Annotated in this window: 50 protein-coding genes, 1 pseudogene and 1 riboswitch (1 of these 52 running past the window's edge); of the genes and pseudogenes, 22 read left to right on the top strand and 29 right to left on the bottom strand. The window is 34.5% G+C overall.

What is annotated here, in order from left to right; genetic code table 11:
* The 4 genes from BN1066_RS18690 to BN1066_RS18705 form a co-directional block, all read left to right on the top strand.
* Positions 1 to 868 carry the 3' portion of an MBL fold metallo-hydrolase gene (locus tag BN1066_RS18690; RefSeq protein WP_077321214.1) on the top strand. 542 nt of this gene lie to the left of the window's left edge, so 868 of the gene's 1,410 nt are visible here — the last part of the coding sequence; its start codon lies off the left edge, out of view; it ends in the stop codon at positions 866 to 868.
* A 776-nt stretch (positions 869 to 1,644) separates the two neighbouring features.
* On the top strand, positions 1,645 to 2,676 hold the full coding sequence (locus tag BN1066_RS18695; protein WP_077321216.1) for a sensor histidine kinase: 1,032 nt from the start codon (positions 1,645 to 1,647) through the stop codon (positions 2,674 to 2,676).
* The gene (locus BN1066_RS18700) at positions 2,673 to 3,308 is read left to right on the top strand and encodes a response regulator (RefSeq protein ID WP_077321218.1); all 636 of its coding nucleotides are present in this window, start codon (positions 2,673 to 2,675) and stop codon (positions 3,306 to 3,308) included. Before BN1066_RS18695 ends, BN1066_RS18700 begins: the two co-directional genes overlap by 4 nt.
* 52 nt (positions 3,309 to 3,360) lie before the next feature.
* Positions 3,361 to 4,140 carry a sulfite exporter TauE/SafE family protein gene (locus BN1066_RS18705; protein WP_077321220.1) on the top strand — a complete coding sequence of 260 codons (780 nt, stop codon included), beginning with the start codon at positions 3,361 to 3,363 and terminating at the stop codon, positions 4,138 to 4,140.
* Between the two features lie 335 nt (positions 4,141 to 4,475).
* On the opposite strand, the gene BN1066_RS18710 is transcribed toward BN1066_RS18705, so the two are convergent.
* The gene (locus tag BN1066_RS18710) at positions 4,476 to 4,709 is read right to left on the bottom strand and encodes a glutaredoxin family protein (protein WP_077321551.1); all 234 of its coding nucleotides are present in this window, start codon (positions 4,707 to 4,709) and stop codon (positions 4,476 to 4,478) included.
* A 233-nt stretch (positions 4,710 to 4,942) separates the two neighbouring features.
* On the opposite strand from BN1066_RS18710, the gene BN1066_RS18715 reads away from it, so the two are divergent.
* A complete protein-coding gene (locus tag BN1066_RS18715; RefSeq protein WP_179104434.1) occupies positions 4,943 to 5,287 on the top strand; it encodes a hypothetical protein in 345 nt (114 codons plus the stop codon).
* Between the two features lie 403 nt (positions 5,288 to 5,690).
* Positions 5,691 to 5,909, top strand: a complete 219-nt coding sequence (locus tag BN1066_RS18720) for a spore germination protein (protein WP_077321222.1) — start codon at positions 5,691 to 5,693, stop codon at positions 5,907 to 5,909.
* 488 nt (positions 5,910 to 6,397) lie between these two features.
* Here the strand turns inward: BN1066_RS18720 and BN1066_RS18725 are convergent, their stop codons facing one another.
* Positions 6,398 to 6,685, bottom strand: coding sequence for a hypothetical protein (locus BN1066_RS18725; RefSeq protein ID WP_077321224.1), 288 nt, complete (start codon positions 6,683 to 6,685; stop codon positions 6,398 to 6,400).
* 208 nt (positions 6,686 to 6,893) lie between these two features.
* Here BN1066_RS18725 and BN1066_RS18730 point away from each other — a divergent pair, with 208 nt between their 5' ends.
* The gene (locus BN1066_RS18730; RefSeq protein WP_077321226.1) at positions 6,894 to 7,334 is read left to right on the top strand and encodes a Dps family protein; all 441 of its coding nucleotides are present in this window, start codon (positions 6,894 to 6,896) and stop codon (positions 7,332 to 7,334) included.
* A gap of 691 nt (positions 7,335 to 8,025) precedes the next feature.
* Here BN1066_RS18730 and BN1066_RS18735 read toward each other — a convergent pair.
* The 9 genes from BN1066_RS18735 to BN1066_RS18780 form a co-directional block, all read right to left on the bottom strand.
* Positions 8,026 to 8,967, bottom strand: coding sequence for an NmrA family NAD(P)-binding protein (locus BN1066_RS18735; RefSeq protein WP_077321227.1), 942 nt, complete (start codon positions 8,965 to 8,967; stop codon positions 8,026 to 8,028).
* A gap of 84 nt (positions 8,968 to 9,051) precedes the next feature.
* Positions 9,052 to 9,945 (bottom strand): LysR family transcriptional regulator, encoded by an 894-nt coding sequence (locus BN1066_RS18740; RefSeq protein WP_077321229.1) that lies wholly within the window; start codon positions 9,943 to 9,945, stop codon positions 9,052 to 9,054.
* A gap of 724 nt (positions 9,946 to 10,669) precedes the next feature.
* Positions 10,670 to 11,932, bottom strand: coding sequence for a CYP152 family fatty-acid peroxygenase CypC (gene cypC / locus BN1066_RS18745; protein WP_077321231.1), 1,263 nt, complete (start codon positions 11,930 to 11,932; stop codon positions 10,670 to 10,672).
* 534 nt (positions 11,933 to 12,466) lie between these two features.
* Positions 12,467 to 12,736: a hypothetical protein gene (locus BN1066_RS18750; protein WP_077321233.1), complete on the bottom strand. Its 270-nt coding sequence runs from the start codon at positions 12,734 to 12,736 to the stop codon at positions 12,467 to 12,469.
* Positions 12,733 to 13,302, bottom strand: a complete 570-nt coding sequence (locus BN1066_RS18755; RefSeq protein WP_077321235.1) for a hypothetical protein — start codon at positions 13,300 to 13,302, stop codon at positions 12,733 to 12,735. The genes BN1066_RS18750 and BN1066_RS18755 overlap by 4 nt, the downstream gene beginning before the upstream one ends.
* Positions 13,303 to 13,492: 190 nt before the next feature.
* Entirely contained in the window at positions 13,493 to 13,891 is a 399-nt protein-coding gene (locus BN1066_RS18760; RefSeq protein ID WP_077321237.1) for a MarR family winged helix-turn-helix transcriptional regulator, read from the bottom strand.
* 1,077 nt (positions 13,892 to 14,968) lie between these two features.
* Positions 14,969 to 15,283 (bottom strand): DMT family transporter, encoded by a 315-nt coding sequence (locus BN1066_RS18765; RefSeq protein WP_077321239.1) that lies wholly within the window; start codon positions 15,281 to 15,283, stop codon positions 14,969 to 14,971.
* Positions 15,283 to 15,624, bottom strand: coding sequence for a DMT family transporter (locus tag BN1066_RS18770; protein ID WP_077321241.1), 342 nt, complete (start codon positions 15,622 to 15,624; stop codon positions 15,283 to 15,285). Before BN1066_RS18770 ends, BN1066_RS18765 begins: the two co-directional genes overlap by 1 nt.
* A 65-nt stretch (positions 15,625 to 15,689) precedes the next feature.
* Positions 15,690 to 15,786: riboswitch (guanidine-I (ykkC/yxkD leader) on the bottom strand.
* Between the two features lie 203 nt (positions 15,787 to 15,989).
* Positions 15,990 to 17,033, bottom strand: coding sequence for a DUF1646 family protein (locus BN1066_RS18780; protein WP_077321245.1), 1,044 nt, complete (start codon positions 17,031 to 17,033; stop codon positions 15,990 to 15,992).
* Positions 17,034 to 17,872: 839 nt separating this feature from the next.
* On the opposite strand from BN1066_RS18780, the gene BN1066_RS18785 reads away from it, so the two are divergent.
* From BN1066_RS18785 to BN1066_RS18810, 6 genes are all read left to right on the top strand, one after another.
* A complete protein-coding gene (locus BN1066_RS18785) occupies positions 17,873 to 18,316 on the top strand; it encodes a MarR family winged helix-turn-helix transcriptional regulator (protein ID WP_077321247.1) in 444 nt (147 codons plus the stop codon).
* A gap of 47 nt (positions 18,317 to 18,363) precedes the next feature.
* Complete coding sequence (locus BN1066_RS18790; protein ID WP_077321249.1) at positions 18,364 to 19,308, top strand: ring-cleaving dioxygenase; 945 nt, start codon at positions 18,364 to 18,366, stop codon at positions 19,306 to 19,308.
* A gap of 2 nt (positions 19,309 to 19,310) precedes the next feature.
* Complete coding sequence (locus BN1066_RS18795; RefSeq protein ID WP_077321252.1) at positions 19,311 to 20,375, top strand: LLM class flavin-dependent oxidoreductase; 1,065 nt, start codon at positions 19,311 to 19,313, stop codon at positions 20,373 to 20,375.
* Positions 20,372 to 20,938 (top strand): NADPH-dependent FMN reductase, encoded by a 567-nt coding sequence (locus BN1066_RS18800; RefSeq protein ID WP_077321254.1) that lies wholly within the window; start codon positions 20,372 to 20,374, stop codon positions 20,936 to 20,938. The genes BN1066_RS18795 and BN1066_RS18800 overlap by 4 nt, the downstream gene beginning before the upstream one ends.
* Before the next feature lie 15 nt (positions 20,939 to 20,953).
* The gene (locus tag BN1066_RS18805; RefSeq protein ID WP_077321256.1) at positions 20,954 to 21,574 is read left to right on the top strand and encodes a nitroreductase family protein; all 621 of its coding nucleotides are present in this window, start codon (positions 20,954 to 20,956) and stop codon (positions 21,572 to 21,574) included.
* A gap of 139 nt (positions 21,575 to 21,713) precedes the next feature.
* Positions 21,714 to 22,058: a DoxX family protein gene (locus BN1066_RS18810; protein ID WP_077321258.1), complete on the top strand. Its 345-nt coding sequence runs from the start codon at positions 21,714 to 21,716 to the stop codon at positions 22,056 to 22,058.
* Between the two features lie 640 nt (positions 22,059 to 22,698).
* Here BN1066_RS18810 and BN1066_RS18815 read toward each other — a convergent pair.
* The 3 genes from BN1066_RS18815 to BN1066_RS18825 all read right to left on the bottom strand — a co-directional run bounded on the left by BN1066_RS18815 (position 22,699) and on the right by BN1066_RS18825 (position 26,131).
* Positions 22,699 to 23,919, bottom strand: coding sequence for a serine hydrolase domain-containing protein (locus BN1066_RS18815; RefSeq protein WP_077321260.1), 1,221 nt, complete (start codon positions 23,917 to 23,919; stop codon positions 22,699 to 22,701).
* A gap of 51 nt (positions 23,920 to 23,970) precedes the next feature.
* Positions 23,971 to 24,408: a MarR family winged helix-turn-helix transcriptional regulator gene (locus tag BN1066_RS18820; protein ID WP_077321262.1), complete on the bottom strand. Its 438-nt coding sequence runs from the start codon at positions 24,406 to 24,408 to the stop codon at positions 23,971 to 23,973.
* A gap of 874 nt (positions 24,409 to 25,282) precedes the next feature.
* The gene (locus BN1066_RS18825) at positions 25,283 to 26,131 is read right to left on the bottom strand and encodes a hypothetical protein (protein WP_077321264.1); all 849 of its coding nucleotides are present in this window, start codon (positions 26,129 to 26,131) and stop codon (positions 25,283 to 25,285) included.
* Positions 26,132 to 26,679: 548 nt separating this feature from the next.
* Here BN1066_RS18825 and BN1066_RS20950 point away from each other — a divergent pair.
* From BN1066_RS20950 to BN1066_RS20475, 8 genes are all read left to right on the top strand, one after another.
* Positions 26,680 to 27,078, top strand: coding sequence for an ATP-binding cassette domain-containing protein (locus BN1066_RS20950; RefSeq protein WP_245799827.1), 399 nt, complete (start codon positions 26,680 to 26,682; stop codon positions 27,076 to 27,078).
* An 812-nt stretch (positions 27,079 to 27,890) separates the two neighbouring features.
* Positions 27,891 to 28,619, top strand: coding sequence for a MerR family transcriptional regulator (locus BN1066_RS18840; protein WP_077321265.1), 729 nt, complete (start codon positions 27,891 to 27,893; stop codon positions 28,617 to 28,619).
* Positions 28,620 to 28,742: 123 nt separating this feature from the next.
* Positions 28,743 to 28,934 carry a helix-turn-helix domain-containing protein gene (locus tag BN1066_RS21370; RefSeq protein WP_425445302.1) on the top strand — a complete coding sequence of 64 codons (192 nt, stop codon included), beginning with the start codon at positions 28,743 to 28,745 and terminating at the stop codon, positions 28,932 to 28,934.
* A 451-nt stretch (positions 28,935 to 29,385) separates the two neighbouring features.
* Complete coding sequence (locus BN1066_RS18850; RefSeq protein WP_077321267.1) at positions 29,386 to 30,084, top strand: response regulator transcription factor; 699 nt, start codon at positions 29,386 to 29,388, stop codon at positions 30,082 to 30,084.
* Positions 30,081 to 31,328: a sensor histidine kinase gene (locus tag BN1066_RS18855; RefSeq protein WP_179104436.1), complete on the top strand. Its 1,248-nt coding sequence runs from the start codon at positions 30,081 to 30,083 to the stop codon at positions 31,326 to 31,328. The genes BN1066_RS18850 and BN1066_RS18855 overlap by 4 nt, the downstream gene beginning before the upstream one ends.
* 87 nt (positions 31,329 to 31,415) lie before the next feature.
* Complete coding sequence (locus BN1066_RS18860) at positions 31,416 to 32,123, top strand: ABC transporter ATP-binding protein (protein WP_077321269.1); 708 nt, start codon at positions 31,416 to 31,418, stop codon at positions 32,121 to 32,123.
* Positions 32,095 to 33,738 (top strand): ABC transporter permease, encoded by a 1,644-nt coding sequence (locus BN1066_RS18865; RefSeq protein WP_218668082.1) that lies wholly within the window; start codon positions 32,095 to 32,097, stop codon positions 33,736 to 33,738. Before BN1066_RS18860 ends, BN1066_RS18865 begins: the two co-directional genes overlap by 29 nt.
* Positions 33,739 to 33,752: 14 nt before the next feature.
* A complete protein-coding gene (locus BN1066_RS20475) occupies positions 33,753 to 34,496 on the top strand; it encodes an ABC transporter permease (RefSeq protein WP_218668083.1) in 744 nt (247 codons plus the stop codon).
* A 577-nt stretch (positions 34,497 to 35,073) separates the two neighbouring features.
* Here BN1066_RS20475 and BN1066_RS18870 read toward each other — a convergent pair.
* The 4 genes and pseudogenes from BN1066_RS18870 to BN1066_RS18885 form a co-directional block, all read right to left on the bottom strand.
* Positions 35,074 to 35,526 carry a GNAT family N-acetyltransferase gene (locus tag BN1066_RS18870; protein ID WP_077321270.1) on the bottom strand — a complete coding sequence of 151 codons (453 nt, stop codon included), beginning with the start codon at positions 35,524 to 35,526 and terminating at the stop codon, positions 35,074 to 35,076.
* A 353-nt stretch (positions 35,527 to 35,879) separates the two neighbouring features.
* Positions 35,880 to 36,436, bottom strand: a pseudogene (locus tag BN1066_RS18875) (delta-aminolevulinic acid dehydratase).
* Between the two features lie 260 nt (positions 36,437 to 36,696).
* Positions 36,697 to 37,158, bottom strand: coding sequence for a GNAT family N-acetyltransferase (locus BN1066_RS18880; protein WP_077321271.1), 462 nt, complete (start codon positions 37,156 to 37,158; stop codon positions 36,697 to 36,699).
* Between the two features lie 502 nt (positions 37,159 to 37,660).
* Entirely contained in the window at positions 37,661 to 38,488 is an 828-nt protein-coding gene (locus BN1066_RS18885) for a GNAT family N-acetyltransferase (protein ID WP_077321272.1), read from the bottom strand.
* A gap of 2,058 nt (positions 38,489 to 40,546) precedes the next feature.
* Between BN1066_RS18885 and BN1066_RS18890 the strand changes: the two genes are divergently transcribed.
* Entirely contained in the window at positions 40,547 to 41,230 is a 684-nt protein-coding gene (locus tag BN1066_RS18890; protein WP_077321273.1) for an isochorismatase family protein, read from the top strand.
* 511 nt (positions 41,231 to 41,741) lie between these two features.
* Here the strand turns inward: BN1066_RS18890 and BN1066_RS18895 are convergent.
* From BN1066_RS18895 to BN1066_RS18945, 11 genes are all read right to left on the bottom strand, one after another.
* Positions 41,742 to 42,059 (bottom strand): hypothetical protein, encoded by a 318-nt coding sequence (locus BN1066_RS18895; protein WP_077321274.1) that lies wholly within the window; start codon positions 42,057 to 42,059, stop codon positions 41,742 to 41,744.
* Between the two features lie 389 nt (positions 42,060 to 42,448).
* Positions 42,449 to 43,276, bottom strand: coding sequence for a metal ABC transporter permease (locus tag BN1066_RS18900; protein WP_077321275.1), 828 nt, complete (start codon positions 43,274 to 43,276; stop codon positions 42,449 to 42,451).
* Positions 43,269 to 43,904, bottom strand: a complete 636-nt coding sequence (locus BN1066_RS18905; protein WP_077321276.1) for a metal ABC transporter ATP-binding protein — start codon at positions 43,902 to 43,904, stop codon at positions 43,269 to 43,271. The genes BN1066_RS18900 and BN1066_RS18905 overlap by 8 nt, the downstream gene beginning before the upstream one ends.
* Positions 43,905 to 43,963: 59 nt before the next feature.
* Positions 43,964 to 44,941, bottom strand: coding sequence for a metal ABC transporter substrate-binding protein (locus BN1066_RS18910; protein WP_077321277.1), 978 nt, complete (start codon positions 44,939 to 44,941; stop codon positions 43,964 to 43,966).
* 999 nt (positions 44,942 to 45,940) lie between these two features.
* Complete coding sequence (locus BN1066_RS18915; protein WP_077321278.1) at positions 45,941 to 46,591, bottom strand: ABC-2 transporter permease; 651 nt, start codon at positions 46,589 to 46,591, stop codon at positions 45,941 to 45,943.
* On the bottom strand, positions 46,572 to 47,438 hold the full coding sequence (locus BN1066_RS18920) for an ABC transporter ATP-binding protein (RefSeq protein ID WP_077321279.1): 867 nt from the start codon (positions 47,436 to 47,438) through the stop codon (positions 46,572 to 46,574). The genes BN1066_RS18915 and BN1066_RS18920 overlap by 20 nt, the downstream gene beginning before the upstream one ends.
* On the bottom strand, positions 47,425 to 47,817 hold the full coding sequence (locus BN1066_RS18925) for a GntR family transcriptional regulator (RefSeq protein ID WP_077321280.1): 393 nt from the start codon (positions 47,815 to 47,817) through the stop codon (positions 47,425 to 47,427). The genes BN1066_RS18920 and BN1066_RS18925 overlap by 14 nt, the downstream gene beginning before the upstream one ends.
* A gap of 1,419 nt (positions 47,818 to 49,236) precedes the next feature.
* Entirely contained in the window at positions 49,237 to 50,133 is an 897-nt protein-coding gene (gene bla, locus BN1066_RS18930; RefSeq protein WP_077321281.1) for a class A beta-lactamase, read from the bottom strand.
* A gap of 1,591 nt (positions 50,134 to 51,724) precedes the next feature.
* A complete protein-coding gene (locus BN1066_RS18935; RefSeq protein WP_077321282.1) occupies positions 51,725 to 52,885 on the bottom strand; it encodes a glycerate kinase in 1,161 nt (386 codons plus the stop codon).
* Between the two features lie 61 nt (positions 52,886 to 52,946).
* Entirely contained in the window at positions 52,947 to 54,215 is a 1,269-nt protein-coding gene (locus BN1066_RS18940) for a GntP family permease (RefSeq protein ID WP_077321283.1), read from the bottom strand.
* A gap of 141 nt (positions 54,216 to 54,356) precedes the next feature.
* Positions 54,357 to 55,493 (bottom strand): CdaR family transcriptional regulator, encoded by a 1,137-nt coding sequence (locus BN1066_RS18945; protein ID WP_077321284.1) that lies wholly within the window; start codon positions 55,491 to 55,493, stop codon positions 54,357 to 54,359.
* Positions 55,494 to 57,671 lie beyond the last annotated feature (2,178 nt).

Here is a 57,671-nt window from a genome sequence, read left to right on the forward strand (position 1 = left end):
ACGCTTTAAACGACTACCTGACTTTTTACAGGTTTGGCCTGCACATGGAGCTGGAAGTGCATGCGGGAAATCACTTGGAGCTGTTCCATCCTCAACGGTAGGATATGAAAAACGGTTTAATTGGGCCATGCAATATGATGATGAATCTGCATTTATTGATGCTTTGTTAGCCGGTCAACCAGAACCGCCTACCTATTTTGCAATCATGAAACATGTCAATAAAGTTGGCCCAAATATAATTCATGAGCTCGAAGACCCACAAGAAATAACAGATGTGAAGCAAATAAAAGAACTATTAAACAGCGACACTCAAGTTCTTGATACTCGCGATGCCCAAGCATTCAGCAAACAACATATCCAAGGAACGATAAACATTCCATACAACCAATCGTTTACGAATTGGGCGGGATGGATAATAAACTATGATCAACCACTCTATCTATTAACCGACCCGAAGCAAGTAAATGGGATTATAACCTCCCTTCGTTCCATCGGGATTGACCAAATTGCCGGATTCATAGATGTGAACAAGACTATTAAACATATGGATAACTTGGAATCCTACAACAACATCACACCAGATGAAGCAAAACAATGGATAACTGCTAATGACCCGGTTGTAATTGACGTCCGCAATCAATCAGAATGGGAGCAAGGTCATATGGAAGGTGCTGATCATATTATGCTCGGTACCTTAAAAGACCGTCTTCAGGAAATCCCGAAAGATCGAACCATTATAGTAGTATGTCAATCAGGTGGTCGTTCAGCCATTGGAGCAAGCCTCCTACAAGCTAATGGATTTAAGAAAGTCCTGAATTTAGCTGGAGGATATTCGCGCTGGTTAACAGAAGTAGTCATTCCACAATAAAGTGAAATTTCTATCAGTAGGGATTTTACTTTACCCCCTACTGATAGAAATAGACTAAGAGCCATAATCTCAATCGTCGCTTGAAAAATCGCGAAGTATCGCTGTCGTAGCAACTCTGTCCTGTCGTCCTAACGTATCGGGCATGTAGGAACCGTTATCTCCCACTTAAACTTCTTCGTACTCTTTATAACTTTTGTAGTGGGCGTTCCGGCACCTTACATGCGGGATAACTTTGATCCGTGAAACCACCATCATAGAGGGTTTTCCCTCTATGGTAATTGTCTTTACCTAGTAAATCTTATGTAATATAAAGTTTAAGCAAACACCAAAAAGCAAGCTATCTTAAATCCAACTAAAAGGACTATCTAATAAATGTTTTAGGATATATATATAAGCACAAAAGTAAATTTTTATTGCCGATTATTTAATCACGGATTCTAAACTAATTCATTTTATTGACGATCTCTTCAGCTTAATGGCAGTATATGATATTAGAGAGACTACCTTTTTCAGAAACATGCTTTATTATTCAGTAAAGCTTCATTTCGAGAAATTCATTGTTAAATCAAACATCGTAGCTTAAGCTCTTCACTTTCGTTTTTCGATAACAGCTTGATAGCTTACAGTATCCTAATACAAGATTACGAACCTGCAAAAGCTTTTTCAGAATATCACGGATACAAAACAAATATTTACCTAGACGTAATACCTCAACACTTAAAGAAGGCATTTGCGGCATCTATACTTCGGGAAAAAACAAGGGGGAGATTCAACCGATGTCATCGATCCAATATGAAAATAAATATTTACGCCAAATTTTTGAGAATATTCAAGATGGTATTATCATCATGGATCAAAGCCGCAAGATTTTAGCCATGAATCCAAGTGCAAAAAAACTAACGGGATGGATGGTACATGATCGTGTCCCATATTGTTCTTTTTGTGAGCAACGACACTTACGAAGTGGCGAAAATACATGTTATCTTATCGCACATGACGAAGTCCCATATTTTCTTTCGGATATGCCGACCTATCATGGCAAGAAAATAAACGTAGAAATGAGTACTGCTTTAATGTATCACGACAAACAAACAGATCAAAAAGAGTATTTACTTGTTTTACGTGATCAATCTCTCATGCAAAAGGAAAAAGAAGCTCAGCTGTCTAAACAAATGATCCAGAAACTGATCGAAGCAAAGGAAAATGAGCACAAACGTCTAGCTCAAGAACTTCACGATGGAGTAGGGCAGGCTTTATACAGCATTTCCGTCGCTTTGCAGGCAATTGAATCATTTGTAAATGATAAACGTATCCAAACATACGTAGACGATGTTCGAGAAGAGCTAAACGAAGTGATGAATGATATTAAAGCCTACTCTTATCAGCTGCGACCACAAAGCATTGATAGATTAGGTTTAATCGCAACGATAAATGGATTAATTACGACGTTAGAAAAAAGCAATCCATCCATTACGTTTACCTTTTCGTCTAATTTAACAGACCGCCTTCCACCTTTAATCGAAATTAATTTATATCGTGTGATTCAAGAAGCATTACACAATATGATTAAATATGCTGATGCAGATGAGGTAGTTGTTGAACTTACGGAATTATTGCATAAGCTAGAGTTAACGGTTCGGGACAACGGTATCGGCTTTGATATGAAGAAAGAACGCTCAAGAGGTCTTGGATTAAAACACATGGAAGAAAGAATCCATTTGCTGGGAGGTGTGTTTCACATCGTATCAGAGTTGCAACGGGGGACAATTATTCGTGCATCCATTCCAAAGGGGGAGAAGTTTCATTGATAAAAGTATTAATTGTTGATGATCATCGTTTAATTCGACGTGGTCTTAGACTGTTGCTTGAAGCTTATCCTGATATTGAGATTATCGGAGAAGCTGAAGATGGCGAGCAAGCTATATTACTAACCAACAGCAATGAAGTCGATGTCATTTTAATGGATATATCGATGCCAAATGGATTAGACGGTTTTACTGCTTCAGAAGTTATTTTAAAACAAAACGAACGGGTTCGAATTGTGCTTTTATCTATGCATGATGAGGAGGTTTATATTCAAAAAGCAATACAAATTAATGTTTGTGGTTACATTTTAAAAAACAGCAGAGGTAGTGAGCTACATGAAGCCATTCATACTGTTTATCAAGGTAAGCGATACTACAAGGTGGGTATTCCCAATGAACAACTTGATAAATTGTTTAAGCATAGCAAAAAAGATTATTCCATTCTTTCTGTTAGGGAAAAAGAAATTCTTCGCCTCACCATTCTTGGCTATACAAATAAGCAAATTTCTCAGCGCTTAATCATCAGTCCAAAAACAGTGGAAAATCATAAAGCAAACATGATGCAAAAACTTCATTTAAAATGTAAATCAGAGTTAGTTCAATATGGCTTAACGAATCACTATCACACCATTTAGCCATATCATCCAGTTCATATTACCGAATAACAACAAAGGTGGGATACAACGAATGAGCTTTGGATTTATCATCCTCATTTTTTTAATTGGTTTTATCGGTTCATTTATTTCAGGAATGGTGGGAATTGGTGGTTCTATCATTAAATACCCTATGTTATTATACATCCCCGCTTTACTTGGATTTGCAGCTTTTAGTGCACATGAAGTATCGGGTATCAGTGCCGTTCAAGTGTTCTTTGCTACCATTGGTGGTGTATGGGCATATCGTAAAGGTGGATATTTAAATAAAGAGCTTATCTTATATATGGGCGTTAGTATTTTAATCGGTGGACTCATTGGCGGATACGGGTCCAACCTACTTTCGGAAGCTGCCATTAATATTGTTTATGCTTTGTTGGCAACGATTGCCGTTATTATGATGTTTATGCCAAAAAGTAATGATAATCTAACAGATCTAAAAGAAGTGACTTTTAATAAACCACTTGCAGCCGGCTTATCATTTATCGTAGGGATTGCAGCAGGTATTGTTGGTGCGGCAGGGGCATTTATTCTTGTCCCGATTATGATTACCGTCTTAAAGATCCCAACACGTATGACAATTGCTAGTTCCCTTGCTATTACATTTATTTCTTCCATTGGTTCTACCATTGGCAAGATAGCTACAAATCAGGTATTGCTCGTTCCTGCAATCATCATGATTATTGCAAGCTTAATTGCTTCGCCACTCGGAGCAGCAGTGGGAAAACGAATAAATACAAAGCTCCTCCAAGCATTACTTGCTCTTTTAATATTAGCTACTGCAATAAAAATCTGGTGGGACATTCTCGTTTAATGATTAAAATGCCTTTTGAGAATAACTTTTTGTTAGAAGCACGAATGCATAAGCTAGACGAAATTGCCTTTCAGAAAAAAGCTAGGTAGAAACAGATATGTTTGATGTAAAAAAGCTGCCCACTACATTCTTTCAATTGGGCAGCTTTATCAATGAATTTAAAATTTTGTCACTACATCCATTGCATAATGAGAATGACAATCGCCGTTAGTAACAAGCCATAATGACCAGGACAAAAAGAAACGAGGTGTTTCGTCTGTTTATCTTGGGGTAATTCCGATAAAGAGCAACTCTTACAAGATATGATGTTATTCTTAAATATCTTCTTCAAGTGCTTATCCTTTTAAAGCTTGCTGCACCCTGTTTGGGTCAAAGCCAATGATCCATTTTCCATTAATTTTTGTTTGTGGGACCCCCATTTGCCCTGTTGTCTCAACTAAACGTTTGGCAGCTTGTTGATCTGTTTCAATATTAATCGTCTTATAAGGGATATTATTTTCTTTTAAATAATTTGTCATCATCGTACAAAATGGACATGTTGATGTTACATATACTTCAGCCGTAGCCATCATATTATTTCTCTCCTTTTCGTATTCATTCAACCTCATTATATACCCCTATAGGTATAATATCAAGAAGATTGCTCTAAGATCTCAAACAGGTAGTTATCCCTTTGAACACGCTTTAAAACATTATTTTCTTTCATTAAAACATCGTTAAAATTACGAATTTAGGTAAAAAGCCCAGTCATTTTATTATTAGGTGAATATCCATATCCTAAACGCGGATAGGAGGTTAAATGATGGATTATTTACAATATCAAGATGTAAATCATAACGAATTAGCGAACAATGAATCATACCATGATGATTTAGCTACAAATGAAATGTCAAATGACGAGAGGATTATTCGACCTTGGGGATTTGGCAGACCATTTTTTGGCTTCGGTAGGCCGTTTTTTGGATTTGGCAGACCTTTTTTCTGGGGGAGGCCATTTTTTGGTGGTCCGTTTTTAGGGGGCTTAGCTGGCGGTTTGCTAGGTGCTTCTCTCGTTAGTCCATATTATGGATATGGTCCCGGATACTACGGATACGGACCAGGTTATTATGGAGCTCCGGGCTACTACGGACCGGGTTATTATGGCTAATGTTTTTGAAGAGAATGAAAGTAGATACTACATTCTTCCTTCAAAATACTGCTTCCATCTATCAAACTTTTTACGTTAACAAATGATAGGGAATGATTTATGAGCTATTCCCTGCTTTCTTTATGTTTATCTAAATTAAAGTGAACAAAAGCACAAGTGTAACTAAAAAACTAAAAGTTGTGGAGATTATATAAGAAAAAACATTGGCTTGTGCTGTTCCACTTATATCTTATGCATTTTTCTTATTACAATCATCTCACCGAATTTGACACCGCCACTAAGCACATAGGCTACTTGCAGCACCTTACAAAATAGTTAATCTAAAAAATAATGAAAAGCACAAATAATAGGTGATTGTCATATCATAAAATAATAAACCAAATTTAACAGAAGGTGGTAAAACATGTCTTCCGTTGTAGGGCCAGTAAAAGTAGTACGTGTAGGACCTGGTTCACTTGTAAATGTCGGTGATATCTATAGCTTGTCACCATCCGACACTAGTAAATCAAACGCTGGTGCTGGAGCATTAAATACGGGCGATTCCATTAGTGTAAGTAGTCGCTCCAGCTCTACTAACCATTATGATCCTGATTTAGGCGATCAACCCAAATTTAAAGCTTAAATATAAATATACATGTACCTATGCATCATCATTCCCTGCCCATACGTTAAAAAACACTCGGTGTAAACAAAATAAATTTACTTATTATAATGAAAATCAATTCATACAAGGAATCTATAAGTAATTTACACCAAGATTTTTTAAAAATATTTTTAACGACGAATTTAAATTCTAAATAAAGTGAAAACTTCATTCTGTAAGCAATTTTCCTTTATCACACCTAAGGTTAAGAATTAGATCAAAGGTTATCATCTCCAGCGTCCTTAAAAGTCGCGATGTTGTCGCAGTCGTAGCTTTTCTTGTCCTTGGAAAACCGCGAAGTTCGCTGTCGTGGTTTTTCTTGTCTTGTCGACCGGCTTGAATCGGGTATTTAGATACCGTTAACTTCTACTTTGACTTCTTCGTTTTCTTAATAACTTTTAAAGCGAGAGTCTTATGGTACCTTACATACAGAATAAATCTCTCTAACTAAGGAATTCAAAAACCGATTAAAAATATTCGTTCTGCATTCCTTGTTTGCGAACGATCGTTTGATTATATGCATGGGTTTTTACAATAAAACGTAAAGTTTCATTTAAAAAATCTACTGCTTCAGCTATATACGGTCCTTTATTTAACATAATACAATCAAATGAGCTTCCCATTTCAATATCAGCCAATTCAGCACGGGAGTTTTTTATTATTTGTCTAGAATAAAGCGATCTCTTTCCCTCCTCTTTTTTGCACTTTGAAAGTCTATCCATAAAGGCAATCAGCCGGCCTTTATTTTTATGCATAATATGCTTTTTTCTGTATATTATGCAACTGACCATTTTATCAAAACCTTTTCGTTGAGAGTTAACTTATTTCATCTGACAAACCAAATAGAAGCTAAGTCTGATAGATAATCAGTTGTATTTATTATAATTATTATTATTTGATAATATTATAATTTAAGTGTATAATATAAATTGAAATAAAATAAATTACAAGGAGTGCGAATAGATGAATCAACAATTAATCGATGCACTTAACAAACAACTTGCCAATTGGAATGTACTTTATACAAAGCTTCATCATTATCACTGGTATGTAAAAGGGCCGGAATTTTTTACACTGCATGAAAAGTTTGAAGAATATTATAACGAAGCAGCAGATTACATTGATGAAATCGCTGAACGAATTTTAACCATTCAAGGAAAACCGCTTGCTACTTTAAAGGAATATATGGAAGTAGCGACTATTGAAGAAGCGATCGGAAAAGAATCCGCCAATGAGATGGTGGATCAAATAGCTAAAGATTTTCAAAAAATTGTTGATGACTCCAAGGAGATTATTGAAGCAGCAGAGGATTTACTAGATCAGCCTACAAGTGATCTATTTATCGGCATAAAAACTTCATTGGAACAGCATATATGGATGCTAAATGCATTCAATGCAAAATAAGGATACTTCCCATCCATGAGGGACGACCGTCCGTCCCCATGGATGGAGCTGATTGAATAAAAGATGAAAACATTTGTGGCACTTCCATGATTAACTTTAAAAAGTATGTTAGCAGTTTTTATAGATTATCCTTTTCAAATATAAATACAAGAAAAACCGCTTGCTTGCCATTTTAAAAGAATATATAGAAGTAGCTACTATGGAAGAAGCGCGCGGAAAGGATCAGCCAATGTAATAGCGGATCACTTAGCTAAAGATTTCCAGAAACGGTTGATGGCTACAAGGATTTGTTTAAAACAGCAGAGGATTTATTAGATCAACCTAACTAACAATTTATTTATTAGAATAGAGAAAAAATTGTATCAGTAGTGCTTTTTCTTCATCCCCTCAGATAGAAATAGAGCAAAGACTAAAAACTCGAACGTCCTTGAAAAAGAACCTCTTTTTCTGCGGATGATTAAGAGGTCTTCCTTATTTTGGAAAATAAGAGCGCCTTTCTGAGTGCGAAGTATTGCTGTCGTGGCTTTTTCTTGTCCTGTTACCCCAAACGAATCGGGTAGTTAGGTGTCGCTATATTCCGGCTAGACTCCTTATATACTCTATAACTTCCTAAAATGGTGAGCTTACGTAACTTAGATCTGGGGTAAATCAGTTTTTAGTGCTTGTTTTTGTTTTAAATATCAACAGTTGTTCAGTTATCTTTTGAATGACGACTACCTATTTGAAATTGATTAGCATGTTCAAACATATATTTTACTGTAAGAGGGTCTTGACCTGTAAGTTTCTTAAAGTCATCCGTAAATACATCCATTTTTCCCAAACGAATAGCTTGAGCAAAAGTGACCATGCCTTCTGATGAAAATGGTGCCTCGGAGTCTTCTTTAAATTCACCATCAGTTGTTCTAGGAACTCCCATTGCATCAAAGATAGCATAATTTTCTTCATCCGTAATTTCTTCATAGGTTACATGGTTACCCGTAACTCTATTTCCAATTGTTATAAACTCAGAAATGGTCATCCGTTCCGGTCCATTAATATTTAAAATAGCTTCTTGATACTCGTTAGATGCTATCGAAAATGCAACAGCTTTAGCACAATCTTCACGTGAAATATATGCCATTTTTCCATCACCTTGGCTATTTTTTAGTACCCCATCACCCTTAACATAAGTGAAGTAATTTGTAATCATTGCTTCGGCATATTGAGAATTACGAAGAAAAATATAATCTAAACCGATACGTTTAATATATTCTTCCGTATAAATATGATCAATTTTTTCAATACTCGGATTTGATTCATCCGCTGCATTAACTAATGATGTATAAATGATTTGTTTTACGCCAGCTTTCTTAGCAGCGTCTATAACGTTTTTATGTGCACGTTGACGTTTCAATCCAACAAAAGGCATAGATATTAAAGCAAGTTTATCCGCACCAGTAAAAGCATCTACTAGACCATCCATTTTATTAAAATTGGTCACATGTGTTTCAATACCTTGTTCTTCATACTTTTTTAAAGCTGTAGGATTATAACTACAAAAAATAATTTTATCTTTATCAACCAATTCTAATAAATAGTCAGCTGCTTGCTTACCTAAATTTCCATCAATACCAGTCAATAATAATTTCCCCATAATTTCTAGCACTCCTTTTGAAAGTATCTATAACTAAACATTAAGTGAAACACTGAACAAATTCAAATACAAAAAACTTATAACCTATTGGGGAAACGAATCTTGTATTTGACGAAGAAATCGTTGTAATGATGGATTCGGATTATCTTTTAAATAGCCTATTTCTATGTTAAATGTATGATGTGAATCTTTTAATGGGATTAATCGAACCTCATCTTTTGGATATGCAAGGCTATAATTGTCTGGTAAAAATCCAATCAAATTCTCGGTTACTATATAAAATAACTCTGTTTCGACATCATCCACCATTTGCAGTATATTCGGCTCATAACCATCCTTTATCGCATTTTGAATCATTAAATAATAAGAGGTTCCAATCGCAGTTGAATTCAGCATGATAAGTGGATATTTATATAGTTCTTCTTTTGAGATAGTCTTATTATGAAAAAGGGTGTGTTGATTACCCACAACCGCACAATATCTTCCTCTATATAATGTATGTGTTAAAATATCCTCTTTTTCTTTAAATTCTGAATCAACAGCAATTGCAGCATCATATATCCCTTTTCTTAGAAATTCTGAAATATCCTTTAACAATACTTTATTTAATTTTAGGTTAATCGTTGGATTCAGCTCCTTAAACGAAGTAATAAAACGTAATAAAACTTGAATATCCGTCAAGGCCGAATATTCTATAGACAATAGTTGAGTATGACATTGCTGATAATTCTTCATCTGAGCTTGCATATGATTATATTGCTTCCAGAGCACAATCGCCTCTTCATAAAAAATCGAGCCAGCTTGTGTTGGTTCAATAGGAATTTGTTTTCTGTCAATCAATTGCATGTCAAACTCTTTTTCAAGTGAAGCAACTTGTTGGCTAATGGTAGTCTGAGATACATAATTCTTCTTTGCTGTTTCGGTAAAACTCCTACATTCAACTAAATCAATAAAATATTTAATTTTTTCAATATTCATCTTACAAACCTCATTTAATATGTTTTGTAATAATATAACCTGATGTGGGACTAAATTTTTGTATCTTTTTTTACGAAACTAGATTTTGCAGTTTATTTACTGCCACTGCATGTTATGAAAAATGTTTACTAATAATACGGTTGATTCTTATATATAAAAATCACATGATAGCTTCACATATGAACTAATGAATTGTGTTGCCTCAGGTTATATTTTACCACTTTCCCATGAAAAAACCGTTTTGTAAAAGTTTACTTAGGTATCCTACTATGATTTTATACGGTTCTGATAGAAGCTATTTTTATTAATAACGCCATTAAAATCTTAGAACAATTTTCATCCTTAAACCTACTCCTCTTAGGTCATTGGTTTAAAAAGATCTATCCTGGACAAACTAAAAAAATACCCATCCCCCATCTTATGTATAAGCCACTCACCAAAGAGGGGGCTTATGATATTTAATACATAATTTCTGACAAAGTAAATTTATTTAGATTAATAAGGTGGTTCCATGTCTGAATTTGTTTGTACGTGCCACCATATTTAACAGCCAGTTCACTGACCGAAACAACGGATGTATGGTTGCACTTGATTTTTTAACAGGAGAATCTGTTAACTTTATCTTCTTCCCTACAAATATTTTAATTGGATTCTTCATTTGGTTGATCTTAGCTACCATTGTTCCGTAACGTTTTGAATCACACTCACATCATAACAAAGGTGATTACATTTTTCTCTTCACGCTTTTAAGAATTACTTTACTCTGAGGGATACTAGGCATTCTTACCAAACTATAGCTTAAGTCCTGATTAGGCACATCATAATTCATTCGTTTAGCCAGATAATCCAGGCTCACTTTCATTACTTCGATAGTCACCCATTCTCCAGCACAACGGTGTCCCATAAAATACCCGCCACCACCCTGTGGAATAAAATCAAATGGGTTGGTCTCTCTTTTGGCAAAACGATTGGGCTGAAATTTTTCCGGATTTTCCCATATTTCAGCATCGTGATTAGTACCATAAAGGTCAAGCAAAGTTAATGTATCTTTTTCAAATTTATAGCCATTCCATGTAAAATCATTTTTTACCCGTGCTGCAACAAATGGGAAAAATGGATAAAATCTACGTACTTCCTGCACAAACATATCAGCGTAGTTTTCCTCATTCTCGGAGATCAGTTTCTTTCTTTCCTCTGGATAATGATGTATTGCCAATGCTAGAAAGTTAATGTATATTGCAATGGCAACGATTGGTCGCAAAATATTAAGCACTTCAACAGCAGCAATATTAGCATCAAGAAGATTTCCCGCTATATCACGATGCCAAGAAAATGTATGTAACGCAGTATGTTCCGGAATCTTTACATTTCCATTACGAACCTTATTTATAAGTTCAGCTGCCCACTTTTCTACGCGATTCCGTGAATTCCTTCCTCGCCAATGGTTTGGTCCAATGGCAGCTGGCGACTCAAACATTGCCCCTAAATCTTGTGCTAATTCTTTTACTTCATTTTCCTGAACAGGTACACCAGCCCACTCACATGCAATCTTGCACAACATTTCCCTTACTTCATTATAAAGAATCACCTCATCCATCTGCTCCCAATTACCCATAGCTATTTCCCATTGTCTTTTAGCAATATCAATGAGATTATCAAGTCTTGAAGAAGACATGATGGACATAAACATTTCCTTACGTTGTTTGTGATCATTTCCATCTAACATTTGTACACCATTTTTGCCGAACAATGTTTGTACTGCTCGATTTGGAGCCGCACCTTTTCTCTTAAACTTCTCCGCATCATAGAAAATTTTTGCAGCTTCTTTTCCTCCCATGCAGATCGCTTTCTTTCCAAGTAACCTGGTTGCAAAGATATCAGAATTAAAACTTTTACGTCTGTTTAAAATATACATATATCCTTCTCTAATCAAGCTTAAAGTATTATCTACCCCTTCTTCCAGAGGTATTTCTCTAATATTTTCCATCAGATCATCTCCGCTTTCTATTCATAACAGTCTTATTGTTTGTGAATAATTTATTTTTATGCTGCAAATCGATACGGATTTCAGCATAAAAACCATTCTTTTAAAGCATTCGATTGGTTTAATATAAAAACACCCATCAATTCTTCTTAGCAAAGATTATGGATGTACATTATTGCATTATGAAATAATAAATAGTTCGTTCATAAAATCTATCAGCAGGATTTGCTCTAAAAAAGGAAAATAAAATTAACTGATATACGGAACCAGTTCAAAAAAACTGTATAACTTTTCATTTGTTACCACCCTCATATGTCGCGATCATTTAAAATCAGATCGTAGAGGGAGTGAATGCCTGACTATTTAACAATATCACAAATTAGCTTTTGTCTATTTCTCCCGAAAAGCGGTGCTAAAATCTGATTCCTTCCTCTCTTACATATTATATTAAAGATAAAACAATGGATCGAAGAAAAAGAATTCATCATAATTTCTTATGATTATCGTTTCATGGATAAATGCAGGTAATTTTAATTATCATTGAAAAGGTATACATAAAAATTCAATTGCACGCTTTACATATTTTGCAATAGTAAACAAAACAAATGCAACAACTAGCATTACTGGGATACTTAGAAACCGAGGAATTGGCGTATTTGGCATAAATGTCATTTCAATTTGATCTACACCCATTGTACGCAAAATACTACCACCTAAACCAAAAATTGCAGTTCCTATTAAGCTTACATATAACACAACCAACACAAATAAACCAAGTGCAGCAAAAAAACGATAGACCCAAATCATTGTAACGTTTCCTTTACGATCTGCTTTACGGTTGCAGTATGTGCAATTGTGTATTGATGTTGATAAAATAAAGTCTCAATTTCACAATGTTCTCCAATAAATACATCATTCCCTCGTACTATATTGGCTTTCGTATGTATTAAGACTACAGTTTTTCCAGTGATCTCCTCACATATCAGGCGTTTTTTTAACGCAAAGCCTTTGCTCACTTCAATTGTAACAGAATTGATACGACCGATACGGCAAATACCTTTCATGATTATTTGACCATATCTTACTTTCAGACATTGTGCTTGTATGATGCCATGAACCCTCATATTCTTTACTGTTAGATGTGTTGCATTTATTGATCCAGTAACAGCCAAGCTATCTATTTCTGCTCGATCGACACGCAAATGGCCATCACTTTTTAACGTCTTAAACAGGGCTGTGTTATCCATAATACAGCTACCTGTAATCTCGGCTGAATCTGCTTCAACCGTTGCATAAAAATGATGATGTCCTTGTGCAGTTATTCTATCTGTTCTAATGGGTTCCCTTTGCTTACTTGCCCCCACTAAACTCATTTTTTTTGTCATCCTGTTATTTCAACTCCAATACATTTTAATAATTAAAATATATAGTAATTGAATTAATTTGTCAAATAAAAAACCAAGCTAGCATCTGTTACTAGCTTGGTTTCCCTAACGTAAAACTTTGTATCAAATTCCATCCTAATTTTTGTACTATATAAAAAAGAGCTTTATACTAAAAGCTCTACAATAAAATTCTACTCATTAATTCATTCACTTGTTGTAAAACCTTTGTCATTTCAATTACATGTTTTTGTTCAAACTTATCAAAAACTTGCAGTACTTGCGCTTCACCTTCTGATGTTAACTTCATTGTAACAACTCGGCGATCTTCACTATCACGTAATCGTTCCACAAGCCCTGCCTTTTCCAGTTTATCGCACATGGCCGTTACCGCACCAGGTGTCACACCGGCAAACTCTGCAATCTCTGTCGCCTTCATTCCGCCACTAATTTTTAATTGCACCAGCAAAACGATTTGACTTGGCGACAACTTTTCTCCTTTAGCAAGCATGTCCATAAACTGCCTCGATTTATATTGAATCTCTACAATTTCTTTCATCATTGTTTCCACATGTACCATTTAATCACTGCCTATTAAATATTTTAATAATTAAATTATATAACAAATAAAGGTTAAAAACAATTGAATAAAAAACTTCTAGCTTACTTAGAGACTCAACTTTCGCACACTGAATAAGCAGGTAAAGCCTGATGTATCTGGATAATCCTGCAAACTACTATTGCAGTTAAATTTAATTAGAATTTTCATCTTGTTGTATTATGAAGTTTGCAATGAATTTAACCACGATTGGCTGTAGTATTACAGCAACTAATCGGGCTTCTTGAAAAAATCCTAAAACATGTGTATCTTTTTCCGTTTTTCGTAATATATCAATCACTGATTATGTTTTCTATTATTAATGACACACCGATAATTGGCTCCTTCCCATTAGCTAATCCAATCGCATTCGGTTTGAACGGAGCTTCTGCGGACATGATCCATTAAACCAAGACGCTACCAAGGAATATTGGCTCAAACATACAATGCTATCATGCCCACCACTCCGTATAAAACCTCCCAGACTACGGCTATATCCATACCAAATAGCAGAGAGGTCGATAATCCCGAATTTTTGTACAGTTCCTATCCCCACAATAACAATAATGTATATTGTTACCTTATCTCCAGCCCTAAACCAACAACAGCAGAAGTATGAATTTTGGCGCGTTCGAGCTTTTTCGAGCTTCCTTATACAGCTGGCTCAGTGTGTAACTCTTTATCCTCATACTACATATAATAAACAGAGTGTATATTTTTTTGAGTATACTTGAAGAGGAGTCAGAAACGACTCATTTAATCACTCCTGAGAAAAGCAAACCAACTGTTAAAAAGCGTGTTTTTAATAAATAGCTGCAAAGTGAGTGCACCTTATCCAGGACGTTGAACATCGCTTCTGTTGACTTTTTCACACCCTACTTACGTAGCTTATAACCGATTCTACGCTTGTCAATAGCAGGATTAATCTCTTAAAAACGGTTCTTCCTTTTCTTGGAACTTAACAACGAAAAAGCCGATGGAATAAAAGTATTTCCGTCTGTCCAGCCAAGCATGAGCATACGAAAATTTCTGATATACCTGCAATGATAACTCCCTTCTTTACGAGATTAGTTTTAAACCGATAGCCGCTCCTAATACCATTGCTATAAAAACAATTCTTTTCCAGTTTTTTGATTCACCATATAAAACCATTCCTAATATCGCTCCGCCAGATGCACCAATACCTGTCCAAATTGCATATGCGGTTCCCATAGGCAATGTTTTCATTGCAAATGCAAGAAATAAAAAACTTGTTCCAAACCCCAAAATTAGGAGTGCCAACGATTGCCAATTACGATTTTTATGCAACGTATTTATCATTAAAACACCAAACATTTCAAATAAACCTGCAACAACCAAAGAAACCCATGCCATTATGTTTTATCTCCTTCCTTGACGTTGTCCTCGGTAACTAATTTCAAACCAACTACACCTGCCAATAAAATTAAAATCAATATAATTTTTGCTACTTTAAATGGTTCACCAAAAATTACTATATCCGAAAAAACAGTTCCCGCAGTACCCAGTCCTACAAAAACAGCATATACGGTTCCAACAGGAAGTTTCTTGCCAGCCATAATCATTAAATAGAAGCTAATAATTATAGCAATAACAGTCCCAATCCACTCCCAAAAGCTATCAGCATGTTTTAAGCCAATAACCCAAAAAACTTCAAAAAAAGCAGCAATAAATACTTTCATCCAGTCTTTATTCATTTAAGTGACACCTCCATTTTTTCACTCATAAAATCAAAAAAACCTAAGAAAAACTGTTTAACAGTTTCTCCCAGGCTTTTATCCCTCCGTGTCACAGCAAAGCTGTGAGTTTTCTCTTGGACCAGACCAACAACTTGTTGCGGAACCCTAGAAAACATTTGGTTTATAGAATTAATTTCGATTATACACATATACAAACATTTATTCAAGATTGAAGTATCGAAAAAGGAACAAGTGATATTGTTCAAAATCGACCACTGGGCTAAAAATATAGCTGTAAACAAAACATACCTTATCATTAAATTACGATTAAAATTATAGATATTATAACTACTGGTATTTTCAATCCTGCTGCTTTTTAGGAATTAAATCACAAGGATTACAACGAAATATACTACCATGGCAATCAAGCCAACTGGAATAGCAAAACGTGCGTATTGTAGACTTGTAATTTTAAGCTTTCCAGCAGCAATAATATTTGGAATATTCCCTGGTATGAGCATTCCTCCACTGACCAGTAGTCCAAGTAAAATATCCCTAATTGTCGTCTCGTTCATTACCGGGCTAATTTCTGCTGCCGCTAATGTAGCGTTATCCAAAACGGCAGAGACAATGTTTATCCAATATAATATTAATGGATTTAAGTCGAGTAAGTATTCCTCAATAAAAGGTTGAAAACCTGCACCAAGAAAAGTTAAAGCCATAACAAATAAATAAATCTTTAAACTGCGAATAATTATTTCCGCATATGATTCAACCTGAGATTCCGTATCTGGATTAGTGGATCCCGGTGCAGATTGTCCTAATATTTTATTTGATTCTTCTCTTGATTTAACTAAGAATGCAGCTAATATCCCAAAAACTATAATACCCGGGATTACGTATACACCAATTAATTGAAATAAATACATAAAATCTTCGTCTAATTTACTCACAACAATTGTTGAAAGTGGCTCGCCAATTGGAGTAAGTGCAGCACCCATTCCAATTGCAAAACATGCTAAAACAACCAAGCGAATTTCTGATTTTTTATCCATTTCCAAAACACTGATAACAGAAACAAGAATGATTGCGGCAATAATTGCGGTAATCAGACTAGAGATCAATCCAAGAATAATTACTAATAATGCAATAAACAAGCGATATGGTATCGCTTTGCTTATACCTAATACTCCCTTTTTAATTGTACCCTGGAACCACCTGAACAAAAGACCAGCAACTAGAACTGCCAATGTAATGTTTATTGGGTGTATTAAAGCTTCATTTATCAAATCCCTATTTAAGACTTGACTAACTAACGCGGATAAGACTCCCATAATAAATAAAAATACTTCCAAATTACGTTCGACAATTTTTGTAAAAGGTAAAAACAGTACAAGTACTAATATTATTGTTAATCCAATAATCATAATGCAGTATCCTCCTATGTAGTTGTTATCTAAAATTCCTCGTTATCGTTTAAAGTTATTTAACTACTTTATAAAAATTTAACTAGATTCTTTCAAATTTATAAATAATAGTATCTGATTCTAACGTATTAGCCTCACCTCCCTTTAAAAAACACAAAAAAGAGCCTGTTACCAAAGGCCATAATTCCCCGCCCTTGGTGACAGACTCCTCCTAAGTACAACTTTAGTTTATTATAGTATAACACAGCATCTTTAATTTTTCATTATATATTTATTAAGTTTAGCGATTTTCCCAATAAAAATTAAACCCAGAAGCTGTTCTTTCAAGCTATGGTATGTCAACACTTCACTAGACCGTTTTGTGGGGTGTTGCAATTTAAAAATTGGATAGCTAGACTTTCATGTTCAAAATGATGATTAAACAATGTACATAAGGCTAATAGTTCTAGACTATCAAATTCTCTTTTTCCTACAAATTTAGTTTTAAATGTTTCATTTTTATTAAAAGACTGGTAATACATACTTTTTAGAAATACCAAGGATAGAACACATGGTTTGAACCGGACAGTCATCCTTGTGTTTATCAATAAACGCATTAAACCGCCATCAGTTACTTAATAATGGTGGTATAGTATTATGGACACAACTTCTTAGATTTTTAAAAAATTTGACTAAAACATTGAAAAGATTATGTCCATATGTGGAGTAAAAAGTATAATTATGAACGATAATCAAAGTTACCTTAACCTCTTTTCCAATTATTAAGTTTTATACTTGCAATTTTATCACTTGAGTAGTAAACTGATATAGACTCAAGTAAAAAGAAAGGGTTGGACTAGATGAAAAAAAATACGCTTGGTTCGCTCATTTGGTTACGAATTACACGCTTTACACATCAAAGTAACAAGCTATCAAATGAATTTTTAAAGCAATATGATTTAACAGCTGCACAATTTGATGTGTTAATTCAAATATCAACATATGAGCCATTAACCCAAAGTGAACTTGCAGAAAAAGTTACGGTAACCCAAGGCGGTATTTCACGGATGCTTACACGTCTTGAAAAAGATAAACTAATCCAACGCAAACAGGAATGGAAAACAAAAACTATTTCTTTAACTACTAAAGGACGAAAAAAATTAGATCAAGCATTTAAAGCTCAGCTTGCATTTCAATCGTCATTTTTTGAAGATTGTTTAACAAAGAAAGAGCAAAAAACGTTATTATCACTTATGTCTCGTGTGCAAAAAAACAGTGAAAAAAAGCTGTCAAAAAACAGATAATTTTTTTATTCTTTCACTTGATTAGTCAAATGAATGGAGGAGAAAAAATGTATATCATCCCAGGACATCATCATATTTCGATGATTACAAAAAATGCAAAGAAAAATCATTTCTTTTATCACCACGTTTTAGGGTTACGCAGGGTTAAATTAACGGTTAATCAAGATGATCCATCTATGTACCATTTATTTTATGGAGACCGTACTGGTAGCCCTGGGACGGAATTATCATTTTTTGAAATGCCCTTTGTCGGAAGTACGTATCGCGGAACGAATGCAATTACACAAATCGGGTTACTAGTTCCATCTGAAAAAAGTTTAATGTATTGGAAAAAACGTTTTGAACAATATGGAATTAACCATAGTGAAATAACAACATACGCTAATCATTCAGCCTTACATTTTGAGGATGAAGAAGGTTTACGAATGGTACTTCTCGTTTCAAATGGTAAAAAAATAGCGCATTGGGAAGCATGGGAAAACTCAACCGTTCCAATTAAACATCAGATTCAAGGGATGGGTTCTGTTGAAATAACTGTGCGTCGTTTAGATAAACTGGCACGTACTTTAACAGAAGTATTTGGCTACACAGAAGTCTTACGATCAGACAAAGAAGCAATCTTTCAATCAGTAAAAGGCGAACTTTTTGGTGAAATTGTGGTCAAATCATTAGACGGACCTACTGAAAAACCAGGTCGAGGAAGTATTCACCATTTAGCCATTCGGGTCAATGATGAGAGAGAACTAGCTTACTGGGACGAAAAAATTCGTAACCGGGGGTTTCATTCATCTGGAATTATTGACCGTTACTATTTCAAAAGTTTGTATTTTAGAGAATCGAACGGAATCTTATTTGAAATTGCGACAGACGGACCAGGATTTACAATTGATAGAGATATAGAAGCGCTTGGTCAACACCTGGATTTACCGCCACTTTTAGAAAGCCGCCGTGTCGAAATTGAAGCAAAATTACATCCATTGGAGGAAGCATAGGAATGGAAAAATATCGTATGGATCAATCAAAAGGAATGGAATTCGGTCTATATTCATTAGGTGATCATATTATCAATCCACTTACAGGTAACCGTATTTCAGCACAGCAGCGAATTCATGAGCTAATAGAAGCAAGTAAATTAGCAGAACAGGCAGGTATTGATGTATTTGGTGTTGGTGAAAGCCACCAAACTTATTTTACATCTCAAGGACACACTGTAATTTTAGGAGCAATCGCACAAGCAACCAAAAAAATAAAGCTTACCAGTTCAGCAACTGTTCTAAGCGTTTTAGATCCTGTACGTGTGTTTGAAGACTTTGCAACAATTGACTTAATTTCAAATGGGCGCGCTGAAATCGTCGCTGGCCGCGGCTCACGTGTTGGAGCTTATCATTTACTTGGCGTTGATTTACAGGACTATGAAGAAATTTTTGAGGAGAAGCTAGACCTTCTGAAACAAATTAATGAGCAAGAACGTGTAACATGGCAAGGCGAATTTCGTGCTCCGCTCCAAAATGCGGAAATTTTGCCAAAACCAAATGGCTCACTTCCCATTTGGCGGGCTGTTGGAGGACCGCCAGCAAGTGCAATAAAAGCAGGAGATATGGGAATTCCTATGATGCTTACCACATTAGGAGGACCTGCAATGAATTTTAAACTCTCTGTTGATGCTTACCGTGAGTCAGCACAGAATAAAGGTTTTGATCCGGACACATTGCCAATTGCAACAACAAGTTTATTTTATGTAGCCAATACAACAAAGAAAGCATTACAGGAAATGTACCCCCATATTAATGTGGGTTTTCAAGCAGTTCGCGGAGCAGGATATCCAAAACAACAATTTGCACAGGCAACGGATTACCGAGATGCACTTATGGTTGGTAGCAAAGAACTAATTATTGAAAAACTTTTATACCAATATGAATTATATGGTATGCAACGTTTTATGGCACAAATCGATTTTGGTGGGGTACCATTCGGTAAAATTATGAAGAACATTGAGATGATTGGGAATGATATTATTCCGGCAATCAAAAAATATACAAAAAATGAGGGAGTACAATGAAAGTTGTAGCAATATCTGGATCAACAATAGGTTCTAAAACAAAAACAGCTATGTTGAAAGTGATAGCGATATTTAAACAAAAATATCCACAACATGAAGTAATCTTGCTAGATTTAGCTGAATATAAAATAGAGTTCAGCGATGGGCGGAATTATTTTGATTACGAGGGGGACACCAAGTATGTAACTGAAACCATTATGGCGGCTGATACCCTCATTATCGGTACACCTGTATTTCAAGCATCCATTCCAGCTACACTTAAAAACATTTTTGATTTGCTGCCAGTTCATGCATTCCGAGATAAGGTTGCAAGTATAGTTGTCACTGCTGGAACATCTAAGCATTATTTAATGGTTGAACAACAATTAAAACCCATTTTAGCCTATATGAAAGCACATATTGTTCCCACTTACGTTTTTATAGAAGAAAAAGATTTTTTGCGTAAAGAAATTATCAATGATGATATTGTCTTCCGCATAGAACGTCTTGTAGAGGATATCGTGTTATCAGTTGAAGCTTTTGAAGCAATTCATGCCATAAAAGACGCTAAATATGATTTTTAGTAAAGGAGTAAACAAATGGATTTTCAAAAATTAATAGAATTTCGTCATTCTGCAAATAACTTTTTACCAAATATACCAATTACTGAAGAAGATTTAATACCCATTTTTAATGATGTTAAGCTGGCACCTTCTGCTTACAATTTACAACATACGGAATATGTTGTTATTACAAATCCTGAATTAAAAGAACAAATAAAGGAAGCAGCCTATGGGCAATATAAAGTTCACACTGCAACAGCAGTTATTATTGTAACAGCTGATCGTTATGCTTATAAACAAACGGAAAGATTACATCAAGGAATGGTTGCTCTTGGCATGTTGACTGAATTTGAGTTGAATAAGATGATTGAAGAAAACCATTCTTTTTATGAAGGAAGAGGCGAACCATTTATGAAAGAAGAAGCAATTCGCAATGCTTCACTTTCATCTATGTTTTTCATGCTCGCAGCTAAAAATCGCGGCTGGGATACATGCCCCATGATTGGCTTCAATGCTGAGAAAGTTCGTCAGCTTTTGGAAATTCCGCACACACATGAAATTGTATTAATGATGACAATTGGAAAAGAAAAGGAAAGCTCTAGAAGATTGCGCGGATACCGTAAACCAGTTAATGAATTTGTGAAATTTTTAAATTGATTTTTGCTTAAATATGAAAATCTAACCTGCCACTATATTAAAGTACACCCAAAAAATATGGATAAATATAAAAAATTTTTAAACTGTCAACCTATAAAAATATTAATTGAACTATAGTTATTAGAAGGGACTAATATGAATGATTATTTTATCAATAGTTTTACAAATAATACTGGGATTAGGATTTTTAATGTTTGGGATTCAAAAATTAATATCAAAAAATATGAAGAAAGGATTTAATTATTTTGGGTATAGTAATAGCTTCCGTATATTTACTGGAATTTTTGAAATAGCGTCAGCCATTACTATTAGTATTGGAATCTGGATCAAGCCATTAGCGATAATAGGGAGTTTGATGATCATCGTTACAATGATAGGTGCAATATTTACACATATTAAAATGAAAGATTCCTTTAACAAAATGTCAATACCACTCGTTTTATTAGTCCTTGGATCAATTGTAACCATAATAAATTTACTATAAAACCAAATGGATGAAATAAGTTTTATCAACTGTTTATGAGGCTTTAAGTCGATAAGGTCTTACAAATGATCAAAAAAATAAATTATACAAAACACCGCTATCCCATCGTGTACGGAAAGTGGTGTTTTGTTTATAAAATTTTGTCCCAATACTGAATGTGGTAGTTTCTTTTATGCCGCTAAGATGTTATAACCAAAAATACGTCCCCTTCCCTTTTAGACTTTTCAATAAACTATATCATGCATCTAAAACTACAAAAAAAGGAGTCAAACGTTTTATTCGCTCTTTCTTTTTTTCATCCTAATTTCCTCACCAGATGGGATAGACTTTTGAAATAAACTCTGTTCAGAAATATTCAGATTTTGATTATTGAACTGTAAGAACAAAAGCTAGAAGTGCCCGGGTAGCGGCGTACAGACCAGAGAACTTCTACAAAATAAAGAGAAACCTATTCAAGGGTTGTTTTTCTCCTTAAGCAGTAAATCAAAGACGAAGTTCGCACCCTCCTTGAAAAACCGCGATGTTTCGCTGTCGTCGTTCTTGCGTTGATGCTTTTCAAGAAGTCCTCTTTCTCCTTTAAAAGGGAAGCACTTTTCTACGTATCTTAAACATATTTCTTTAGCATTTGACTACATAGTTCCTACTGTTTATTAAATGGTACTTCGATACCTTCATCAATAAAAATTCCGTTTGCCATATTGATATAACTCATTGTATTTCGTATCCAATAGAGATCAGGCTTCACTTTAAATAAGTGAGTATTGTGTTGATCATCAAAAGATATAATATGGAAGTTTATATCTCGTTTAATCGTAAAACGCGTTTGATATTCATCAGAAAGTTGATAAATTCCCTCTATATGATCACTATTGTTTGCTAACGTAATACGGGGATGTTTTGGAGCATTAGGTTCTTTACTGTCTTGAGATTGCTTTAAGAACGCTAATATTTGTTGCTCATAAAAAGGGCTTATTTCTTCATTCGTTAAGAGAATAGTCATTGTTTCATTTGTCAAAGAACATAAACAATGTGAAGAATAACCAGGCCATCCACCCGAATGACCAAACGAATTCTCTTGAATTATAAAGCCATAGCCATATTTGTTATTTAAAGGAGTAGGAGTTAATGCGCGTTTTACAAGTTCAAGCGATACCAATCTACCTTGTATAAACCCTTTTAAAAATTTGGCAATCTCCTTCGCTGTAGAATAAATACCACCATCACCATAAAAGTTATATTTTTTATCAATATCTTTAAAAATAGGATCTTCTGATAAAGGAATGTATTTGTTATGGATATAATCAAATAGTTTACCGATAGCGAGTTGTTCAGACCTTGGCTTTGTTGTAGTATATGGAAGTTGCAAAGGATTGGCAATCATTTTTTGCAAATAATCCTCATAAGAGTATTCACTTGTTTGTTCAATAATTTTAGCTAGCAAGACATAGTTTGTATTAGTATAAAGCCAACCACACCCTGGCGGAAAATAAGGTTCTTTATTATATAAGATCCCTTCAATATCTTCTTGAAATGATAAGTTATCTATATACTCTGGAATACCAGATGTATGGGTTAGTAAATGTTTAATGGTCACATTTTGAAAGTTTTTAGTACGAAACCATTTTGTCAGCTTATCTTCAAAACTAATTAAATTTTTTTCTATTAACTGTAGTATCATCACAGAAGTGTACATTTTACTCAAAGAAGCGATGTTAAATAATGTATTTTTTGTAATAGGTACTGAATCATTCATATCTGCAAAGCCTAATGTTAAATGTAAGCTCTCGTTGTTACCCTTCTCTATATAGACAGCACCATTGAATTGTATTCTTTCAAGTGTAGTATGAATGGTTTGAAACATATTTAACCCCCCTTATTAAATTAGATATCTAACATATTTCATGTAAAGGATTCACACGAACTCTTTTAAAGCAATCTTTTTTAGTTTCTTTGTAATTCGTTCCAGTTCATTAAGTTCTGAGAAAGTCAATTTAGAAAATAAACGGTCAGCGACAGCTCGCTCAACATGCTCTTGTTTCTTAAAATACTCCCACCCTTTACTACCTAATGTGATAAAAATTTCACGACGATTTTCAGGGTTAATCGAACGATGAATGAACTGTTTTTTCTCCATCTTAGCAATAAGCTGACTGACAGCACTAGAACTAATGTTCATTTCTAAAGCAATCTCACCTACATTGATTTTTTTAGCATAATAAACAATATCTAACAGAACAGCTTGTTGCGTAGTAATATTACTAGCTAAATATTTTTTATAGTGTTTGTAAATGAGACGATTAATGGCATAATCAGATTCATTAATTTGTTTCACTTGTTCATAAAGTCCCAACCGGATCACCCCTCTGATATATTAGATACCTAACATGTTAGAGGATGATCTAAAAAAAGTCAATATTCTTTGATAATAAATGATAATCACCATAGGTTGCTCCACCATGACGATAAGCTACAGAGTTTTTAATACGATTGATGTAAATAAAGGTAACAAAAATGCAACGTTATATAAATAATAGTTTTTCAATTATAACTGAATTAGAGAGGATAGTTCTTTCCTTATCAATACTTCATTTAAAATTAAAGTAAAGATAGGCACCTATTTTGCTTGAACATAATGTTTGATTCAAATAGATACTACAAACCTTCGATAAACGACAAAATGAAAGATCACATTTCGAAAAATAATTGATCACACACGCTATTACTTATATTCAATTGAACTATTATTTATAAATAAGGTTGATCTTTTCAGTTACCCTTATTCAATTAAAGTGCCTGATTATAGACGAATGAAATCGAAATAAAGCTCAAATGTCATTTCCGACTGTATGGGCCAGTAACTTTTAAACATGTAGAAGTGCCATATCATTGCAATAAGATTTACTTTATAACTAGGTTAACAGTAATATCTTCTCTTGCTACAAAAACATTTAGATTTCTTGACCTTGTGAGATTTGTACTTCACCTTAGTTTGATCATCTACTAGCCAATAACCTTCTACTTTTTATAAAAGACAATCCATTTTTAATAAACGGATTTTAATATTAAGTGCAAAGCTAAAATATATGGTTATATAAAACCCATAGTAGCTCTTATAGTCTACTTATGTTTTGTCCTATGTGGCGATTTTTCTTTATTTTGAACTAAGCCATCCATTCTTTTTTAAACTTTTTTCGATTGAAATAGTATAGAAGGATGTTAGAATGTTAAAGTTTCATATTTTTACTGTCTTCTTGTTTCCCATCTTGAATTGAAATAGTAGAGTTATCTTCAGCACTTTTAGATTCCTTTTGTGCCTTACCATTTTCCGTTTTCTCTGTTCTGTTATTAACATTATCTAAAGTATTGATGCTTACCTCTTTATCCTTCTTAATAGCAATTGATATGTCGTTATTTATTTCACTAGACATCTTTAACATTTTTGCATTTAAACCTTCAGCCTTTCTTTTTAATACGGCAGAGCGTATAGAATCAGTATGTTCCCACCCTTTCGCTTCTCTTCTTAAAGTTATTTGCGCATTTTTCAAACTAGTAAAATGGGTTGTCATATGGCTGGCGTGCAAAATGGCTCTCATCGTAGGGGAAGAAAAGAAAGTTTCCTCTTCAGGCACCGTAATTGAGTTGATTTCACTTTGTTGTTCTTTACTTTTCTGCTTTTCTTTTTTACTTTCTTTATTCACCATACCTAATGCTTTTCGCTGATCCTCAAGCTGAAGACTCCATATTTGTTCTTCTAATTCTTGAATTTGTTTATCAATATCTTCAAGTTGAGAGTGTATAACTCCTGCACTCATTCCTTTATCCAAGGAATTACTTATAAAATTAATACGCTTTTCATCTAAAGCTTGTTTTTGCTTCTGTAAGTGATCGATTATTAAATTGTTCGATTTTGTCATACTATTATTAAAAGCTTGTAACGCATAATTGCTAATCGTAACTGTATCTTTACTTTTCGCATTGTCTTGTACACTTGTTTTTATTAAAGGTCGTGTGATTATATGATTGTGATTAGCAGCTTTAACTACTAGATTTGCTGATAAAAAAGATGTATGCATGTACATAATACCCCCTTCGAATTAATGATATTATTCCTTTTTTATAATATCGGACAAAAATCGATTTAATGTAGAAATTTAAAGGTTTTGTCATTGTCTACCATCATGCTAAATACACAATATTAGATATTATAAACAAATGATATACTGATGCATTATTTCCGCCCACTTTCCGTTCATTTTATTTTATCAATAGAATAATAAGGTTGGTGTAATATTAGAGAGTTTTTAAGCTTAATATTCTAAGGTTCCAATATTACACCACTCTTCTGTTTGTTTGTTATAGTAGGAATCTATCACGTTGAAAGATGGTGAACCTATGATTTTATCTGTCAAAAATCTTACTGTCACCTACAGGAACAAGCACAGTAAAAGATTTAACATTCTCAATCAAACAAATAGAGGCATTTAGCTTACTAGGAGCAAATGGATCTGGAAATCCACTAGCATCAAAGCCATCTTAGGTGTTGAAAAAAGTGCGAGTGAAGAACTTCTAATATTAGAAAAATCACCTATTACGGAGCGAAAAAAAACATTTGAGGAAGTAGGTGTTCAATACAAATTTCCCCGATAAAATGACGGTCGAGGAAGCTTGCATTCAATGGCAAGCCCTATACAAAACAACTCAAGCTGTAGAGCCTTTACTAACGACATTTGGTCTACAAGACAAAATAAAGCAATTAATTAAATCCTTATCTGGAAGAGAGAAACAACGGCTTGCTATTTTATTAGCACTGCTACCTAACCCAAGCTCGTCTTTTTTAGACGAACTAACGACAGGTCTTGATACTAAAGCACGTAAAATGCTGTGGAAGCAACTATTTTTGATAAAAGAAAAAGGATTAGCGATTGTATTAACTTCACATTATATGGGCGAAGTGGAAGCCTTGTGTGACCGACTGCTAATTTTAAAAAATGGAGAAACAGTAGTGAAAGGTACTATATAGGAAATAATCGAGAAAAGTGGTCAAAACAATTTAGAAGCTGCTTATTTACGATATGCTGGAGAGGAGGAGTGGATATGAGTTTGTTCTGGACATTGTTAAAAATCGAGGGAAAGCTTGTATGGAAAGGCATAGATATTCTAATTTTCGGCATACTTTTCCAATTATACTATCTGTTCTCTTTGGCTATCTATTGAGTAACAACTCAGCTAACAATGGCACATCACTGTTTGAAACCACTTACCTCGCTGTCGCTACCATCGGGATTTTAGCTACAGGTATATGGGGGTGCCATTAACGATTGCTGATTACCCCCATCGCGGTATTCTTAAACGATTCATAGTAACTCCCATTACCATTACACATTTGATTTGTACAAAGTATTATTCAACTTACAGCGGCGATTGTTTCACTAGTTGGTGTTACGATCGTTTATACATTGCTATTTCATTACGAAATGTCCTGGGGTCTTTTCCCTCTATCCTATTTCTTTGTACTAGCTTTCATATACAGTATCGGTATATTTTATTGGGAATGTTGTACTTAATCAAAAATCTGCTAATCTCTTGGATTCTACTAGCTATTCTCTATGTTGCTGTTTTCTGGAGCAACTATTCCATATGAAATCATGCCAACGTTTGCTTAACGAATCATAGATTTCTTACCTCTCGTACAAGGAATTCATTTAATGAAGCAAATATCGATGGGAGAACCTATTAGTAGCGCATTTATTGCTATCATTGCACTAAGCCTCTTCATTATAGTAGGGTTATTATTAGCAAAAAATTCTTTAAGTGGAAGTAGAGGATTGCTCGATGTATTTAACAACCGAAATCGCCAAGTTAGTGAATGTACATCCAAATACTGTTCGTATTTATGAGAAATGGGGTTATATTTCCCCCGTGCCTCGAGCTTCTAATGGTTATAGGATATTTTCAGAGTTGCATTTGTTTCAACTGCAAGTAGCAAGAATTGCTTTTCGCTGTGAAATTGTTCAAGGTAATATTCGATCAAAAGTGCGAGCCATTGTTAGAGCTAGTGGCAAAGAGGATTTTAAATTAGCTTATCAGCTTTCACAAGATTATTTATTGCATTTAGAGAAACAGTATGCAAGAGCTTTGGAAGCCATTGGACTTGTTGAACAATTACTAAGCGGCAAAAAATCCTTATCAACTCTTACATACTCTAGAAAAGAAGTCGCTAAAGAATTGGAAGTAACATCTGAAGTAGTACGAAACTGGGAAAGAAACGGTTTACTCATTGTTCCTCGACTTGCAAATGGATATCGAGCCTATACAATGAATGAAATCAATAGAATGAAGATTATTCGCACTTTACGATCTGCTCACTATTCAATGAACTCAATTCTTCGACTACTAAATCAAGCGGACCAGTCCAAAGTGCTAGATGTCAAAGAAGTACTTAATACGCCCGATGAGCATGAAGATATTATCACTGTGACAGATCGGCTTACTCATTCGTTGGAAGAAGCAATTGAAAATGCACATGAGGTAGCTCGGCTGTTAAACTCGTATAAAAAGTAATAAGACTATGTTAAAAATCTGTTAACCTTACCTATAAAAAATAAAAAAATCAATTTAAATCGAATAAAAACAAGCAAGTACTATTATGAACTAACCATCGTTACCACATTTGAAACGGCACGTATAGAAACGTTGTATGATCAAAAAAAGTCTATTTGTACAATTGCAGAAAAACTAAAACGCTCACCATCTACACCCTCTAGAGAATTTCATAACAAGGGTCCTATCCATTCGAACATGCTCAGGGAGAGCTATAATAAACATAGATTATGTTGTGCACGTATTGGTCAAAGGTCTCGAGAGCTAGCCCATTAATTTAAAAATGGAAGCTTACCTAGTCGTCAGGTTGAATAATCAAGTTCTTCGCCACAAAGGAAAACGTCCTGATAGTGTTGTCTCTAGTTGCGGGAAAACAAAAGGATGTTTACCATATTTATAGAACAAAAGCTAAAAGCGCTTGGTTAGTGTTGTACAACTGGAGAGCTTTCTGACAAAGATCTTCATTCAAAGAGTGCATTTCCCGTGAATGTTAGTTCAACGAATCGGGGGTTTAGGCGCCGTTATCTCCTACTTAAAAATTCTTCCCATTCTCTAAAACTCTTGAATCAGGAGTCTTACGGCACCTTTAGATTGGGATAAAATAAAGAAGCTAAGATCATCCGGCAAATAGATAAGCAAGGTTAGTTTGAAAAAGAAAGCCATCCACTGTTATCATAAAAAATGATCAATGGATATTTGATGAAATGTGGGAGATGAATGAGCACTGATGAAAAAAATATTGTTAGTAGAAGATGACTTAAGCCTGATTGAAGGATTGAAATTTTTTCTGTTAAAGCAAGGATTTAATGTAGCGGTTGCCAGGACAGTAAAGGAAGCAAATGATTATTTTCATCGATTCGAGTTTCATCTTATACTGCTTGACTTAATGCTTCCCGACGGCAGTGGCTTTGATCTATGTAAAACCGTTAGACAAACATCTGAAGTTCCGATTATTTTCCTTACCGCTTCTGATGAAGAGGCGAATGTTGTGATGGGACTAGATATTGGCGGAGATGACTATATGACAAAGCCTTTAAAATTAAATGAGCTTATTTCTAGAATGAATGCTACTTGGCGACGGTCAGGCTATGTCAATGAGCAATCGGCAGAATTAAACTCCAATGGAATAATTGTGAGGCTTTTAGAAGGGAGAGCTTTAAAAAATGGAGTGGATTTAGATCTTACTGCAGTTGAATACAGGCTTCTCTGTTTGTTTATGCAACATCCGAATTATGTTTTATCAAAAGAACAAATCATGCAAAAGTTATGGGACAATCGTGAAAGCTTTATTGATGACAATACGTTGGCTGTTTATATAAGTAGGCTGCGTGACAAAATAGAAGACGACCCAAGGAAGCCTTCCTTTTTAACGACAATCAGAGGTTTAGGGTATAAATGGTCTACAAAACAAGGGGATTTATCATGAATATATGGATGAATAAAGAGGCAAAGCATTTCTTTTTGAAAGGGACATTCATCTTATTAATCGGTGCTATACTTATGCAATTTTTTTCCTATGCAAACGCCATTCAACTAAAGCGGGAAATAATGAAGCATGATTATGAACTTGCCGGATATCTGGTCAACCATTACCCAAACTTGTCTGAAGAAATTCCAGCTGTATTCACTTCTGATAAAACGAAAGACGACCTTCATGCAGGTCAATCTTTACTTAAATCATATGGATATAAAAATGATATGCAAATACGTTTTATGCCTGTAGTGAATTCGATCTATCAAATGGATGCAGCAGTGGAGACAAGCATCTGGATTGGGACAAGTCTTTGTCTTTTTGCAGTTGCCTTTTTATTTTTCAAAAGGCATTACCAAAAAATAGATCAGTATCAAGAGAATGTTTACCAAATCATGAGTGGAGCTGTTTCGACTAAGCTTGATGATAATGAAGAAGGTAGCCTGCCTAAACTCGCTGCAGCTATTAATACAGTGACAGCATCTTTACATGCACTTATTGAAAAGGAAAAACATAACAGATTGTTTCTTAAAGATCTTTTAACAAATATTTCCCACCAGTTGAAAACTCCCTTATCCGCATTGGCGATCTACAATGAAATTATGAGAAACGAACGTTTAGAAAATGATGTAATTACAAACTTCTTGAAGAAAAGTGAAGATGAGCTTGAACGCATGGAAACCTTAATCGCCAACCTCTTAAAGCTCGCTAAATTAGATGCAGGGATTATTAAGCTGCGTAAAAGTCACTGTGAATTGAATGAGTTGATCAAACAAATTACTACAAGCTTTGAAACGAGATTAGTGCGTGAACAAAAAAGCTTGGATATAAAAGCTGACAAAACAGTAGCCTATTGGTACGATCAAGAATGGTTGCTTGAGGCTATAAGTAATTTGATAAAAAACGCGATAGACCATACAAAGGTAGGCGATCGTATCGAGGTTCATCTTGAAGAAACTCCGGTATTGGTAAAAATAGCTGTTTATGATAACGGTGAAGGCATTCATCCTAATGACCTTAATTATATTTTTAATCCCTTTTATCGCAGTCAACTTTCTCAAGATCAGCAAGGTATTGGTATAGGGTTAACCTTAGCTAAAACAATTATAGACATGCATGACGGTTTTATTTCGGTCGAAAGTTCAATTGGAAAAGGCACATTATTTACCGTTCACCTCCCTAAACTTACAAAACTGTAAGCTAAAATTCATTGCAGGGTAAGGTAAGGGGGTTATTCTGAATTTGTTCGTGCATGAACATAGGAATAATAGAAATGGGGTTTAAAAATGGAGATTCTTAAAGCGGTTAATCTTGTGAAAACATATGGAAAAGAAGCGACAAAAGTAGAAGCCTTAAAAAGTGCCAACTTTTCCATTTCCAAAGGTGAATTCGTGTCTATCGTTGGGCCATCGGGTTCTGGTAAAAGCACTCTTCTTAATCTGCTTGGAGCACTGGATATTCCTACTTCAGGCGAGGTATATATAGATGGGCGAAATATCTTTGCTATGAAGGAGGAGGAACTGGCGATCTTTCGCAGACGCCAAATCGGCTTTATTTTTCAAGCATTCAATTTGATTCCCGAATTGAATGTAGAGGAAAATATGACATTGCCGCTTTTACTTGATCATAAACAGCCAGACCAGCCGTATATTGAGGAGTTGCTTCATGTACTGGGACTGGCAGAGAGAAAACATCATCTTCCTAACCAACTATCAGGAGGCCAGCAGCAGCGTGCGGCTATCGGAAGAGCGCTCGCTACTAAGCCTGCGATCATTTTAGCGGATGAGCCTACAGGAAACCTTGACAGCAAGAATAGCGAAGAAGTGTTGAATTTGTTGAGGCTGTCTGTTGAGCGATACGCTCAAACATTAATTATGATTACACATGACTCTAACTTTGCATCTTTTGCGGACAGGGTATTGAATGTAGAAGATGGTATTGTGACAGAGCTTGGGGGCCAGGGTAATGAAGAACTACCTGTCCCTCGTTTCTAAATATTTATCGGCTAATCGGAAGAAAACAAGGCTGGCTATTGCCGGTATCGCCATTTCCGTTGCATTGATAACCGGCATTTTTTCTATGCTTGATGTCTTCTTGAAATTCGAAAAAGCACAAATTATTAATGATAAAGGAAACTATCATCTTCTTGTTAATAATGCTTCCAATAAAGAAAGAAAAGCAATTAGCAGCCGAATCGATGTAGAGAATTCAGGAAGGTGGATTGCTCTTAATGACAGCAAAATAAACGGGATGAAAATCCGGCTTGGAGCAATTGATCAATCCTTTGCTGAAAATATAACTATCCATCTCATCAAAGGAAAGTTTCCGACAAAACCGGGTGAAATGATGATTGAACAATGGGCTGCGGAGAGTATGAATGTCCATGTAAATGATGAAATCCAGCTTACTCTACCTGATCAAACGCAAAAGAAATATACGATCAGTGGTATATCTAATGACAAAAGCGGGACAAAGGCTTCAGGGACACCTGCCGTATATTTATCTGTCGACGAAGCCAAGACGATGGCTGGACAAATGGGCAACCTCTTCCTAGTGGAATTTAAGGAAAAAGTAAATGTACATGAAGCGGTGGAAGATATTAAAAGCAACTTGAATATTACGCACGACCGAATCGGTCTTAATAATCGGTTGCTGGCGGTCATAGGACAAGGCAAAGGGAGATCGGTGACCGGGCTTTATGCTACAGGTGCTGTTTTGTTCAGTATCGTTCTTGTTGCTGGTGTACTCATGATTTACAACATGTTTAATATCTCGGTCATGGACAGGGTACATCGGTTCGGACTGTTAAGATGTGTCGGGGCATCACAAAAGCAGATTAAAAAGTTAGTAAAGCGGGAAGGCATTATGATAACGTTGAAAGCCATTCCTATCGGTGTCGTATCAGGAATGCTATTAACCTTTATTTGTTCCGTTATCTTGAAGTACTACAACCAAAAGATTTTTAGCGAAATTCCTTTGTTTTCAGTAAGTATAACAGGTATAGGAGCAGGCATTATTATCGGGTTTCTTACCGTATATATCGCTTCTTTATTGCCAGCTAGAAAAGCGGCACAAGTTTCTCCTGTAAATGCAGTCACTGGAAGCAGCGAGATAAAAGTGAAAAAGACTACAAAACGAGGCTCATTGACAAAGATATTTCGTATAGAGAAAGCAATAGGAATCACTAATGCTCTCACCAAAAAGAAAACGCTTGTATTAATGTCGTCTTCGATTGCTATAAGCATTATCATGTTTTTGGGATTTCAAGTGTTTATTGACTTTATGTATAGTGCTTTAAAAACGACAAAGCCATATACACCTGATATTTCTCTTACATCTAAGCATGGTATGAGTGAGAGTCTATATAAAAAACTGTCGAATATAGAAGGTGCTGAAAAGGTTTATGGAAGGATGTACGGAAAAGTAGATGCAACTTTTGATGCTAATCGGTTAACTGATGACTATAAAAAAAGAATGCGACAAATAGAAGTGGAAAATAACGGTTTATTCATCCCACCTCAAAGTTCGTTGCTTATCTCCTATGACAAAAGCCAGTTACAGTGGGCTAAACAAGATTTGATTGCAGGCGAACTTTCGAAAGTGAACTGAATGCGCAAAATGGAGTGGTCGCGATTGTCGATAAAAGCCAATCAACTAACGGAACCCAACTCCAGTTAGGCGATAAGATTTATATTCAAACCGATGATGGCACAAAGCAACTATCGGTTATGGCCTTGCTGCGTCACGTTCCTTTTAAAATACCTAAAGAGGAACATTTAGCTACTTTTATTACAACAGAAAAGTTATTCATGAAACTAAACGGTAAATCTACATTTACAGATATAGATATTCAACTCGCTAATAAGCACGAAGAACAAACCGTAAATGAAATAAAGGCAATGCTTAACCCTTCTATTACGTTCTTAGACGCTCGCCAACGGAATGCAGAAATCGATCAAACCTTTCTAACGATGGCAATCTTTGTGTACGGCTTTGTAGCCGTGATCGCCTTGATTAGCGTATTGAATATCATTAATACATTGCATACAAGCGTGGTTTCGAAAATAAGATATTTTGGGCTTATGAGAGCCATTAGGATGTCAAATGCTCAACTTCAAAAAATGGTGCTGGCAGAAGCGGCAACCTACAGCCTAATAGGTAGTAGCATCGGCTGTATTTTCGGCGTAGCTTTACAAAAAGTGTTGATTACTCAACTGCTCTCATCGCTGCGATTAACTTGGGAATTCCCGTTAATGCAAGTTGTTTTTATCCTGATGATCACTTTAACTGTTACAATTCTGGCAACTGTTAGACCAATAAAACAAATAAAAGAAAAAGACATTTCAGAAGTAGTTCATTCTTTATAAAGATGAATATATATGAAACCATTCCTTCTTATTACAAGATAAGGAATGGTTTTAGTATTTTACATTATTATGGAGTTAATTTGTTGATTAAGGGCCAACGCTAATTTTTTCTCTAATTAATCACGATTAAACTTCCCATTTTCCAATTATTCTGCTAGTGAAACCGAGATGATCCCGGCTTTTTCTTGTCTTTAAATTCACTAGGAATCACCTTAAATTTAAAAGGTTTCTTGTGAATTGAATACTTATGCTTGATATTAGCCTCTATGTCAAAATGGCTGATTAGAGAGATTCACTTTGTCTTTTTTTGGTGACAAGCAAAGAAAATTTCTTAATCCATCCATTTTTCATCAACCGTTTTCACATGGAAAAAAGATATACATCAAATCCATTGAGCGACGATAATGTTCACCTGTAAGCGATCATTTTCTCTCGCTTGCTTTATCTCATATCCTTCCGACATCATCAGCTTAAAAGATAGTTTGGCATAAAACTAGTAGACCGAGCCCACCATCTTTTGTATAAACACTATAAATGCAGGATAAGCTTTCCTAATTAGGGGTAATCAATACGTGTGTTAAAAAACATGGTACATAAAAATGTTATCACTTTTTACTTCAAATCCATGTTTTTTATAAAACTTCTCAGCGGGAAGATTCTTTTCTGTAAGTAGCACAATACAATGAATATTCTTAGAGACCAGATATTTTTTAATATAATCTAAAAGCTTTGAACCAATACCGCTATGTTGTAAGGTGGAATCAACAAAATATTCATCAATATAGTATTCTTCGCCTTCATACCAACTCTTTGTATGGCCAAAACATGCTCCAATAATTTTATTATTCTGTTCAATTACAAACCCAATAAAAACAGGATTATTTAGAAATTCTTTAAGATATTTTTGTACGTGCTGAACAGAGTTCCATTTATCAAACCATGGGGAACGCTTAAAAACCTTTAACATTAAGCCTGAACACTCTTCAAGGTCTGTTGCGTTCATTATTCTTGCTTTTAAATTTATACTCATTTTTTATCACTCCCCATAACTACTTGATATTGTTTGTTAACTCAGTATTACACTCAGATAGGTTCATCAAATATCTTGAGTTATTTAAAGTTTTAATATAGTTTTTGTGTTTGAGTATCATTTTCAGGATTGTATTAATAAATATAAAAAAAACTTCCCTCTATACCTGAAGGCAAGAATCGTAGCAGTATGGGAGTTCTGTAACTTCAAAAAACTGAACTTTATTAACTTTATATAATTTAGGACTTACGTTCAAAAAGGATATCTTTAATTTTTTTAGTATTTTATTCCTATCTCCTGAGATTATCGAGAAAGTCTTGACAACCTCAGGGGATACAAAATAATTCTTTGAATTATTGATAATTCTCATAAATTTGATACATTAACATTTCTTCGTCCATTGTTTTGACTATTTGAAAAGCCTCATTTACGCCTCTCTCATTTTGAATAACTTCATAGAAAAGGCAAAGAACAAACATAAGTGCAGCATTTCCATCTGGATAATCATCTGGTCCAATATAGGTTTGACACCCGCAATTCAGAAAAGCTTTCGCCAACACGGGATCACCTAGTGTGCAACCATTACCAATGACAATTTTCCCATCCAAACTCGCTGAGCTTGCAATCTCTTCTGGACCAAAATTTCCCTGTGTCTCTCCTGCTTCATAAACACTTTCATCGAGTTCTGGCATGATGAATTCCCCTTCATCACCATGGAAATTAAGAACAATCATGTCAGTATCAGGATATAGGTCTTTACCAGATAAGATATCAGTGAAATCATTCGGTCTACCAATCCAATAAGTAAATACTCTCACACCAAAATATCAAGCGTAGCACGTATTGCTTGTGTGTCCCTATCACAATCAGGTCCGCATACTAATGCTACATTCATTTCAGGTTTGCTCATTTCTTTTTCCTCCCTATAATCTGACTCCAATTTCATTGCATATGCTAATGTTGCAATCCTTTATGCCTCTCTTCTTCATCGTATGTTTTTACATTAATCTTATGGTCTTTTTCATTGGTGTAGTAGGACAAATAAGCACTATTTATTCGAACAAATATTTCTATACGAGTCTGCTCTACATTTATGGAAACATTTAATGCTATATTTAGGATAAATACGTTGATCGATATAACCCAATGTCAAATCGAGTAATGGATACATTAAAAATGGAGTGTTAACCCGATCTCATCTCCAAAAGTTTCTCCATTAGGTGTAAACCCTAATCGAGTGTAAAAACCCATAGGGCTTCCCTCTCTATCCTCACAACTCGTTATCACTTCATTAATCCCTTGCCCTTTCAAGTGTTTCATAAGTACTTTAATAGCTTGTTTTCCATATCCTTTTCCTTGATAGGGACTCGCAACCATAAAACGCCATAAATAGACTCCGTGGACGTCTATCTCATCATCATAATCCGATCCCTGATGTAACATAATAAAACCGATCGCATCCTCATCGGCATAGATCCCTCGAAACCATGCATTCTCAGAGAAATAAGCTTGAGCTATAGATATGGCATTATCTGCAACCATTGTCCGTTGAATAGGAGAAAGTGTATCACTCAGATTACATATCTCAAGAACGGTTTTAGCATTAATTCTTCGAAAATGAATATTTGGCATTCCTATCACTCCTATATAATATCAGTAACTTAATTGTTGATAATTGAATTCGTGACCTTGTATAGAAAGATGAATAGCACAATCTGCTTAGATGTTTTTAAATCGATCTATTTAATTCTTATAAAATAGCGAATAAGGAGTATCTTTCCAAGGTTTGTCATATATATAATATCGCTAAGGCTTTTATGGCAAAGGGCTTATCAATCATGGCATCTTATTCTGAAACCGAATAGCAGAATTAAATTAATGGTCTACCACCTGCATCCCTACTACAATTCTTAGGATAGCCATTTCGATCTGAGTGATATCTGCTTCCATAGAAATGTAAAGAATCTTTCATGGATTTGTTTACATGCTGAAAGGAAGTGTGAGAGGTCATCCATGAAGGAGATAGTTTTGTAGATGACATCATTTATTTATATGTGTTTCACTATCTATAAGAATGCTTAACATATAAAATTGTTATTTGGATTCCAATGAAACTGTCTTTTACCATTCATCCTTAAAACTCGAACTCAAGCGTCTTACACTTCGACTCAAACTCAAACCCCAGTTTTTTGCCTAATCGTTTCGATTCGGCATTTGTTGCAAGCGTTGACCAGTGCGGTGTTATCCCATTTTCAATACAATGCTCCAAATACACAGTACATACCAACGTTGCCAGACCTTTATTCATTTCTTCTTCATCATATGTTTCCACACTTATTTCATGATCTTTTTCGTTCACGCAACAGGACAAACAAGCACTGATTATTCTATCTCCTTTCATAACACAGTATCCAAAGCCCTGATGAAGAAAATCATCCACCGAATACCAAAATTCACTTAAAACATCAAATATTATTTCATCCGGGTCGTTACTAATGAATTCAGAATCAATTTTTTTTATGGTATATCCATCTGGTAAGGATTTGTAACTTTTTTTCAAAGAATTGAAATGACTTTCGTTAAATTGGTAGTATATTTCATAATCTATTTCAAAATCTCTATGAGAAATAACATCTTGCAGTACTTTTTCCCACGTTTCGTCTGTTATAACCGCAAGAAAATAAGTTCCCCCACAGGATTCATAAATATCTATTTTCAATTGGTTTTCAATAAACTCTCGCAGATGATAGATAAATTTTTCATTGGAAACATCCCCGACAAAGATACTGCATATCCCTGTTACATCTATCAATGCTGTTCGAGGTTGTTCCACATCATCTACGTAAATCGTTCCTCTATTGGTAAGGTTAATAATCGCGTTAAGAGTCAGATCATTTTTTTGTTCGGGTGTTAATAGTGCCCGTATCTTTTGGTAGTCTTTCTTCTCAAGTTTATGAATCATAGTATAAGCTCCAATCTCTTTTAAAAATCAATATAGAATTGCTAAGCGTTGACGTTAGCTTCCTGAAAGAGAATTTACCAACTGCTTCCCCCCTTCCCGCCTAAATGTAAACGTGTAGACAAAACGTATGCATATAAAGAAATTTCAAATGTTCTAACGCGTCACATACCATTATTTTTTTTGAAAATTTGATTCTTAAAAATTGGACACCGCCTCTTAAAGGAAGATGTTGAATTGGTGATTTTCCAAGTATTGAATGTTCTTCGAAAAAATCGTTTTTCAATACCTAGTAAGCATCAATTAGAGAGAAGTCTCCTTTACTATTCGTCCCAAGCCACCCCAACGACCTTTCTTAGGTTTCTACACTAAAGTTAATACGATCAACAGCTTTCCTTGTACCATATGTAGCAGATAAGTTGTTGATATGCACAACATCGATCCTGCTTTCTAAGTTTCATATAATGTTACTATATCAAAGAGTGTCAGGGGTGGTGTGACATTGGAGCCTTTTTATAAATATTGGATTGTGTCACTATAGATGAAGAGCGTCAAAAACTTTTTATGTAAAAGAATAAATAAAAAAGAAAGACCTTTTCTTGTGGAATTAAATCACTATAACACAACTTATAGAAAAAGAAGTCTTCCCTACAACAAATATTTTTAAAGATCTACTCAAAAATTCTAAAATTTACCTACATTTTTCACTTTGAGAAGGCGATCCAATAGGATAAATATTTTGTTATTCATCTCTTTCATAAAGGTATTACTAGAGACGATTTCGAATATGACCTAAATAACAGTTTTCAGAACAAGGAACCTATTTGATTTTAATATGGAAAGGTGAATTTCTATTTCTGAATCACATCTTCATTTTCAAGAAAATTTCTATCAAAGCATTCTAACTCAAAGTTGTATTCGAGCATTTTATACTTTGAGTACGGAAACCATCCGTAGTCAAATATTTTTCTAATCCCATGAATCGAACCTTGATACTTCATCCCTGCATATTCGTTACTTTTCATCCATTAGAAATTAGAGAAACTTCATTAACTTCCACACCAGTAAAATAAACAAATCGATCACCTTGATAATACCCCTTCGGAAAAAAATTATTCCAAACGCCGTCTCTGGGTCGACTTTTGAAAGCATCTATTTTATTCTTTCATTTAATCTCTCCCATAGTTTTCCTCAAGAGCTTATAAATACAACAGTTTTTTTACGGCACTAAAAAATGCTAACCACTGCATAAAAACGTTATGTGAGTTCGCAGATTTATTCTTGCATATATATTTAAACCATTGAATTATATTCCTTGTAGTCTTATTTTTTTATATACTGAATAAAATCCATCGGAAAAACATTTCGAAACCAATATTTATAAGTCGGCCCATCTTTTTAGTCTGGTTTTAGACAAGAAACTACATGATGTTAGTATGATTTATAAAACAATTACATATGTATTTATATAGTTTTAAGTATTTTGCTCCCGAGAGGTATTTTATTCCAATTGAAACTATAGGTTTATATAGAGACACTAATTTAATAATTTTATGATAAGTATTTCCTGACTTGCTAAATACCCGGTAGAAATGATCCTACGCTCCTTACTTAAAGATGAATTAGTTATCCGTACTTTTGAGTATCAATCCGTATATAACCATAGTTAAATACCATATCCTCAGAGTCCAGTACGCTTAATGATGAATCTATGCAAAGTTATTCGAACATCAGGGGGATTTATTTAGAGAAAACACGTTTAGTTTAATATTGATTTTGCCAGGGAAAGAGAGAAAGAAATAGCTAGTAAAATGAAAACCTTAAAGGAGGTGATGGCTAAGCAGCAACTAAAAAACTTTAAATCAGACCGTAAAACACAAGAATGGACCTATAATATTAGAGGTGAGTAATGGTATCGATCATGTAAAACTAGTTTTATTAGAGTAAATCGTTTTCCTTTATTAAGGGGGATATCACTTATATCCCTAGTTAACCGATCAATAATTCAAAGCTTTGTTTTGCTCTGAGAGAATAATTTTAGAAAATTAGGAGGAATAGTTAATGACAAATAAAAAAAATAACGTATTTATTGACCCAAGTGATGCTGCTCTTTTATTCATTGACCACCAGAGTGGTTTGTTCCAAACAGTTAACGATATGGATGTGTCTACTCTGCGTAGAAATGTAATTGCTTTAGCAAAATTAGCAAAGTTAACAGGGTTACCCACTATTACTACCGACTCTGTACCTCAAGGTCCTAATGGCCCTTTAATTCCTGAAGTCGAAGAAATTCTACCAGATTTGGTATATGTATCACGTGACGGGGAAATTAATGCTTGGGACAATCCTGTTTTTGTAAAAGCGGTAGAAGCAACTGGTAAACAAACCTTAATAATTGCAGGTACTCTTACAAGTGTTTGTATGGCATTACCGACTTTATCTGCACTTGCTGAAGGTTACAAAGTATACACGGTTGTCGATGCATCAGGTAACTGGAATAAGATGGCCACAGATATTACACTTGCTCGTATTGTACAAGCCGGAGCTATTCCAATTGACACATTAGCTGTAATATCTGAAATTCAAAAAACATGGAATCGTCCAGATACAATGGAGTTTGCCAGTATCTATTCAGAGATCATGCCAAATTATGGCCTACTCATGGAAAGTTACCAAAGAGCTTACAACGAAGGTCAAGCATCTGATGATAGCAAAAAAGAGGACCCTTTAAATCCCGAAGTGTAGACAATAACAAAAGTATTTTACACGTGATGGACATACGCATGCCGAGCGAAAGTAAGATGGGCTTGTCCCAATCCCTTAAAAGCCTTGCACAGTGCTAAGGAGATGGACGTATGGAAAAGGACTTTTAATTTTAAATAAAAAATTCTAATGAAAGCTTACTGTCGATAGATCATAGAGGATTGAATAAAAGAGAAGCTATGAATGTCTTAGCCTTAGCACGTTCATTTTTTCAGGAAAGAAAAGGGGCTTCGAGAACGGGTACTACAAGTTAATTGCAACAACAATGCACCAAAATTGCTGATTATGCATTAATCAGCATCTAAAACAAAGTGTGTCTATCTAAACTAGGAGCCCTATTAATTTTGTAGACGGGTACAACGTATCGTCAGAAAATATCATTCGCTCCATCTTTAAGAAGGTTAAATGGTTGTTATTATAAAAAACTAGTAGCACAAGAAAAAGTTAACTGCTAAGTATCCAAAGTATTACTCCAATTCAAAATCCAGATTGTTTAATAATCTAGTTGCCGCAAATATAAAATTATTTCATCTTTATTTTTTTTCTTCAGTTTATATTGTCGTAATTTACTTTCTATGGTCTTTATTTCGTCGGGCTTATTACTAAATTTATTGGCTATTTGATAAAACAGCTCTGCTAAAATGTTGGCAGTACCGGCTGAACCTAATTCAAAGCCTAAAGTTTCTTTTTCAGAAAGTGTGGAATCTGCTAATTTTATGACTTCATTTTTATAATCCCCTTTAATCAATATATAGGGTTCCTTATTTTTTAAAGCTATTAGCAGATCATCCTTATTAGTAGCTACAAACACAGTAACACTTCCCCTTATATCTTTTTCATCGTTAATGGCTTTCTCTAAAATTGTTAACGTACATTCTTAGTAATCTATGACTAACTCTAAAGTTTTATTTATATGTTAAGTAATATTGCTACATACAGTTTAGTATCCTATTGCAAAACAGTCAAATATATCTGATAATTATGTGCTCATAATTTATACTCCTCTTCATATTCAGAAACGTTAGGATTATAACAAATTCACCTCTTCAGACAATATTAATCTAAAGAGGTGATCTTCTTTTACAGCAAAAAGATTTTCAAATATAATTTAAAATCCAAAAAGTTTTAATTTAGATAAAGTTGGATACAACGACCAATCCTTTTGTGTTTTCTGTACCTTGAAATAACCACTAAGTACAGTTACAGAAGTTTATTCTCCATTCTTTTGAAGATAAATTCTTTTAAGCTTGTATAAAATAAAGTTACGATCATCATTATCACCATCCATAAAGCTATACTTGCTCCTGGAGGAGTTCCAAATTTATATGAACTAATTAAGCCTAAATAAGTACATATAATAGAGATAATACCTGCTATTACAAAAATTAATTGAAATCGTACGGTTAACTTACTCGCAATGGCAGCCGGTAAAATAATAACTGCTGAAACAAGAAGCATCCCAATCATCGGTATTGTCATAGATATAAACAGCCCAACTACCGCACTAAAAGAGAAGGAAAAAAGTTTTACAGGAATACCAACAACTCGAGCAGCATCTTCATGTATAATCATGGTATAAAGAGCACGTTTTGTAACTAAAAAGTAAAAAAGCAATCCTATTACTAAAATAATAAAATAAATAATTTGGTTAGACGTTACAGTAACAATAGACCCAAATAAATATTGGTTCATGGTTTTCGTACCATTGGGACTTAGTGTCATTAAACAAAGCGCTAAAGATAAGCCAGCAGCCATCATGATAGCAATTGAAACATCTGAATAACTTTTAAAACGATATCGTAGCATTTCAATTATTAGGCTTCCTAGTATAACTACAATTACACTCATCCATTCCGGTTTATTTCCTAATAATAAACCCGTAGCTATACCCGCTAAAGCTATATGGCTTAAGGTGTCTGCGATAAGAGATTGCCTTCTCATAATAAGGAACACACCAATTGTTGGGGCAATAAGAGCAATTAACGTGCCAGCTAATAAAGCTCTTTGCATAAATATTAGTTCAAACACATTCTCGCCTTCTTTCCAGTAGAATAGTTTGATCTACATAGTTTTTTAATTCTTCCCATTGATGAGAGATAATAATAACGGTAACCGTAGGACATAAACTTTTTAAAAGCAGATAAAAACTTTTTCTAGTATCATGATCCATTCCAATAGTTGGTTCATCTAACAATAATATCGTTGGGTTAGACATTAAAGCCCTTGCTACGCAGGCTTTTTGTTTCTGTCCTCCTGATAATTTACCAATAGGATATGATTTAAATTCTTTTAATCCAAAATGATGAAGTAAGTTTATGGTTTTCTGACGGTCACTTTTCGATATTTTGTTATACCATTTTTTTACAGTCCAAACACCAGAAAGCACAAATTCAAAAACCGTACTTGGAAAGTCCTCTTCAATGGAAGAAATTTCTTGAGGTATATATGCTAAACGTGCGTTTTTAGTCATCACTCTCTGACCCCTCCACGGCTTTAAAATACCTAATAACAGCTTCATTGATGTTGTTTTAGCTGCACCATTTTCTCCTACTATAGCTACAAATTGCCCTAATTGGATTGAAAAAGAAAGATTTTTTATTACAACATTTTTGTTATACCCAAAAGTAACATTGTCAAGACCAATAACATGCTTCATTTTTATAAAAACTCCTATCTCCTCTGCTTAAGGCACATTACGTATTTATTTCAGACATTCTACTTCAAAGCCTTTTCTAATACTTGCAGATTTTTTTCCATGATACTAATATAAGTTTTACCATTCTGTATCTCTTCATCACTTAAGCCTTCTAATGTACTTAATACTGCCGTTTTAGCTTGCAGTTCGTTAGCTAATGTTTCCGCTACTTTGGAAGAAGCATTTTCTTCAAAGAAAATCGTTTTAATATTATGTTTTTTCGCAAACTCTTTTAACTCTTTCAATTGTTTTGCACCTGGCTCATTATCTGGAGATAATCCAGCAATAGGAATTTGCTTTAAACCATATGAATCAGCTAAGTATCCAAAAGCTGCGTGTTGTGTAATAATTTCTTTATTTTTCACACTCTTTAGAACCGACTCATATTGTTCATCTAATTTTTTCAGTTTTTCTAAATAATGTTTCGTGTTTTGCTCATATGTTTTTCTATTCGCCGGATCAATTCTAATAATCTTTTTAGAAATATTTTCTACTTCTAACATTGCCATTTTAGGACTTAACCATAAATGTGGATCAAACTCGTGGGAACGCCCTTCACCATGCGATTGTTCTTCTTCATGGGAATGCCCTTCTTCATGAGAGTGTCCTTCAGTTAAAAATGGCAATAGTTCAATTCCTTCAGAAGCATTGATCAATTCTAGTTCTTCGGTATTTACTGCTTGTTGAACTTCGTCAATCCATGTTTCCATATTTTCATTGTTATATACTAATCCGTCTGCTTGCTGAATGTTGGCTAAATCCTTTGCCGTAGGCTCAAAATCGTGCGGTTCAACTGTTGTAGGAATCAACATGGAGATATTTGTTTTGTCCCCTACAATTTCTTTTGTAAACTCATACATAGGATAAAAAGTTGTTACAATGTTTAGCTTATTTTCTTGGTCTTCACTCTTATTTTGCGATTCATTTGAACCTGAATGACATCCCGCTAAAATTATAGATATCGTAAATAATACGGCAGTAATTATTTTTTTTCTCATTCTATTCTCCCCTTTAAAATTTGATTATTTTTTATTAACTCTTGTCCTAGTTAGGCTTCTGTAATTCGTCATTACATAACCTCAAAATAGGCTCGTTTAATAAATTCTTCATTCAAAAACTGCTTTAGTTATTTCCTTTTTAATCCTACTTTGATCATTTTTAAAATGATGAACCAAGCCATAGAAAAATATATATATTTTGATTTTGTTCAATTAGTAGTTTAACTTTTTAAAAGTATTGATTGAATATACATAATGATTTTAATTAAATCCTTTATTCGTTTATCAAAACATGTTCCCCTACTTATCTGCTCTCTATAATCCCGAACTCTTCTTCATTTTCCGCTTCTAAATAGTAATTGTTACGATTTAAAAAAGTGTAAAAAAATTTCTGTTATAATGTTGTTGCTAATACAATCTTGCACTTTCATTGAAACCTGATATAATCCATGCATAAATTTTCACATGCGAAGTAAATTTCATCAAATATATTCTGTTTCCATAATATTAATTGTAATCACATCAATCATAGATCCCTCCTCCAAAATCGTAATCATTACGTTTTAAAAGATTATACTAACGATTATAGTTTGTCAAGTTGTTTCTAAAAGAAATTTAATTTTATCTTACTGGCTCAGTAACTTGCTTGTGTTCCCAAACTATGAGGGCTTTATCTTCATATACTTCTTAGATGCTTACTTTTATATTGCATTATAGGAGGGAAGAATATAATATAATGGAATTCCAATTTCTTTTGATGGATGATAACTTCATAAAAAATATGGTTTCTAAATCAGTTGTATATTTGACTTGTTGAAATCTTTATTCGAATAAAAATCACTACGCATTCTGTTGGTACATACAGGCTGGAGAGCTTCTGACGAGACATAGGAAGATGATTGAAGTTGCTAATCACTCAAGCTAGAGAGAAATAAAGATATTCCACCATGCAGAAAAGAAAAAGATTATCCAACATTAAAATATACTGGATAATCCTAATTAGTATTGCTTTTTCTTTATTATAGTTACTGCTAAAATATAACTAACACCTAACCATATTATTATAAATACTGGAAGGATAAATAATAATTGGTTTAATTTCTCTCCTGTAAATATAATACCTGAATCAGTTAGTTTTTTTACAACAAAAGTGATAACGGCTCCGGGAATAACATAGCTTAGAATTAAAAACATCCTTGCTTTTTCTGCCCCAAACTTTAGTAACATTACAATTGAGTTAGTCCCAAAAAATAACGCTACTGAAATACTCACTATTATAATTCTGCCAAGTTCTTTTACGTCCGTTGTTTTAAACATATCAAATTGGTTGAACATAAATGCTACTAAACATCCTAAAATAATTGAAAGTATTATCCCAATCATTGTAAAGATAAACAGTGTAATAAATTTTCCCTTTACGATATGTTTGCGCTCAATCGGAAAGGTAATGGCAAATTGCTCCCATTTATAGCTATGGTCAATGGCAAATGAAGTGGTACTCATCATACTACATATTACTGTACCAGCAATAATATAACCAATGAGACTTTGAGTCGGTACAATAGCTACTGCGAGAATTAACATCATCATTAATAATCCTCGACCATTATTTAGAACATTATACAAATCTTTAATGACTAGTCCTTTCATGTCGTCTCTCTCCTTTTAAATAAATCGTCATCATATCATCAATGGAATTCCCATCTATGGTTAACTCTGGATATGCCTCTTTCATATCAGGCGCATTAGTGATCACGACTTCATACATAGAATTTGATTTTTGATAAGCAAATATGACGTTTTCCGGAATGAGTTGAAACTGCTTTTCTGAACAACGCACAATACCATAGTGATACAACAATTCGTCTTTATTTAATTGCAAAATAATTTCTCCATTATGAATCATGACAATATAATCTGCAATTCGTTCAAGATCACTTGTAATATGCGAAGACAGTAAGATGGAATGCTCTTCATTTTGAATAAACTCTAAAAACAGATCAAGCATCTCCATACGGGATGAAGGATCTAAGCCGCTTGTCGGCTCATCTAAAATGAATAGTTTAGGTGAATGAGATAACCCAATAATGATGTTTAGTTTCATCTTCATACCTTTTGAAAATTTACCTATCACTTTATTCTTTGGTAATTTAAATCGGTCAACTAGTTGAAAATATTTTTTTGTATCCCATGTTTTAAAAATATTCTTTAAAATAGCATTTATTTTAGTGACATCTATTTTTTCATAAAAATTAATTTCATCATAAACTACGCTAATGTCTTCTTTTAAAGATTTACTTAAAGGTTTCCCAAAAAATAGAACTTCCCCACTATCTCTTTGAATCACATCCATTATTAGTTTTATAGTAGTCGTTTTACCAGCGCCATTTTCTCCTATCAAGCCTACAATTTTCCCTTTTGGTACCGTGAAATTTAAACCCTTTATGTGAAATGTATCTAATTTTTTCTTTAAATTTTTTATTTCAATCGCTTTCATCGAAATCTTCTCCTTGATTAAAATAGTCTAATAAATCGTGTATATAATAAGTAGAAATGTTCAAACGCCTGGCTATTTTTATAACTGATTTTAAATGGAATTCCAGTTTTTTTGTCATTTCCTCTTCAAAAAATACGACGCAATTTTCAGAGATAAACGAGCCTTTACCAGGTATTGTTTCGATAAAGCCTTCTTTTACCAGCTCCTCATAAGCACGCTGAACTGTAATTACACTAATACCCAGTGTTCTTGCCAAAGCACGCATAGAGGGTACCGGATCTCCAGGCTTCAATAAACCCTCCGAAATTTGATTTTTAACCTGTTCCGTAATTTGCTCATAAATTGGCAATTGACTATTTTTCTTAATGAAAATTTCCATATTACTCACCTACTAAGTGTATCAACTGTACTTATCCTATAAGTACAGTATATATACATATTCTAACAAAATCAAGTATATGTATCGGTTTGTATATAGCTAATCAAATATTAATTAGCCTACATGGATTAATTGAAGTATAGAGTAAGAACAAATTATTGCCATTAGAGTTTGGAAAAAGCTGATAGTAGTTTTTATTAAGAGAATACGAATTATAATTGTCATTTTTGTTTATCAACCATGTTTCCGTTTTTCAAATCCAGAATATCTGAACGAATACACCCACTGTTATAAAAGTACACTATAGTAGCTTTAATATTTCTATTCGTTATAACCTTGATATACAAATCCCTTTTCAAGTAAGATGAAATAACTTGATAAATATTCATATTTTGTACAGTAACTTTACCTTTTGATTGGTTTTATGCTGATATATTAATCTCAGTTACTGCTATTAACTCTATTACCTTTCATTAAAACAAGTTTTTCAACTAGGAGGGTATAATGACTAGAATCTATACCATTGTTTTTGTCATACACTTTTAATAGAAGCAAGTAAAAAACAATCTAACTAGATGATACCTGTCTCACTTCTTCAGCTAACCGAAAAAAGAAATTATTATCCTAAGAAGACTGGTGGGATATTATATCAATAATTTGTTTAGAAATAGAATAGCAAGTGCAGAAGGAAAAGCGATAACATCTACCGAGCTTGTCCAAAAAACGAATACATTCATCATTTCAGAAGTAAATAAATTTATTCAAGTATCTAAAAAAATGAAACAAAGGCGTGCTATTTAGAACCATTAGGTAGAGATAGACAAACTACACCAGAAAAAACGCAAAAAATAGAATGCAGCAATTCTTGATACTAATATATTCCAACCTCAACCATCAAGTTACAACTGGCTTTTATGAGCTTTGATTTTAAATTTGTTTAATCAAAATTTAGATTTTTTTATAGAGTTTTGATGTGTAAGAGATAGAAGCAGGTAGAATATATTTTTTAGATAACTATTTTACTTATTCACTACCCAAACATTAAAGATATCGAAAAGGGTAGATGATACACTTGACTGTTCATCTACCCTTTTCTAGTATTACAACACTGAAGCGGATAATTGTTTAGGTGAAACTAAATTGGACTAGATTCCCAAATGTTCCATGGATTCTTCAATGTACGTGACCATCTATTTTAATTTCCAACTGCTTTACATGTTCCATTTCAAACTATATTTTGATAATTTGAAAGTTGCATCTGCCAACCTACATATCCATAATAAAACCAATAATGTTTACTTTTTTTGAAGAGCATATCATCAACATTTTTAAAGAATACCTTACAATGTATTTTAAAACTATATCTAGGTTCATAGTATGAAGTTTTAGGAGAAACAGCAGATTATGAGCGAAAATTGTTTACTTTAAGATGCTAATTACTTTCTCAGTCGCTTTTGCGATAAGTTCATCGTTTGCTTCGGCATCTTCTTCATCTTGGCTGGAAAGAACAGCGAGAATAATAGGGTCTTCGTTAGGTGGCCAAATGATACCTATGTCATTACGGGTCCCATAAGACGCTGACCCTGATTTATCGCCAACTTCCCATCCTTTAGGGACTCCTGCCCGGATTAAATTATCTCCTGTTGTATTTCGCTTTAGCCAATCCACCAACAAATCCTGTTTCTCTTTTGTCAGAGCATCTCCAATAGTGAAAGAAAGCAGGCTGGTCGCAAGTGCTCTAGGAGTACTCGTATCTCGTGTTTCCCCTGGCTTTACCTGATTTAAATATGGTTCAATTCTTTCTGGGTTAGTCACATCGTCCCCTATGTCACGCAGTGCTTTCTTAAATCCTTCTGGCCCACCTATCTGTTCTAATATGTGGTTAGCTGCGGCATTATCGCTATATCGAATCGAAGCATCACTAATTTCCCTCCACGTCATCTGTTCACCTACATGTTTTTCAGTAATTGGGTTATAATTTACAAGATCATCTTCTTCGATCAGAATACCTTCCTCCAGCTTATTTATATCATTCTGCTGCAACAAAACCCCTACTGAAAGCACTTTATGCGTGGAAGCATAAGCAAACCGATCTTCTGCTCGATAAGATACAATTTGATTAGTACCAGTATCCAGTGCGTAAATACCGAGTTTCGCATCGTATTCTTCCTCTAGCATACGGAATATATTTTTTTCATTTGACGCTTTCCTTACTTCCTTTGATTCATCACTACTTACTTTCATCTCTTTGTCTACACAACCAACAAGAGCAACAAAGATAAAGAGTAAAGCAATAACTTTCCGTTTACGTAGCATATTTATCAAACCCTTTCCCTTTTCATTTTTTTGCTAAGCTATACATATAAATCAAAAAGCAATTAGTCTTTTTACTGAAAATCACCTCTTTGCAGTACATTATTATCATGTAAAGATATAGAATGAACCTTCAATTAGTAAGGCTTTTCCTTCATTCCTAACATCAAAGGCTGTAATCGCAACATCCTTGAAAAAACTATTTTTTCTGTGTGTGATGCCTAGTCATGGGGTCTTTCTTGTCTCTGAAAAAAGAAAATCTATTTTTCGTGTACAGTGTGATGCTGTCGAAGCTTTTCTGATTCTATGAAAATCGGTTTTTAGTTACCCTGATCCGTCACTAAACCTCTTCGTATTAACTTGTGAGACAAGAGTATTATGGTCACTTTAGATGTGGGATCAAATTTGATTACATTTGTAGTCTAATATTACATATGTAGTCCTGATTGTCAATTAAAATAAAAAACACACAATGCAAAATGCTTTACTGATTTTCAAATCAATGTAACATGATCCTTAAGGAGTGGAGTGGGGTGAGAGTGAGGGTCGGATACAAAGTGCTATTAAATACATAATGTTTGCGTCTTGCTTTTTATCCGGTATCCGAAAATCTTGTATATGAATGAGACGGACACACAACACCATCATATTATTAATCAACTATCAGTTCTTTTTGTCTTAGATACAGTTGAAACATATTGAGTGAAACAATTAACGATATGTTGAACAATAACAACAAAAAGATGAATCCTATGTCCTAAACAATACTCTTAAAGTCAAATTGCTTTCAATAAAAAAACAGGCTTCTATTTTGCAGGAAATGAACTAATCGTATTTTTCTGTCATCAACTACCTGCGTCTGAAAGGCTTGCTGCAAAGAAAAGCAAAAAAATCAAGTAAGGATATTTTTGCTTCTTTGCTCATTGCTGTTAAAAACCAGGCTTTCAAGGATATTAAAAAGTATGTTTAAAAAAGAAAAGTAAAGTACATAACTTTGTTCCTGTCTTGAAAAAAATGGTTTGTATATGGGATAACGAAAAACTTTTGACTTTCCGTACATCTCAATGCTAATTATGGTTGATAAAAAATGAAGAAAACAACCATTCGTGTTTGATAAGGATAATCGTAACTTTGATTTGCTGAAACACAAATTAGGCACACTCCGAGTATTTAACATAAAGCATTTACCCTAATGACTTTTCATCTCACCGTAATTTACATTGCAAACAGCTGTATCATCTTCCTAATCAATCTTCAACGTCTTTATAAAATTAATACATATCTTGTTCTGCAAATAGATTTTTTTACTCTTCTATCTTTACCGTTCGTGACTTAGACCCTAGAAATTATGCCTATACTGGGTAAACCTATAAAGAGGCTGAGCCAAAAGTATTTTCGTCAAAGAAAAATCCGAACAATGATTCAAAATTCTTCAGTTAGAATTCGAATTAGTTTGGATTTCTCTTTTTATAAGCTTCCTTATTCAGATAAACATTTGCATTTAGAGTTGATCTTTTTAATTATGTCGGGTCTCACTAAAATAACATTTTCTTTTTCTTCTCTTATGCCCAATTAAGCACCACACCAAGTGCGTTCATTCGACACAACTCGGTAAGTGACAGATACTGGCTACATTCCGTGCTACTCCTTCGAGGAATTCTACACCGTTCATGATAGCTTCTTCGAGTTGGCATGGTCCAGGAGTGATGCTGAACGCCGCATCAATACCGTGCTCAAAAACTGCTTCGTAACCCTTTCCTAGTGTACCGCAAAGGGCAATCACTTTTGGTACACCGTTTTGTTTTGCAGCTTTTGCTACTCCAATTGGTGTTTTTCCATAGATCGTTTGTCCATCCATCCTGCCCTCTCCAGTTATTACTAGATCAGCATTTGTCACACGATCAAAAAAGTTTGTTTCTCTTAACACAATATCAATTCCCCGTGTTAATTTAGCATCAAGTACCGCTAATAACCCCGCACCAAGACCCCCTGCAGCACCTGCACCAGGAATATCCTTCACATCCTTTCCGGTAGTTTTAGAAATTACTTCATGAAAATTTCGTAATGCATCATCTAATTGAACAATGATTTCCTCCGTTGCACCTTTTTGTGGTCCGTAAATGGCACTTGCCCCATTAGGTCCAAGGAGCGGATTATCGACATCGCACGCAACCTCCACCTCTACAGTCTTTAAGCGCGGATCTAAATTGGAAAGTTCAATCTCAGTTAGATCGATTAATGCTCCACCACCTCGAGCTATTGTCTTATTTCCGCTACCATAAATGATGCCACCAAGAGCCTCAATCATTCCTGCACCGCCATCATTTGTTGCACTACCACCAATTCCTAGTATAATTTTAGATACGCCTTTATCCAAGGCTGCTTTCATTAATTCCCCTGTACCAAATGTCGTTGTTTTTAATGGATTACGCTTTTCTTTCGGGACAAGATGAAGACCAGATGCTTCAGCCATTTCGATGATAGCTGTTGATCCATCACCAGAAATCGCATACGTTGCCGTTACCATTTTGCCTAACGGTCCAGTTACCTCTTTTTCATAGAGCGTTCCCTCTAATCCATCTGCTAAAGATTGGGTTGTTCCCTCACCACCGTCCGCCATCGGTATTAAATCAATTTCAATAGAATCCTGGTAAACAGAGCGAAATCCACGTTCAATAGCCTTCGCTGCTTGTTTTGCTGTCATGCTTTCTTTAAATGAATCCGGAGCTATTACAATTTTTGTTTTTGCGTTCATAATCTCTCTTCCTTTCTGTCCTTGCTGAAACAAGCATACTTACAACAACCAATCTAACTGTCTATAAAAACCACTGGAAGACACCGTAAATCAACGTTGAAACCACCGCCATCGTTATACCAACTAATGATTCATATGGGATTAGTTTCAAACGTTCTTCAATTTGCATTCCAACACTTCCTGCAGTTGCGTGAAAGAAACTACCATGTGGCATATGATCAAGCACTGTTGCACCTGCATGGATCATTGCTGCCCCGGCCAAACCTGCTACCCCTGATTCTAGAATCGTATTTCCGAAAACACTACTTGCTACAGCAGAACCTGCTGTTGTAGATGCTGTTGCCGCTGACATGAACACACCCGAGATTGGTGCTAAGGCAAATGCTGGTAAACCTAAGTTTTCCAAAATCCCGACTAAAGCCGTGTCCAGTCTTGAATTAGTAATTATCCCTGCTACTGCCCCTGTTCCAATTAGCAAGATTGCAACCGGTGCCATTTTAGCTAATCCGCTCTTTATATACTCATTCGTGCTACGCCATTTCCCCATTGCCACAACGCCTACTAAACCGCCTACAGGTAATGCAATCATTGGATCAACATTTATATTAAATAGCGGTCGTAACACAAGTAATAAAATGGCTACAATTGGAGCTAGTGCAGCTGTATATATAGAAGGTAAAGATTCAACTGTAGATTGCTCGATTTCACTCACCTGAATAGCAGTACCTTTAGTAGAGACTCTTTTTGCTATTAGATAGGTTACAGTAAGTCCAAAAATTGCTGGAATAATCCCCGCTGCCATTACGGAAGTTAAAGATACATCAAATGCATCAGAAACTGCAATCGTATTCGGGTTTGGGGACATGATATTTCCAGCTTTACCTCCACCGATCATGGCAATTAGAATTGCAAACCTTGAAAGTTTTGCTTCTAATGCTATAACAAGTGCAATCGGTGCCACGGTAATAACTGCCACATCCACAAACACACCCACTGCTGTCAAGAGCATGGTTGCAATTGCCAAAGCAAGCAATGCTTTTGTCTGACCAAATTTATAAACAATTGTCTGTGCTAACTTAGATGCTGCACCTGACTCGATCAGCACTCCAGCTAATACACCAGCAGCTAAAATTCTCAGTACGGCTGGCATAATACCTTGAGCTCCATCAATCATTAGACTAACCGTTTCTACTAAGTTCGCACCACCTACAAGACCACCTACAATTCCACCAGCAACTAGTCCATAAACAGGTGGTACTTTTTTTAAAATCATGACAATTGCTACTAATAATCCAATAATTGCTCCTAATGCACTTACTTCAATATCCATTATATTTCCTCCTCGTTGATAGAATGCAGTAGTACGTTTAATACATCTATATCTATTGTAAGTGTAAAACATATAGCGGGTCATTGTGCGAATGAACACAAAGAAGGCGTTTTCATTTTTGTGTTTTATGCAAATGCACTATCATATCGATAACTGATAAAGAATTTGTCCTATTTTTAGTTCAATAAGGTCTTGTAAATTCTTTGGGTTCTTTCCAGTGATCTCATAAATCTTATCCAACCTATATGCTAATGTATTCCGATGAATAAATAACTTATCTGCAGTTTTAGCCATCTCCCCATTTTCTTTAACGTAAGTAGTAAATGTTACGTCTAATGATTTACCATCACTTGCATCCAATAGTTTTTTATAAATAGCACTAATTTTCCCCGCTTCCTCTCTTGCTTCATTTAAAAAGCGGTAACACAAAATGGATATTCCTAATGTGTGTTGATTCCAAACACCGCCTTCTGGATATAAAGCTTTTGCAGTATCTTTAATGATCTGTGCTGTTTGGAACGATTGTCTCCATCCTAAGAATCCACTTGCAAATGATCCTAATGCTATTGTTAAATTTGAAACCGGAGCATGAGGTAATTTTTTCTCTATCAATTCTTTTAATTTATCATCTGTATCTAAATATGGCATCTGTTGCTTTTTTAAGATAACAAATTGATTCGTGTACAGATGAACCATCTCGTCTCCTTTTGTTACCAAAGTCGTTGCCCATTTTTCTATTTGTTTCACCGGTTGGACATTTGTTGTATGAAAAGGAACGGACACGAGGATAATTGCAAACGTCTCATTTGTATTTATTTTTAGTGATCGCGCCCTGTCTAATATGTACGCTTTTTCTTTATCAGACCCTAATAGCAAATGGGAAATAACATCATCACGCATTCTGGCATTTCGATCTATTTCTCTTGTTAAAAAAGCCTGTTCCAACGTTAGTTCGGCTCCCATTTGCACCAATTTGGAAAAACCTCTGATCTTCTCTGGTTCACCAGTAATACCAATGACACCAACAATATCGTCGTGAAATCGAATTGGTAAGTTAATCCCAGGCTTTGTACCCTCCCACTGGTTCGCTTCACTTGAGTTAATCTCTATTGTTAATTTCTGTTCAATTGCTTTTCGCGCTCCGTTGTGAAGTTGCCCAATACGCCCGATATCTCCCGAAGCAAGAATCGTCCCTGTTCTATCCATCACATTGACATTCAAATCTAGTATAGACATGGTTCGCTTCACGATCTCTGAGGCAAGCTGCTCTGTTAACATAGGAAAGACCTCCTTCTAGATAATTAAAATATCTTTAAAATGCTCTTGTTTCTGTAAGTTTCTAGATTATGATAATTGGCATAATGGGAATAATGGATCTACTGATTTAATCAGATACAATTCCTAACCATCATCCACACTAACGGCCTAACTAGCTGTACTTGGAAAAACAAACGTTACCGGTACGTCTAATCTCCAAGCAACCCATGACCGCTCATCCCCCATATTTTTGCCAAATTGAGGTATATTTATAAATTATTCTACTTGAGATAGCATTCATATCCTTGGAGATCATTTTAAAAATTATTTGCTGAAGAACCTATGATAGGGAATTTACAACAAGCAAATCTAAGGGGTTGTACAAGTTAGCATTCTACCATTAAAAAAATACAAACCAAGTTAAATAAGATCCCTCCTAATTTTACTTTATTATATATGGATATCGTAATAAAGATAAAAGGAGTATATAAATGATAACTCACCGAGTGAAAAATTTAGATAGATAGAGACAGGAAAACAGCAATGTTGTAATTGTTAGGTACATAAGGCTTTTGTGAGGCAGCTCACTCCCTTTAGAGTTATCAAGACCTAAATTGTAAAAAGTCATTAAAAATAAAAGCGAGACTAATTAGATAAAGTCAAAAGCTATAGGTGACAATTTCAATTTCCTTTTTAATAAAATTTAGGTATATAACCGAGAAACTTGATGATATATTATTTTTAAAATAAATCATCGAGCTTCTTTGTAAGTTTCACCAGTTTGCAGTAAATGGAATATAACCCTTATTAAAGTTTCTTAGCTACATGACTAAGTACTACGTTATAGCGTTTACCCTAAGATAGTTTTTTCTCATCATATACTTTGAGTATTGAGAAAAAAATGTAATTAATCGTGAAGTATGATACACCCGCCCAGCAGAGATGTTGAATCTTAAGCCTATGGGTTCCTCGTAGCGACAGGTTCTTCTGTAAGCTACATGTAAGATAAATGTTGTATCTATAAACTTCATATAAAGCGAATCTTCATCCATATTCGGGTTTTTCATCCCTCAGTAACGGTTCAGTGAGCGAGTTGGGACTTAGGGACCGTTATCTCCCTTAGACTTTTTATATTGCCTTCCACTTTACAGCAGCTGATATCCAAAACAAAAAAAGAGCTTTTTAGCTCTATTATATACCCATTAATTGATTTACTTGTTGTAAATTTTTGTCATTCCGACTTGTTCCTGATCAAACTTATTAAAAATATGTAATACTTGTGGTTTGCCTTCTGATGTTAATTTCATTGTAACACCCCGACGATCTTTCCTATCATGTACTTGTTCGATAAGTCCTGCCTTTCTAATTTATCACACAGATCGCCACAGTTGCACAGGCGTTACATTACCAAACTCTGTAATCTTTGTTACCATCCACTAATGTTTAATTGCACCAGTAGAACGTGTTGACTTGGCGACAGTTTTTGCCCTACAGCAAGCATATCTGCAAACTGTTTGAATTTATGTTGAATCTTTACAATCTCTTCTATTATTGTTTCTATATGTACCATTAAATATTTTAATAATTAAATTATTTAATAGGGTAAAAGTCACTTTCGAGAAGAGTTCCCCTTACTGAATGAACTAAAATTAATCCAACACGTATTTATGACAAACAAATATGTTATTTTGGATAATTGTTGAGTATATTTTGAATAATCCCCCTAGTAGCAATGCACCTGTTACTAGGATAATGACATATCTCGCAATATCCGTAGAAAGGTCGTGTATAGATCGTGCAGCTATTCTTAGTAATTTTAAAGTATCTTACAATCCAACAGATCGAAACGAAGCGATGAACAGAACGATTTCAAATAAAGTCCGGAAAAATATCCACGGTATCATCCGAGTCGTGACAAGTAATAAACAGTTATTAAGGTTTTTATAGTTTTCCATCTTCTACATACAAAAATTAATCTGTTGGCAATATTCCAATAATTATTATAGATCTGAACAGTTCGCATATATAGTTTTCAAATCACCTCGATCATTATTTGTTTATAAACTTGACAAGATTTATTGTAAGATCATGTTACCTTCATTTCGTAATGATAATACTGTTTTTTAAAGAATAAGTTCCACTTAATATTTCCTCAAAATATGCTAAAAAACAACATTAAAATATTAAAAAATACATTAT

Origin of the sequence: Virgibacillus proomii, from assembly GCF_900162615.1 — a bacterium.
GTDB lineage: Bacteria > Bacillota > Bacilli > Bacillales > Amphibacillaceae > Virgibacillus > Virgibacillus proomii.

Bases quoted from the DNA above. Each gene is read 5' to 3' on its own strand.
- BN1066_RS18760 (WP_077321237.1), bottom strand. From the start codon at position 13,891: ATGGTACATGTGGAAACAATGATGAAAGAAATTGTAGAGATTCAATAT.
- BN1066_RS18695 (WP_077321216.1), top strand. From the start codon at position 1,645: ATGTCATCGATCCAATATGAAAATAAATATTTACGCCAAATTTTTGAG.
- BN1066_RS18920 (WP_077321279.1), bottom strand. From the start codon at position 47,438: ATGAAAGCGATTGAAATAAAAAATTTAAAGAAAAAATTAGATACATTT.
- BN1066_RS18805 (WP_077321256.1), top strand. From the start codon at position 20,954: ATGGATTTTCAAAAATTAATAGAATTTCGTCATTCTGCAAATAACTTT.
- BN1066_RS18735 (WP_077321227.1), bottom strand. From the start codon at position 8,967: ATGGGGAAATTATTATTGACTGGTATTGATGGAAATTTAGGTAAGCAA.
- BN1066_RS18715 (WP_179104434.1), top strand. From the start codon at position 4,943: ATGGATTATTTACAATATCAAGATGTAAATCATAACGAATTAGCGAAC.
- BN1066_RS18935 (WP_077321282.1), bottom strand. From the start codon at position 52,885: ATGAACGCAAAAACAAAAATTGTAATAGCTCCGGATTCATTTAAAGAA.
- BN1066_RS18905 (WP_077321276.1), bottom strand. From the start codon at position 43,904: ATGAAGCATGTTATTGGTCTTGACAATGTTACTTTTGGGTATAACAAA.
- BN1066_RS18840 (WP_077321265.1), top strand. From the start codon at position 27,891: ATGTATTTAACAACCGAAATCGCCAAGTTAGTGAATGTACATCCAAAT.
- BN1066_RS18795 (WP_077321252.1), top strand. From the start codon at position 19,311: ATGGAAAAATATCGTATGGATCAATCAAAAGGAATGGAATTCGGTCTA.
- BN1066_RS18815 (WP_077321260.1), bottom strand. From the start codon at position 23,919: ATGTTTCAAACCATTCATACTACACTTGAAAGAATACAATTCAATGGT.
- BN1066_RS18880 (WP_077321271.1), bottom strand. From the start codon at position 37,158: ATGCCAAATATTCATTTTCGAAGAATTAATGCTAAAACCGTTCTTGAG.
- BN1066_RS18940 (WP_077321283.1), bottom strand. From the start codon at position 54,215: ATGGATATTGAAGTAAGTGCATTAGGAGCAATTATTGGATTATTAGTA.
- BN1066_RS18770 (WP_077321241.1), bottom strand. From the start codon at position 15,624: ATGAATAAAGACTGGATGAAAGTATTTATTGCTGCTTTTTTTGAAGTT.
- BN1066_RS18785 (WP_077321247.1), top strand. From the start codon at position 17,873: ATGAAAAAAAATACGCTTGGTTCGCTCATTTGGTTACGAATTACACGC.
- cypC (WP_077321231.1), bottom strand. From the start codon at position 11,932: ATGGAAAATATTAGAGAAATACCTCTGGAAGAAGGGGTAGATAATACT.
- BN1066_RS18855 (WP_179104436.1), top strand. From the start codon at position 30,081: ATGAATATATGGATGAATAAAGAGGCAAAGCATTTCTTTTTGAAAGGG.
- bla (WP_077321281.1), bottom strand. From the start codon at position 50,133: ATGCTACGTAAACGGAAAGTTATTGCTTTACTCTTTATCTTTGTTGCT.
- BN1066_RS18865 (WP_218668082.1), top strand. From the start codon at position 32,095: ATGAAGAACTACCTGTCCCTCGTTTCTAAATATTTATCGGCTAATCGG.
- BN1066_RS18740 (WP_077321229.1), bottom strand. From the start codon at position 9,945: ATGAATATTGAAAAAATTAAATATTTTATTGATTTAGTTGAATGTAGG.
- BN1066_RS18890 (WP_077321273.1), top strand. From the start codon at position 40,547: ATGACAAATAAAAAAAATAACGTATTTATTGACCCAAGTGATGCTGCT.
- BN1066_RS18925 (WP_077321280.1), bottom strand. From the start codon at position 47,817: ATGGAAATTTTCATTAAGAAAAATAGTCAATTGCCAATTTATGAGCAA.
- BN1066_RS18910 (WP_077321277.1), bottom strand. From the start codon at position 44,941: ATGAGAAAAAAAATAATTACTGCCGTATTATTTACGATATCTATAATT.
- BN1066_RS18730 (WP_077321226.1), top strand. From the start codon at position 6,894: ATGAATCAACAATTAATCGATGCACTTAACAAACAACTTGCCAATTGG.
- BN1066_RS18810 (WP_077321258.1), top strand. From the start codon at position 21,714: ATGATTATTTTATCAATAGTTTTACAAATAATACTGGGATTAGGATTT.
- BN1066_RS18780 (WP_077321245.1), bottom strand. From the start codon at position 17,033: ATGATTATTGGATTAACAATAATATTAGTACTTGTACTGTTTTTACCT.
- BN1066_RS18710 (WP_077321551.1), bottom strand. From the start codon at position 4,709: ATGGCTACGGCTGAAGTATATGTAACATCAACATGTCCATTTTGTACG.
- BN1066_RS18850 (WP_077321267.1), top strand. From the start codon at position 29,386: ATGAAAAAAATATTGTTAGTAGAAGATGACTTAAGCCTGATTGAAGGA.
- BN1066_RS18755 (WP_077321235.1), bottom strand. From the start codon at position 13,302: ATGAGTTTAGTGGGGGCAAGTAAGCAAAGGGAACCCATTAGAACAGAT.
- BN1066_RS18885 (WP_077321272.1), bottom strand. From the start codon at position 38,488: ATGATTCATAAACTTGAGAAGAAAGACTACCAAAAGATACGGGCACTA.
- BN1066_RS18705 (WP_077321220.1), top strand. From the start codon at position 3,361: ATGAGCTTTGGATTTATCATCCTCATTTTTTTAATTGGTTTTATCGGT.
- BN1066_RS18750 (WP_077321233.1), bottom strand. From the start codon at position 12,736: ATGATTTGGGTCTATCGTTTTTTTGCTGCACTTGGTTTATTTGTGTTG.
- BN1066_RS18915 (WP_077321278.1), bottom strand. From the start codon at position 46,591: ATGAAAGGACTAGTCATTAAAGATTTGTATAATGTTCTAAATAATGGT.
- BN1066_RS18860 (WP_077321269.1), top strand. From the start codon at position 31,416: ATGGAGATTCTTAAAGCGGTTAATCTTGTGAAAACATATGGAAAAGAA.
- BN1066_RS18720 (WP_077321222.1), top strand. From the start codon at position 5,691: ATGTCTTCCGTTGTAGGGCCAGTAAAAGTAGTACGTGTAGGACCTGGT.
- BN1066_RS18790 (WP_077321249.1), top strand. From the start codon at position 18,364: ATGTATATCATCCCAGGACATCATCATATTTCGATGATTACAAAAAAT.
- BN1066_RS18870 (WP_077321270.1), bottom strand. From the start codon at position 35,526: ATGAGTATAAATTTAAAAGCAAGAATAATGAACGCAACAGACCTTGAA.
- BN1066_RS18945 (WP_077321284.1), bottom strand. From the start codon at position 55,493: ATGTTAACAGAGCAGCTTGCCTCAGAGATCGTGAAGCGAACCATGTCT.
- BN1066_RS18825 (WP_077321264.1), bottom strand. From the start codon at position 26,131: ATGCATACATCTTTTTTATCAGCAAATCTAGTAGTTAAAGCTGCTAAT.
- BN1066_RS18800 (WP_077321254.1), top strand. From the start codon at position 20,372: ATGAAAGTTGTAGCAATATCTGGATCAACAATAGGTTCTAAAACAAAA.
- BN1066_RS18725 (WP_077321224.1), bottom strand. From the start codon at position 6,685: ATGCATAAAAATAAAGGCCGGCTGATTGCCTTTATGGATAGACTTTCA.
- BN1066_RS18765 (WP_077321239.1), bottom strand. From the start codon at position 15,283: ATGGCATGGGTTTCTTTGGTTGTTGCAGGTTTATTTGAAATGTTTGGT.